The following is a 48,046-nucleotide window of genomic DNA, read 5'->3' on the forward strand; positions in this document are numbered from 1 at the left end:
AGCATGCGGTCGCCCTCTGGGATCGACTGCTCGAGGCCGGCACGCCGGACGGCATGCTGCCGATCGGGCTCGGCGCGCGCGATACGCTGCGGCTCGAGGCCTGCCTGCCCCTGTACGGCAATGAGCTGTCGGCAGAGATTACGCCACTGGAGGCCGGCCTGAGCTGGGTGGTGAAATTCGACAAGGGCGACTTCATCGGGCGGGAGGCGTTGCTCCGGCAGAGGAGCGAAGGAATTCCCCGCAAGCTCGTGGGGTTCAAGATGGTGGAGCGCGGTGGAGTGCCACGCTCGCACTGCGAGGTGCAGGTCGATGGCAAGACGGTCGGGTTCGTGACCAGTGGCACGTCGTCTCCGACGCTGCGTGAGAACATCGGGCTCGCCTTGGTCGCTCGAGAGTATGCTGGAGTCGGCCGGCCGCTGGACATCGTGATACGTGGCCGTCCAGTGCGGGCCGAGCAGGTAAAGACGCCGTTTTACAAGCGGGCACGATAGTCGACATAAAAGGAGGTCGTGAGCAGCATGGTACAGGTCGAGCAGGGGCTGCGGTATTCGCGCACGCACGAGTGGGCCAGGATCGAGGGCGATGTTGCCACCGTCGGCGTTACTGACTACGCCCAGTCCGAGTTGGGCGATATCACCTACCTCGAGTTGCCGCAACCGGGCACGCAGGTCAAGCAGGGTGAGCCGATGGGCGTCATCGAGTCGGTCAAGGCCGCGTCTGATATCTATTCACCGGTCAGCGGTGAAGTGATCGAGGCGAACCAGGGAGTGGTCGATGCGCCGGAGAAGGTGAACCAGTCACCGTACGGGGAGGCCTGGCTGGTCAAGATCCGGCTCAGTGACCCATCCGAGGTAGAGAACCTGATGGATGCCACTGCCTACGAGCAGTTCCTGGCTGAAGAGGCAGCCGCGCGATGACGGCCGGTTAGGCAGTGCTGGGTTGATCAGGTGCGGAAAGGCGATCCTGGCAATAAACCCGCCCGGCCGCAGGTACTGCCGCTGGCGTAGAGGACGTAGTGCCTGAGCGCGTCCAGAGGTAGGACACGGTTGAATACTCTGGACGTGCTCATGAGAACTAGCACGAGCGGGAGAGCGAGCGATGACGTTCAGCCCACATACGCCTGAAGACCGCAAGGCGATGCTCGAGGCGATCGGAGTCAGTAGCGTCGCTGAACTCTTCGAGGTGGTGCCCGAGGAGCACCGTTTCCCGTCGCTCGACCTTCCGCCGCGCCTCTCCGAGGCCGATGCGTACCGCGAGCTGGTCCGTCTCGCCGAACGCAACGTGAACGCCAGCACGGCGGCCACCTTCCTCGGTGCAGGTTCGTACAATCACTACGTGCCGGCAACAGTGCAGCAGATTCTCTGGCGTGGCGAGTTCTACACGGCTTATACGCCTTACCAGCCCGAGGTTGCCCAGGGTACCTTACAGGCGATCTACGAGTTCCAGTCGTCAATCTGCCTCCTGACGGGCATGGAGGTCTCGAACGCGTCCCTGTACGACGGTGCCACCGCGCTGGCGGAGGGGGCGCTCCTTTCGGTTTCGCTCCCTCGCCAGCGCACGAAGATCGTGGTCGCCGGCACAGTCCACCCGTATTACCGATCCGTGCTGCAGACCTACACCCGTGGGCTGCTCGTCACGGTCGAAGAGCTGCCGCTGCCGCACGAGACGCTGCTCACGACGCCGGAGATGGTCGCACCCTATCTCGACGAGCGTACCGCCTGCCTGGTCGTGCAGTATCCGAACTTCTTCGGGCGCATCGAGGACATCGCGGCGTTCGCCGAGATGGCTCACCAGGCCGGCTCACGCTTGCTGGTGTCCGTCTATCCGATCGCGCTCGGGCTGCTCAAAGCTCCGGGGGAACTCGGGGCCGACATCGTTACGGGAGAGGGCCAGAGTCTCGGCATACCCCAGTCGTTCGGTGGCCCGGTGCTGGGATTGTTAGCGACCAAGCGCGAACTCGTGCGGCAATTGCCGGGTCGCCTGATCGGGATGACGCAGGACAGCGAGGGCAAGCGCGGCTTCGTGATGGTGCTGCAGACCCGCGAGCAACACATCCGGCGCGAGAAGGCAACGAGCAACATCTGCACCAATCAAGGGTTGATGTCGCTTGCGGCGACGGTTTATCTCTCGTCGCTCGGGAAGCAGGGACTTCGCCGCGTCGCGGAGCTGTGCTATCACAAGGCCCACTATCTCGCCGAGCGGATCGCGGCGCTCGATAGGTGGGAGGTCGTCGGCGCAGGCCCGTTCTTCAACGAGTTCGCAGTGCGGACGCCGATTGCGCCCGAGGAGGTCAACCGCCGGTTGCTCGACGAGGGCATTATCGGCGGTTACCCGCTCAACCAGGTCGACCCGCGGCTGAGCGACCTCATGCTAGTCTGCGCGACCGAGCAGAACACCCGGGAACAGATCGACCACTTCGTCTCGGCCCTGGCATCCATGGCGTAGGGCGTTCAGGTCTTTCTCGCCGTCCCTCTCCGTTGGCCCGGCGCCTTCGACACTCGGGGTGGGGAGCCGAGCACGAGGTGCGCGCCTTGCCGGCCCGGCGTCTCGACCTGCCCCGGCCGGCAGGATAGCGCTGCGCAGGGCTGTGTGGAGATTCGGGTCTGTTCAGCAGGTGCCGTGCCGCAACGCCTCAGATTTCCCGGGCTTGCCACCGGGCGAGTAGCCTGCTATCTTTGATCGATATGTGCGTTGGAGATAGTCGCATCGGAGGTAATTCGGTGACACAACAGAAGAGCGGCGCGAACCGGCGATGCAGCAGAGTGGACGCGCTCATGTACGGTAGGTCCGAGCGCATCGAGCACTGCGCATGAGTGGCGACCGGAATCGATCACTGTCCGATAACGGCTATGCCCTGCTCGGCCTGCTGGCCGTGCTCGGAGAACGTAGCGGCTACGAGCTGAAGAAGGTCGCGGATCAGAGCCTGCGCTACTTCTACTGGAGCCCATCGCGCAGCCAGGTGTACCGAGCCCTGCGCAGGCTGGAGCAGCTCGGTTACGTGACCGCTCGCGAGGTGGAGCAGGAGTCGCTGCCAGACAAGCGTCTGTACCGCATAACCCCATCCGGCGAGTCGGCCCTCAGAGCCTGGCTGACCCGCCGGCCGCTGCCGCCGGACGATATCCGTAGCCCAGCGACCCTGGTCATCTTTTTCGGCGACCTCGTGCCACGGGAGATCCTGCTCGAGCAGCTCCAGGAGCTCCGCCAGCGCGCGCAGGCCGACCTCGCTCGGTTCGACGAGATCGAGGCCAGGATCGGGTCTGACCCACGAGCGCTGTTCCGCCGCCTAGTCTTGCGCCGCGGCATCGCTGACGCGCGGGAGACGATCGCCTGGGTCGACGAGGTGCTCGCCACTCTCGTCCGGACCGAGCTGGAGACGGACGCCGGGTGTAGCGTCGTGACGGCGGACGAGGAGTTATGAGGCGCGATCGGCGGAAGCGGTGTCAACAGCAACGTCATCGGCTGAACGGAAAGGAGCGAGATGGTGAGAGAGCCATCTGACCGCCTTCAGAACGAGCCATTTCGTCGGCTGGGCAGAAGGAGAGAGGCAGCGGGGACTGCTGGTGAGCAGCGGTCCTCGACGTCGCTACTCGAGGCCACGGAGCACGACCTGATCATCCAGGCCGTCGGAGTCGTGAAGACGTACGACACGGGCAAGATTCGGGTGCCAGCGTTGCGCGGCATCGATCTGCAGGTGCGGCGCGGCGAGATGGTCGCGGTGATGGGGCCCTCGGGCAGCGGCAAGACGACGTTGCTCAACTGTCTCTCCGGGCTCGATACGGTCGACGCTGGAACAATTCTGATCGCTGGCCGAGAGCTGGCCAGGCTCTCGGACAACGAGCGCAGCGAGTTTCGTTCTCGGCACATGGGATTCATCTTCCAGCTCTTCAACCTGATCCCCGTCCTGACCGCGGTCGAGAACGTCGAGCTACCGTTGCTGATAGCCGGGGTCAAACCGGCTGAGGCGCGCCGGCGGGCGATGGAGGCACTGGACCAGGTAGGGCTGACCGATCGAGCCGGGCACAAGCCGGCCGAGCTCTCCGGCGGCCAGCAACAGCGCGTCGCCATCGCGCGGGCCCTAGCGAACCAGCCGGAAATCGTGTGGGCCGACGAACCGACGGGCAACCTCGACACGCAAAACGCCGAAGAGGTGCTGGCCTTGATGCGCGAGCTCAATCATCGCAACCGCCAGACATTCGTGATCGTCACGCACGATCCGCGGATCGGAGCCGCCTGCGACCGGGTGATTCGAATGCAGGATGGGCTGATCGTCGACGATGGCCACGCGCTAGCAGAGTAGGCCAGGAGGGACAGTCACCGTGAACGAGGTCTTCGGCATACCGATGTCCAGCCTGGCGACTGTGCTGGCTGTCGCCTTTTTCTTCTGCCTCGCAATCTCGGGAGCAATATGGGTGCGCCGGCCGATTCTGGCCCGCATCGGCATGCGTAACATCCCGCGCCGGCGAGTGCAGACTGCGCTCGTGATCGTTGGTTTGATGCTGAGCACGCTCATCTTTGCCGCCGCTCTGACCACTGGCACCACCCTGAACCGCAGCATCACTTCGGACGTCTATCGCCTGAGCGGCGACGTGGATGAGCTGGTGGTGCCCTCTGGCGGCGAGAGTGAGTTCGCTGGTCCATCCCCCGGCGTGACGTTCCCAGAGGACGTCACAGCTACGATCCGCCAGGTGGCCGACGAAGAGCCGCTGATCGACGCGGTCATACCAGCCCTGTGGCAGCCGGTGCCAGCGCTCAACCCGCGAACCGGGCTGAGCGAGCCGGTCGTCAACCTGATCGGGCTCGATCCAACGTCGATCGAGTCTATCGGCAGCCTCCGCGACGTCGATGGACAGCCGATCGACCTAGCGGGACTACCGCAGGACGGGGTCGTGCTCGGCGAGAGCACGGCGCAGCAACTGGATGCCCAGGTGGGTGACCGGTTGACTCTCTACGTCGAGAGCGCGACGGTCGACGTCAACGTGGCTGCCATCGCCCCGGACTGGGTGTTGACCGGCACGCTGTCGACCGGCGGTGAGAGTGGACTCGCTATGCCGCTCGCGCGGGCGCAGGAGTTACTGGGGCGTCCAGGCGAGGTCAGCTTCATCGCCGTCAGCAACCGGGGCGACGCGCGGGGAGGGCTTCAGCACTCCGACGACGTGACCGCGCGGCTGAACCGGGCGCTCGAGGGCACGCCGTACCGCGCTATCCCGGTTAAGCAGCGATCGGTCGAGCAGGCGGAGCAGGCCGGCGAGTCGTTCGCCAGCTTCTTCTTGATCTTCGGGCTGTTCTCGGTCGCGGCTGGACTGCTCCTCATCTTCCTGATCTTTGCCCTGCTGGCCGCTGAGCGCAAGCCAGAGATGGGCACGCTGCGGGCGTTGGGAATGAAGCGCCGTCACCTGGTCGCCGTCTTTCTGCTGGAGGGGTTAGGCTACAACCTGATCGCAGCCCTGGTCGGAGCGGTGCTAGGCGTCCTGGTGGCCTTCGGCATTGCTGGCATCATGGCGCAGCTCATCGGCGAGTTCCTGGCCATCGAGCCGGCCTGGCGCCCCCGTGACCTCGTCGTGGCCTACACGCTCGGCGTCGTCGTGACGTTCCTGACCGTGGCCGTGGCGGCCTGGCGGGTCAGCCGGCTGAACATCGTATCGGCCGTGCGGGATCTGCCCGAGCCATCGCTGCCCCGTGCCGGGCGACGCTGGCTGGTCTTCGGAGTACTGGGCCTGCTGTTGGGCGGCCTCATGCTCTGGGGCGGCAAAACGGCCGATCAACTCTTCCTGTTCGCCTTCGGAATGTCGCTGTTGCCGTTGAGCCTGGCAGCGATCTTGCGCCGCTTCGGTGTCCCACCCCGGCCCCTCTACAGCCTGGCCTCAGCGCTCGTACTCGCCTACTGGCTCTTGCCCGACTCGCTCCATAACCGCCTCTTCGGCCGCATGGAGGGGGACATCGAGATGTTCTTCCTCTCCGGCGTTATGATGGTTGCGGCCTCGACCGTGTTGATCGTCTGGAACGCCGATGTGCTCACGCTGCTGGTGGGTGCCTTCGGCCGTTCCTTCCGGAGCTGGTTACCGGCGGTCAAGATCGCGGTCGCGTACCCGCTCGCCAGCCGTGGCCGCACGGGCCTCACCATCGCGATGTTCAGCCTGATCATCTTCTCGCTGGTGGTGATGTCGACCATCAATGCCAACTTCATGGCGCTCTTCGCGAGCGACCGGGCCGGAGCCGGCTGGGAGATCGCCGCCAGCAAGCCTCCGACGAATCCGATCCCCGACTTTCGCCAGGCGCTCGCGGATGCCGGGATCGACACCGGTGGCATCACGGCGGTGGGCCGAGTGCTCCAGATGGGGCCGTTCCAGGCGCAGGCTCGCCAGCCCGGCGACAGCGAGTGGTCGAACTACCCGGTGAGCGGGATCGACCGCGCGTTTGCCCAGGCGAGCGACGCGCCGCTCCAGCTTCGGGCAAGCGGCTACGACAGCGACAGGGCTGTGTGGGAGGCCGTGAGCGACGATCCGACCCTCGCTATCGTGGACGCCAACACGCTCCAGTCCGGGGGCTTCGGCGGCGGGCCGGTGCGATTCACCATCGAGGGAGTCGAGCGCCAGGGATCGACGATGCAACCTGTTCAAATCGAGATCCGGAGCCCGCTCGACAACCGGGTCAGGCAGCTTACGGTCATCGGGGTGATCGATCCGCAGGCATCGATGCTCTTCGGCATCTATGTGAGCGAGCGGGCGTTCCAGGAACTGTTCCCCGAGCCGGCCAGCATCACGTACTACATCGATGTCGCTCCCGGTGCCGACGCGCAAGCGCTGAGCCGGCAGATCGAGGCCGGGCTGATCCCCTACGGGGTGCAGGGGACCGTCATTGCCGATGAGATCGCCGAGCAGACGAGCATCGCCCGCGGCTTCATCCGGCTGATCCAGGGCTTCATGGCGCTGGGGCTGGTGGTCGGTATCGCGGCGCTCGGGGTCGTGTCGTTCCGGGCGGTGGTCGAGCGGAGGCACCAAATCGGTACGCTGCGAGCCATCGGCTATCGCCAGTCGATGGTCGCGGCCAGCTTCCTGCTGGAATCGACGATCGTCACCGCGCTCGGCGTGCTCTCGGGGCTGGTGCTCGGGCTACTGCTCTCGCGCCTCGTCCTCTTCAGCGAGGACTTCAACGAGTCGTTCCAATTCGAATCGCTGATCATCCCCTGGGGCCAGATCGCGTTCTTCGCCGGGCTGGCGCTCGCTGTGGCCCTGCTGATGGCGTACGTGCCGGCACGCCAGGCCTCGCGCGTCTCGATCGTCGAGGCATTGCGCTACGAGTAGGTGCTACAGGCTGAAGTCGGGTGCGCGACCCTGGCTGCGGGCCTCCAGGAACTCGAGTAGCACGGTGTCGACCTGACCGTCGGTGCGGAAGCGGGCTTCCAGGTTCTCAACGCTGGCGAATCTCTCCAGCGCCGCTAATGTGGCCTGAGTGCCCGCTTGCGAGCCGGCCAGGTAACCGAGCCGGTGAAGTTGCTCTCCGATACGGCGCAGCAGCGGTGGGTCGAGCGGCACGAGATCGGCCTCGTCGAGCTGGAAGTAGACCCGGTGCAGCATGACCAGCCGGCGCAGTTCGGCGATGGGCTGCGGATGGTCGTCGACGCGCAGATCGATATAGCGGTCGTTCCCGCCGCCGTAGCCCCCACCTTCCCGCACGATCAGGATAGCGGCCGACTGCTGACCTCGCGAGTCGCCGCCGGCGGCCTGGCCGGCTTCCAGCGCAGTCACCAGCCGGTGGGCGAAGGTGCCGGTCGTCGAGCGGTAAGCATCCGCCATCGCCTGTACTACCTCCGGCCCGACCAGGATATTGCCTTGGCAGCAGAACCCTTCGCCCACGACACTGCCGGCCCAGGGGATACATCGCTCTCCGGTGAAGGTTGCCGCCCGGCCCTGGCTATCTACGATCCCGACCTGGCGCTCGGCTCGCCCGGGGTCCTCGCCGGTGAGCCGGGCCACCACCTCGTCGGCCGAATACCCAGCCGCAAGGAACTCCAGCCCGCGGGGGCCGTAGGTCACGTTGGCCCACGCTTGGGTTGCCACGGCGCCGACGCCGGCTCGCGCCCAAGGCACGACCGCGCCGACCGCCAGGAACTTCGATTGGACTGCGACCCCTAGATCGCCGGTGACCGGGTCACGGGCGACGATCGAGAAGGTGCTGACAGGCGGCCAACACCGGCGAACGTGAATCATCGCACACCCTCCCGCTGCCTTCGTGGACGGTTCGCTCCGCTGGGACTCTAGCATACCGGACGATACCCGCGCTCAGATGCCTTCCTGGTATGGTGAGAGATGGCGTGGCGCGGTGGGCTGCAGTCAGTGCGGAGGGAGCAGGGTGGCTCGCGGGGTAGAGATGTGGACGGTGATCCTGACGATCGTGCTCGTGATCGTGGCCTGGGCGCTCGCGGCGCCGCAGGCCCTCGCTCAGGCGGAACAGCCAGTCCAGGGGACGGCCAGCTATGAGACCGGTGAGGTGGTCGCCATCCTCGAGGAGGGCATGACGACGGTCGGGCCAGTGACGCAGCCGTTCCAGCGCTTGCTGGTGCGGGTCACCAGCGGCGAGCGTGCGGGCGCTGAGGTCGAGGTCTCGGTCGGGGTGCGGGATCTGAACACCGCCGGGGTGCGCTACGAGCCGGGCGACCGGGTCTACCTATCGCGCACGGTCGGCCCTGACGGCCAGGAAGTCTTCTTCATCATCGACCGTGACCGCAGCACGCCGCTACTGGTACTGGCGTTCCTCTTCGTGGTCGCGATCCTGCTATTGGGCCGGTGGAAGGGGCTGCGCGCGCTGGCGAGCCTGGCCATGACATTCATCGTGCTCATCTGGGTTCTGGTGCCGCGCATTCTGGCAGGGGCCAACCCGGTTGCGACGGCGATCGTCGCCTCGTTCGCCATCTTCACCGTCACCATGCTGCTGACGCATGGGGTGGGCAAGTTGACCGCTGCGGCCGTAGCTGGCACTTCAGTCAGCTTGATCCTGACTGGGCTACTAGCGGCGCTCTTCGTGCAGGCGGCGTCGTTGACCGGACTCGCGTCGGAGGAAGCCGCGTTTCTCCAGGTTGTCGTCGGGGGTCAAGCGATCAACCCGCAGGGACTGCTGCTGGCCGGGATGATCATCGGCGCGCTGGGCGTGCTCGACGACATCACCGTGAGCCAGAGCTCGCTGGTCTTCGAGCTACGGCGGGCCAATCCGCTGCTGACCGGCTGGGAGCTGTTCGCCAGCGGCGTGCGTGTGGGCCGGGATCACATCGCCGCGACGGTCAACACTCTCGTACTCGCCTACGCTGGGGCGGCGCTGCCGCTTCTGCTGCTCTTCACCCAGCTCGACCAGCCACTGCTCCAAGTTGTGAATCGCGAAGTCGTGACCGAGGAGGTCGTGCGCACGCTCGTCGGCAGCCTGGGACTGATCAGTGCGGTGCCGCTGACCACCGGATTCGCGAGCTGGCTGGCCGTCCGCACGGCCCCGGAGCACCTGCCGCACGACCACCACGGCCACCATCACCACTGAGCGTCTCCCGGGCCGTCCCCTCGCTCGTGCCCAGGAGACGGAGCGACAGACATCTACCCGCGCTCGACGGGCTTGCTGGCCTCCTGCCAGCCACGGATCCCTGCCCGCATGACGAACACGCTGGCGTAGCCCATCTGCTGGGCGCGCCGGGCGGCGAATCGACTGGCGCCGCAGCGCGGATCGGAGCAGTAGAAGACCAGCGTGGCGGTCCGGTCCTCGGGCAGGTCGGCGATCGTGAAGTCGGCAGGGTCGAGGTTCAGGGCTCCGGGGACGTGTCCCCTGGCCCACCGCTCCCGCGGGTTGACGTCGAACACGTACAGGTCGCCCTGCCCGAGCCGGCCGGCAACCTCGTCGACCGAGATCTCCGGAACCTGGCCGCGGCCGAACGCAGCGCGGATAATGGAGCTTAGCTCGGACACTGGTGTCTCCTCTCTGAGCTGCCGGGATGCGGCGTGACGAGCAACAAATTACACACATTGTATAACGAGACGAGTGGCCATGTCAAACCGTACGGCATGCGAGACCGAGCGCGCCAGGGCAGTGGCACGGCGCCGGGAGCTCCTGGTCGAGGCAGCACACGAGCTGCTGGTCAGCCGGGGCTTCCACGGGCTTAGCCTCGAGGAGGTAGCACGCAAGGCCGGTGTGACGCGCAAGACGGTCTATAATCACTTCGGGTCCAAGCTCGGCTTGCTCGAGGCGATCTTCGACGCCGTGGCGACCAAGGGCGAGGTCTGGCGACTCATGGAGGCGGCCGAGTTCCCCGACCTGCGCGAGGCTATCGCCCGAGCGGTCGAGGCGAGCTGTCGCCTCTGGTCGTCGGACCGCGAGCTGCTGCGCCGACTGGTGGGGCTGGCCGCAGTTGACCCCGAGACGGCCTCGGTGGTCATGGAGCGGGAGCAGCGCCGGGAGGCGACCTGGGCACGTCTGGTCCAGCGCCTGGCGGCGGCAGGTATGCTGCGCCCCGGGGTCTCTCCCGATCAGGCGGTGCGCGCCTCGATGGCGCTGACGTCGTTCGCGACCTTCGACGCGCTGGCACCGCCGGATGCGCCTCCCGCGGCAACCGTCGAGCTGCTGCTCCGACTACTGAGCGGAATCGTGGATTTGTCCGGGTCAGGCTAGGCGCGGACCAGCGTCCGGCCGCTGCCGGTGAGCTCTGAGGAGCCTCACGGCGAGCGTGGTGCGGAGGCGGTGGAAGAGCGAGGGAGCGCGACCCGATGCGAGGCACCATATCGTCACGAACGTCCGAGGGACAAGGCGATGCCGGGCCGGCGGCTCAGCGGGGCGAGGGCGGCGGCGAGGTCGTCGTGGCGCGTGGCGCACTCCGAACGCCGATTGGTACCCTCTGGCTCTACAGTGCGCCGCGCGGTCTGCTCGCGATCACGTTGCCAGGCGAGCCCCTGGGGGACGCGGAGGGCCAGCTCCGGCGCCGGCTGGCCCGCTTGAGTGCGTGCGTCGTCACCTTCGTCGACGACCCCGGCCCGCTACGCGAGGCGATGGCGCAACTGGAGGAGTACTTCGCCGGCCAGCGCCGGGAGTTCGTGCTCGCGCTCGATCCGGTCGGCACGCCGTTCCAGCTACAGGTCTGGCAGGCGGTCGCGGCGATCCCCTTCGGTGAGACCCGGACGTATGCCGGGATCGCCCGGGCCATCGGGCGGCCGGCGGCCACACGAGCCGTCAGTGCCGCCAACGGCGCGAACCCGCTGCCGCTGGTGATCCCCTGCCACCGGGTCATCGGCTCGGACGGTGGCCTCACCGGCTACGGCGGCGGTATCGCGCTCAAGGCCCGGCTGCTGGCGTGGGAGCGCGGCGAGCTCGGTGCCTGGGGAGCGGCCGGCCGGTATCTGGAATATGGCACCCCGGCTCACCAGCGAGAAGCGGCGCGCTGGAAGGCTCGATGGGCGCGGCGCGCAGCCCGCTGGCGTTCGACTCGCTCGGGGTTACGGAAGAACCAAACCAGAAGCATCCCGGCGATGAATCCGCCGATATGCGCCCAGTAAGCGACGCCGCCGGTCGGGGCGGTCTCGACGCCGAGCGAGGCGATGCCGGCGAAGAACTGGAAGACAAACCAGAGGCCGATCAGGATCAGCGCTGGGAGATAGAAGATCAGCGGGATCCAGCCCAGGAAGGCGAGTGTTCGCACCTGGCCGCCGGGAAAGAGCACGAGGTAGGCGCCCATGACTGCCGAGATCGCCCCGCTGGCGCCGACCATCGGTATTTCGCTCGACGGGGCCGTCACTGTCTGCGCGACGGCGGCGGCGATCCCACCGAGAAGGTAGAAGATCAGGTACCGGAAGTGACCCATCGTATCCTCGACGTTGTCGCCGAAGATCCAGAGGTACCACATGTTGCCGAGGATGTGAAGAAAGCCGCCGTGAAGAAACATCGAGGTGAAGATGGTCAGATAGACCGGGATACCGATCTGCGGTGGGAGGTCGGTTCCCGTGGTCAGCTCGGCGGGGACAGCGCCGTATGCTGCGACGAAGCGCTCGAGGGCCTGCGGTGAGGTCGCGAGCAGTGAGAGCTGGTACACGAAGGCCACGATGTTGATCAGGATCAGCACGATATTGACGAACGGAAATGATTGACGACCGCTGTTGTCGTCACCGATCGGGATCATTCCGTATGCCTTTCGTCGTTAACCGGTTGCCCCGGCTCTCGCTGACGGGTCCTCCACGTTGCGGACCCGCCGGTACCGGGAGGTACCAGCCTCCCGTTCACCGGCGGGAGCAATACAACTGGTTCGATCGGTGACGCCTATCGCTGGATCGATGTGCCGCCCTCCGTGACGTGGAGGACGCGGCCGAATGTCGTCTCCAGTCGACGTGTCACCCAGTGTACGACCCGGCGCCTCGTCTCCGAGCCGCTCCTCGGTGCGAAGAGCAGACCGAGCAGTAGGCCCCAGGCGAGAAACTTGAACGCGGTGCGGATGCGGCTGAGCATCGTTCCCAGCTCTCCAGTCCCTTGACAGCGAGCCTGCCTCGGCAGACAGTGTCTCACGCCAGGCAGGGTGTCAGTTACGATGCCGCTGCGGTACCGGAGCTACCTGAGCACCCTTCCTGGCGTTGAGCGTAGCGCAAAGCTCGGAGGGTTCCTGTCTCAGTGACCAGGTGCGCTCGCCGAGGGCTGATCCGAAGTCGGGAGCGTCATTGCCGGCTGCGGTGGTTCCGCTGCCGGCTGACCCGGGCGGGCGCGACTCCCGAGTTCCTGGACACGCTGACCGGCTGCCTCAGCGGCGCTCTCGATCAGTTCCTTGCCCCGGGTGAGGACGTCTTGAGAGCGGACTCGGACTTCTCCAGCTACAGTCTGTGCCTGCTCTTGCAGCGCCTTGCTCCGCTCTCGCAGTTGCTGGCGCACCTCGTGACCCGAGCGCGGAGTCAGGAGAAGGGCACTCGCGGCTCCGACCAGCGCACCTCCGACGAACCCCGCGAGAAAGCTCTGTACTTGCCGCCCCATAGTTACACTCCTTTCCTCCACCTCCCTGCATCTGCGATCGACACGGTCGCCAGGCGACCCGAGGAGCGCGTTATGTTTCTGTATACCACGGTATAGTACCAGAAGTGCAGAACCGATCTGGGGCCAATCTCGTCGAGAGCCGGGCCGGGCGAGCTCCAGGAGACGAAACGAGGGCAGCATGCCGCCGAGGGATCGACCAACGGGTGATAGCGAGACCAGCACTTCAGGCGTTGTCCTGGTCGATGGGGCAACGCTCCGCCTGGAGGATGTCGAGAGGGTAGCGCGGCACGGTGCCCTTGCTCGCCTCGCTGAGACTGCTCGGCAACAGGTCGAGGCCTCGCGTGCGGCTGTTGTCCACATAGCCCAGTCGGGCAGGCCCGAGTACGGCGTGACGACCGGCGTAGGCTCTCTCTCGGATCGTCTGATCGCGCCGGAGCAGACGCGTGCGCTCCAACTCAACGTGCTGCGCAGCCACGCCGCTGGCGCGGGCGAGCCGTTGGCGACGGAAGTCGTGCGGGCTGCTCTCCTGCTACGCGCCAATGCTCTGGCTTCCGGGTATTCCGGGGTACGTCCGGTCGTTATCGAAACGCTGCTGGCGCTGCTCAATGCCCGTATCCATCCCGTGGTGCCGAGCCAGGGCTCGCTCGGCGCAAGCGGGGATCTGGCACCTCTCGCCCACCTGGCTCTGCCACTGGTCGGCCTCGGGCGGGTGGAAATGGATGGAACGATCGTCGAGGCAGGTGAAGCGTTGGAGGCGAGGGGGATTCCGCCTCTGCAACTGGAACCGAAGGAAGCGGTCGCGCTCATCAACGGAACTCAGATCATGGCTGCGTTGGCCACACTGGCGCTCCTCGATGCCGAGCGCCTGCTCGAGTCCGCCATCGGCGTGGCGGGCCTCTCAGCCTGTGCCCTCGGTGCCCGGCGCTCGCCTTTCGACCCTCGGCTGCACCGGGTGCGCCCGTATCCCGGTCAGCGCGCCGTTGCGGCCCGCATCCGCGCGCTCCTCGACCAGGTGCCCGAGCCCGAACGAGCGAGCGGGCGAGTCCAGGATCCCTATTCGATCCGGTGCATCCCACAGGTCTATGGTGCTGTCATGGACGCGCTGAGACCGCTACGGGGTACCCTCGAGACCGAACTGAACGCCGCGACCGACAACCCCCTGATCTTCATCGAGGACGGCGTCGAATCTGCCGAGATCGTTTCTGGCGGCAACTTCCACGGTCATCCGCTGGCACTGGGCTGTGACGCCGCGAAGATCGCGGTGGCATCGCTCGGTGCCATGATCGAGCGTCGAGTCGCGCTCCTCGTCGATGGACAGGACTACGGACTGCCGCCCTTCCTGGTCGCCGAGCCCGGACTGAATAGCGGGGTAATGATCGCGCACTACCTCACCGCTTCACTGGTGGCCGAGAACCGGGTGCTGGCTCACCCGAGCAGCGTCGACTCGATCCCAACGTCGGCGAACGTGGAGGACTACAACAGCATGGGAGCGACGGCGGCGCGGACATTCCGGCAGGTTGTGACGAACGTCGAAACCATCGTAGCCGTCGAGGCGCTCTGTGCTGCCCAGGCGTGCGACCTCGCCGGACGCGTACCACCTGCCGGCAGTGAGCTCCGGACGCTGTACGACCGTATCCGCGATCAGGTGCCTTTCCGCCCGCGCGATGAGCATATCGTCGCCGACGATATCTCCGCCTTGCTCGGCTTGCTTCGAACCGGTGGGCTGGCCCTGTGATCGCTCCGGGTACCTGCCTGGAGCGTCTAAACACTCGCCACAAGTCAGAGGCGTGGGGATGCGGCCGGTCCTCCAGGCGGGCGACGAGGCTTGCTCCGGAGCTTGGGCAGAAGCTGTGCTATGATCGGGCGCGGTGTTCGGTGCGGCGATCGAGCGAATGGGGCGCCGGATGAACATCCATGAATATCAGGCAGCCGAGATCTTCAGCCGCTATGGAATCCCGGTGAATCGCGGCATAGTCTGCGCAAGTCCGGAGGAGGCCCGAGCGGCGGCTCAGGACTTTGGCAGCCGAGTCGTGATCAAAGCCCAGGTCCATGTGGGCGGGCGTGGCAAAGCCGGAGGTATCCGGCTGGCTGCTGGTCCGGACGAGGCCGAGGTAGCAGCCAGGCAGATCCTGGGGATGACGATCCGCGGGGTCCCTGTCCATCGAGTCCTAGTCGCGCCAGCGATCGATATCGCGCGCGAGTACTACCTGGGCGTCGTGCTCGATCGTGCCAGCCGGCGGGTCGTGGTCATGGCCAGCGCTGCCGGCGGTATCGACATCGAGGAGGTCGCGCGCGAGACCCCCGAGAAGATCGTCCGGGAGTATGCCGATCCGCTGCTCGGCCTGCACGACTACCAGGCTCGGAGGTTGGGCTTCGCGCTAGGGTTGGAGCAAGATCTGGTCCGGCCGTTCGCGAAACTGGCACGCCAGCTCTTCACCGCCTACATGGCGGTCGACGCGTCGCTGGCTGAGATCAACCCGCTGGCGCTCACGACTGACCGGTCATGGCTGGCGCTAGACTCCAAGATCGTGCTCGACGACAACGCGCTCTTTCGTCATCCCGAGCACGAGGCATTGCGCGACCCGCAGGCGGAGGACCCGCTGGAGCAGGAAGCGCGTGCGGCCGGTATCAGCTTCGTCAGGCTGGACGGTACGATCGGCTGCGTGGTCAACGGCGCTGGCCTCTCGATGGCGACCATGGATGCGGTGAAACTGTACGGGGGCGCACCAGCGAACTTCCTCGACGTCGGTGGCGGGGCCAGCAGCCAGCAGGTAGCTACCGCTCTGCGGCTCGTCCTATCCGATCCGAACGTGAAGGCGGTTCTGATCAACATCTTCGGCGGAATCACCCGCGGGGACGTGGTCGCGGAGGGGTTGCTGGAAGCGCTTAAGACGGTCGACGTGCGCGTACCGCTCGTCATCCGGCTGGTGGGAACCAGGCAGGAGGAAGGCCGGCGCATGCTGGCCGAAGCCGGGCTGACCGTGGTCGACACGATGGAGGAGGCGGCCCAGCGAGCGGTTCAGGCCGCGGAGGGCCGGGAGACACGAGCATGAGTGTATTGGTAAACCGGGAGACTCGTCTGCTGGTCCAGGGAATCACCGGCCGCGAAGGCTCGTTCCACACCGCGCAGATGCTGGAGTACGGGACGAACGTCGTGGCTGGGGTGACTCCAGGCGCAGCCGGCCGGGAGGTCCACGGCGTGCCGGTCTTCAACACGGTGGCCGACGCAGTGGCAGCGACCCGACCGAACGTCTCGATCATCTACGTGCCCGCGCCATTCGCCCCCGACGCCATCTACGAGGCCGTCGATGCCGGCATCCCCCTGGTTGTCTGCATTACCGAGGGCATCCCGACGCTCGAGATGGTCAGAGTCTATCAGTACGTGAAATCGCGCGGCTGCCGGTTGATCGGCCCGAATTGCCCGGGACTGATCACGCCGGGACAGGCCAAAGTGGGCATCATGCCCGGGTATATCCACCAGCCCGGACCGGTGGGTGTCGTCTCGCGCAGCGGCACGCTGACGTACGAGGTCGTCTGGGCACTGACGCAGGCGGGCATCGGGCAGTCGACTGCCGTCGGCATCGGTGGCGACCCGATCATCGGCACCTCGTTCATCGATGTACTGGCGATGTTTCAGGAAGACCCGGAGACTGAAGCGATCGTGCTGATCGGCGAGATCGGTGGGACCGACGAAGAGGCGGCGGCTGGCTACATCCGGGAGCACGTGACCAAGCCAGTCGTCGGCTTTATCGCCGGGCGAACGGCGCCACCGGGCAAGCGCATGGGTCATGCCGGCGCGATCATATCGGGCGGGCAGGGGACAGCGGCCGAGAAGATCGCGGCGCTGGAAGCGGCAGGCGTACCGGTGGCCGAGCGGCCGGCTCAGGTGGCTGAACTTATTCGCAAGGCGCTCGGGTAAGGCACAGGTACTGCACGACCAGCTTCTGAGCTCGTCTCGCGGCCTGTAGGGTGGACTTCGGCTATGCCGCTCGATCTGGCACCACGTGAAGATCTTATCGCGCTCGGTCGCCTTGCGGGGCGGCGTGGATTCCTGTGGGGCACGGCCGGGAACGTCAGTGTCCGGCGGAGCGAAGCGCATTTCCTGATCACCGAGCGTGGCACGACGCTCGACCAGCTCGACGCGCAGAATCTCGTGCTCTGCCCACTCCGTGGAGGACCGGGTGAGCCGCCAGAAGCGTCGAGCGAGATCCAGCTTCATCGCCACATCTACCAGCGTCGACCAGACGTGCGGTGCGTCATTCACCTCTCGCCTCTCTACACCACGATGGTGGCGTGTTCCGATCTAGAGCTGCCCACAGACCTGGTCCCAGAGACCGTTCTCTATCTCGGTGAAATCGCGCGCGTTCCGTACATCCAGCCGGGCACCGACGAGCTCGGCCGGGCCGTGGCCGAGGCGCTGGGCGAAGACCGGTACGTCGTGATCATGACCAACCACGGGGCGGTAACGGTTGGTGACTCGTCTCTGACGGCCTTCCGCCGGATGGAAACGCTCGAGTTTCTTTGCCGGATGGTCGTGATGGCGCAGGCGGCAGGTCTTACGCTGCGCGGGATCGGGCCGGAGGCAGCCGAGGCGCTCCGGCGGAGCGTCTATGGCTCAGGAAACTCATTCGCCAGCGGCTGAACTCGGATCACGGCCGCGTCTCGGATTCCCGATCCCGGTTGCCAGCGGATCGCTCGTGCCCTAACTCCAGCAATCGCCGGTAAAATCCGACGCCCGGTGCCGGAGCGCCTGGGCGATCGCCGCCGGCAGCGGGCGAGCCGCGCTCGGGATGAAGCAGCCGCTCGCCGATCTCGCGCACTGCCGGGTGCGGACTCCGGGCCGCTGCCTGAGCGGCCAGCGGGTGGCGGTGCAGGCGCCAGAGCAGGTCGGCCGCGTCCTCGGCCAGTCCTGGCTCAGGGTGTGCCACGAGCAAAGCCAGCAGCGGTGCGATTTGCTCAGTCGGTAGTGCCTGGCCGAGTGCCAGGAGCGCGCTCCGGCGGACGGCCAGCGGGGCGTCCTCGTCCCCGACCAGCCCGGCCGCTCGCTCAGTAGCAGATTCAGGGTCGATCGAGAAGGCCACTGCCCAGGCACTGGCGCGCACGCGCTCGCTCTCGTCCCGAAGACAGGAATCCAGATCAGCCAGGAGCAGATCAGGGCACATCTCCGCGGCCAGCTCTGCTGCCACACCCCGAACCTCCGGGTCGGGGTCTCGTAGTGCGACGGCAAGGATCAGGTCCTTGTCCTCAGCCGAGAGGTCGCGGGCAAGCTCGGAGGAGACGAAGAGGAGGTACAGCATGGTCTCCCGGGCGAGAGGTGTGCCCTCGCGCAGCACCCGGAGCGCCGCTTCTCGGAGCGTCGCACGACCGTCGGCCGCCAGCCGTTCCCAGAGAACCGCGGCAGCGTTCGAGCCGGCTAGCCAGGGGAGCGCGGTGGTAAGCGCTTCGTCGGCGAGCGCCTGCACCACTTGGCCAGTCGAGGGGTCACGGTGAGCCGGGTCGAAATCCTCAGACCACGCGAGCATCCGCTCGGCGAGCTCGGCGCGCTCTGACGGTTCCAAGACGGCCAGTAGCCGCGCGCGCAGCCACCGTCGCCCGGACGGAAATGCCAGGAGCCGCTCGATCCAGTCTCGTCTTCGCTCGCCGGGCCAGCCGGAGACACGAGCGATCGCGTCGGGTTCGAGCTCGTCTCCGGCGAGAATGCGCTGGGTGAGCGACTGGATCGTCTCGTCGTTCATGGAACTCATTGTACCGAGTGGAGTACGGATTCAGCTTTCGGGGGTTGTCAGCATGCACTGAGGATGCTATACAGCAAGCATCAGGTAACTGGTGATAGCCCGTCGGGCGGAAGAGTGCCCTCTCGCCGGTGCACGGCAGGCATCGCCCTACGGGATGACCGGTACAGGCAGACTGACATGGAGGTCGAGGCCAGACCATGAAGCGCCAGCGAGGACACCGGCTGGACGTCATGTTCGAAGAAGAGGAGGACTTCGAGCCGGTTCGCACGCGGAGGAACCGTACCCGTAACGAGAGCATGGATGACGCTCGCGCTGCCTGGGAGCCGGTCGTCTGTTCCCAGTGTGGTGAAGATCACCCTGATACGAGCCGGGTTCGACTGAGGCGGACGACGCACGGGATCGAGGCCCGCTGCTCGGTCTGCGGCGCTGTCGCCGCGCGTTACGCGGCCGGCGTGTGGACCTCGTAGGCACGAGATTGAATCTGCAGCCCTGCTGCTGATCACGATTGTCTCTGTACCTGCTCTCGCCCGGTCGTGTCCACCGGGACGCGGGTAGGTCTTGCCACCATTCGAGCCTCATTTCCGGTGGCTGCTCACGGCTCCCGAGCCATTGGTCGCTGTACGGAGCCTGGGCACTCGTGCCCTCCCGGGGCCCTTAGGTGTTTTGAATCTCAAGATCTATCCCAACGCACTCCGATCAAATGAGCCTTTTAACCAGAGCCTACTGTAGCGCCGATGACGATCCACACGCGGCGACGGTAAGGCACGAGGTATCAGGATCTGCTCAGTCTCGTCGGGATTGTCGGTTCCGACGGACCCGCACGTGGATGGCCGCTCGGTCGGTTTTCGCAGGACAGTGATTTGCTCGTCAACGTGCCCAGCGACCCCGGCCGGATTCCTGCGAGCCATGCTCAAGCGAGTCGCAAGACGATGGTGCTGTTACAATGACGATCTACCGGCGCTGGCGAAGTTTTCCGTGTGGAGAGCCCCGATGACGCTGACGCGAGAGCTTGCCGAGTTCGTGGTCGACTTCCGGAACCGGCCACTCCTCGACGACGTCCGTCGTGCTGCCGAGCGGGCAATGCTGGATTGGTTAGGCTCGGCTATTCGTGGGGGCGAAGCATTCCCGGCCCGAGCCGTTCTGGAGGTGGCCCGGCACGCGATGGCCGGCGAGGACGCGACTGTCCTGGCGACTGGCGAGCGGCTGTCGGCTCTGGGGGCGGCCTTGGCCAACGGAGCAGCCTCGCACGTCCTCGAGCTGGATGACCTGCACCAGGAATCCACCTTTCACCCCGCCGCACCGATCATCCCGGCGGCACTGGCTGCCGCTGAGCGAACTGGGTCGAATGGCCAATCGTTACTCCAGGCGGTGGTGGCCGGCTACGAGGTCGGGATCCGCCTGGCCGAAGCGGTGAACCCGTCGCACTATCGCTACTGGCACCCAACGGCGACCTGCGGCGTGTTCGGCGCGGCCGCCGCGGCCGGCGTGGTGCTCGGTCTGTCGTGTACAGAGTTGATCGATGCGCTCGGCAGTGCCGGCACGATGGCCGGCGGGCTGTGGCAGTTCCTCGACGATGGGGCGATGTCCAAGCCGCTGCATGCAGGTAAGGCGGCGCATGATGGTCTGCTCGCTGCCGAGCTCGCCAGAGCAGGGTTAAGTGGCGCGAGCGCCATCCTCGAGGGATCGCGCGGCTTCTTCGCCGCTACTGCTGGCGAGGTCGACCCGTCGCGGATCACCGATGGCCTCGGTCACCGCTTCAAGATCCTGGAGATCGGTTTCAAGCGCCATGCCTGTTGCGGCCATACCCACACCGCAGTCGACGCGGCCCTCGCCCTGCGCCGGCGTATCGCTGGCCGCACGATCCTGCAGGTCGAGGTCGGCACGTATCGTGTGGCGCTCGATATCACCGACAACCCGGCACCGGAGACGGAGAGGGCTGCCAAGTTCAGCCTCCAGCACTCGGTGGCCGTGGCGCTCCTCGACGGAGCGGCTGGTCTCGAGCAGTTTCGGTCCGAGCGGCTGGTCGACCCCGAGCTGGCCGCGCTGCGTGCCAAGGTCGTCGTTGAGGCCGTTCCGGAATTCACCGACGTCTACCCGCGGTTATGGCCTGCGGTGGTTCGGGTGCGGCTGGCGGACGGCGAGGTCTTGGAGGAGACAGTTACTGTCCCCCACGGCATGCCGGGTAGCCCGATGAGCGACCAGGAGCTGCGAGGGAAGTTCCTGGGCCTGGTGACGCCGGTACTCGGTCGCGAGCGGGCGGACTTACTGGCCCAGGCGGTGGCCCGCCTCGGCGACGGCCTACCGGCGCGCGAGCTCCTCCGCTCGTGCTGGCCCGAGCGCGACCCACTGCCTAGCGCTTGAGGGAGGCCATCAGCGCGTCGGCCTGCGCGAAGAGAGCGGGAGCGCCGCCGGTGTGGATAAAGACCACCGTCTCTTCGCGCCCGATCTCCCCGTTCCGGATGTGGTCGATCATCCCTGCGAGCGTCTTCCCGGTATACACCGGATCGAGCAGTAGCCCTTCGGTCTGCGCTGCCAGCTTGATCGCTTCCAGGCACTCCGCGGTCGGTATACCGTATCCTGGCCCGACGTACCGGTCATCGATACGGAGATCGTCAGGCCCTAGCCGGGCGTCGACTCCGAGGAACTCGGCGGTCGCGTTCGCCAGGGGCAAGACGACATCCCGGATCGCCGCGGCGTCTGCCTCGATCCCGATGCCGACCACCTGGAAGGGATCCCCACAGAGCCTGGCGCCGAGTGCCAAGCCGGCGTGCGTGCCGCCTGACGTGCTGCTCGTCACGTAGACGCGGGAGACGTCCCAGCTATTCGCGATGAGCTGTTGAGTCAGCTCGAAGGCGGCAGCGACATACGCTGATGCTCCGAGCGGCGTCGAGCCGCCGGTAGGGATGATATAGGGTCGTTCCCCCTGCCGGCGAAGCTCTTCGGCGATGCGCTCCATCTCCGGCTGGCGCTCGCTCCGATCGCGCACGAAGTGAACCTCGGCCCCGAGCAGGTAATCGAGCAGCAGATTGCCCTGAGCTGGCGGGTCAGCGTCCGCGCTGCTGAGCACCAGAACGCAGCGCATGCCCGCGACCCGCGCCGCCGCGGCTGCCTGTCTACAGTGGTTCGACTGTGCCGCGCCGGTAGTGATGATGACGGTGGCACCCTGTTCCCATGCATCAGCGATCAGGTACTCGAGCTTGCGGGTCTTGTTGCCTCCCAGGGCCAGACCGGTGAGATCGTCTCGTTTGATGAGGATGCGCGGGCCGTCGAGCGCGGCGCTCAGGTTGCGGGCGTCCTCCAAGGGGGTGGGCAGGTGAGCCAGCGGCCAGCGGGGCAGTGAGGGCAGGCGCATCGTTTGCCTCTCCTCCGCAGAGTCGGCACCCAACGCCCCACTCGTATCACCCTGGCTCGTCCCTGTCAACGGCCATCCGGCGCTCAGGATTGCCGTTGCGTAACGACTCGAGCGTGAGATCGAGCGTCCCGATTCCGGTCACCATGGCGGCGGCCAGAAAGAGCACCTCGTACCAGGACCGGGTCGATCGCCGCCGGCGTGCGGAGCCCTGGGCGACCGGCACGTCGCCCTCGCGGAGCTTCCAGCGATAGCGAGATCGGTCCCGTCAGACGCGGGCCGTGAGTCGCCGGTTCCGGTAGCGAAGGCTGGTCGGGGCGGCCGATCCCTTGCCGTCAGATTCGCCGGCTGCTACCTGCCACGCGCCGAGGCCGGGTACGGTGAGCTCACTAGACCCGAAGAGAGTGAAGGTCAGCTCGGATATGCGGCTCACCGACAGCGCCCATGGCTCCGTGGCGAGTTCCCGAGCTTCCTGGTCTGAGAGCGCGAGCACCGAGCGCTTCAAGTTGCTTCCGCTCGCCATCTCTCGCACACCCAGCCGGGCCGGGAGCCAGCGACGGCGCAGCGCTCGGTGGTGGGTTACCGCGTGGAGCCGGAACTCGGTCGCCGTCATGCGTCCCCCCGTAAGAATGAACTCGACATCGCATGGTCTCGCGTCCCTGCGATGTCGAGTTCGTCCATGGCTCATCCCCTATAGGCAACGGTTCAACCGGTTATCCCATCCTCGATGAGTGCCGCTGGTAGATTACGGTCGACTCCTCATCGCGCCGTGCTGCTGCGCGCGGGGCCGTCTTGCGCCGCCCGCGCGTTCCCGCTCGTCACCTCGCCGAAGCGTGGTCCGCTGGGTCATCAGAGGTCATTCCTCTTGCCAGTCGTCCTCATCGACCTCGGCGACTACTGCGGCGGCGAGGTAGAGCAGCTCGTGCCAGGCCTGGAGCGGGCTGATCGGTCTCAGCTCGCAACGGGCCAGGAGCGTGCCGTGTTCCCACAGTTGCCAGGACGAGCACAGCCCATCCGTGTAGACTCGAGCCGTAAACTCCCGGCCCGCATGCTCGAGCGTCGTGATCCGCCACAACCGCTCCTGCCCGGGATGGTCGCCGTTTGGGCTCAGGAGCCACGTTCCATCGCTCCTCACGACGAGCAAGTCACCGTTGACAGCCTCGTAGGTTCCGGGGCGAAGCGCGCACACGCCGAATGCCCAGCCTTCGCCGCAGAGCCCCACGACCTCCTCTGGCGTAAGCGGGAGGATCGAGCAAGAGAAGCACTCGTCGCCCGGGCGCCGTGCCAGAACCAGCGCCTGCCACCGGGCCGGCACCTGTCCGAGATGTCGGACCTCATAGAGATTAGACTCTACCTTCGTCATCTGCTCTTCGCGCGGCATCATCTGAACCATCGATCCAGCCCTCCAGCGTACTCGTACATCAACTCATTGCCCCTGGCCGAGGCTCCCGGCCGTGTCCGGCGTCTCTAGCCACCCAGCACTGGCGTGACCAGTGCGTGTTGCTCACACGCGCGTACAGTGCTTGCCCACTCCAGCGCCCTTCCCCTCTGTGCCCCAGGTCTGCACACTGATCAGCCATGCCGCCGGCATCCTCGTACCGGACCGCAGACTACCGCTCCGACTCGAGCGACGTGCGTTTGCCTCCAGGTTCCGGAGCGGTAATCCGCACTCACGATACGCGGGTTCGAGGCGGCTAGCGTCCTCCATTTGGCTGTACGTACATTCCCCGAACGGCAGAATTTTGGCCAGGCGAAGTGTCCTAACTGGATGGGGAATTCGTGGATTGTTACCCGGCATGTGGTGCGCCTGTCGAACGCGCCCTGGCCGGGTCGGCTGGGCCTTGAGATGCCGGCGGAAACCGGCACTCGCATCCGGTGACGTGGCTATCAGGATCGGCCGTCCGATTTGGGCCGTGGATAGAGCCACCCACGGTGGCTAAGCCGCGAACGGCGGGTGACGAATTACTCGAGCGGCGAGACGAGGAGACCGAGTTCGAGCGCGCGGACAACGGCCTGCGTGCGGTTCGCGACGCCGAGCTTGCCGATGATACTCTCGACATGCGCCTTGACCGTGCCCTGGCTCACGTGCAGCGTGTCTGCGATCTCCCGGTTGGTTAATCCCTGTGCCAGGTAGCGCAACACCTCGCGCTCGCGCTTACTGAGCGGCTCGGGGATGACGGCCGCGTGGCGCTCGCCGGAGGTGGATGCAAACGAGCCGAGGACCCGGCGCTCTCGCTGCATGATCCTCTCGTAGAGCCGGGCATTGGCGATCGCCAGCGCCGCGCGGTCGGCCAGTTCCTGAAGCAGGAGTTGATCGTCCATCGTGTAGGGGCGCCGTGGGTCGTTTCGGGCCAGGCAGACGGCTCCGATGACCTGCCCCTGCTCGCGCAGCGGCGCTGCCAGGAGGCTCCGCGCGTCGAAGTACTCGCGAACCAGCTCATAGCTCGGCATAAGCGAGCGACGCTTCTCTGGAGGCAGCGCTGTCAAGTCCGGGATCAGCAGAGCCTCGCCACTCTGCACGACCTTGCCCGAGATCCCCTGATCGGCGCGCAGTGGGGTCATCGCCACAACGTCGCGAAGAGCGCGCTGAACAGCGGAGTCGGGATGGTACACCATTGCCGGCTCCAGCCAGCGCCCATCGTCCGAGAGCAGGCGAATGATGCAGAGTTCGCCGATTCGTTCGCCAATGAAACGGCCAACAGCGTGCAGAACTGCACGGAAGTCGAGACTCGCCTCCGCAAAGATGCGTGAAGCCTCGGCGAGTATCTGGACGCGGGCTGCCTGGCGCCGCGCCTCCTCGGCAGCGCGCCGCGCCTCCCGGTAGAGGCGAGCGTTCTCGACTGCTTGGGCGATCTTCCGAGCCAGTTCCTCGATCACGGCAAGATCTGCTTGTGTGTACCGCCGGCATGCTGTTGCCGAGATCAGCGTGATTGCGCCGACAACGCGTTCCCGGCGAATGAGCGGGGCGGCGATGATCGAGAGCGGGCCGACGTCGTCCCAGAACGCGACCATATTCCTGGCGTGCTTGCGTCCGATCAACCGCTCGCCAGGAATTTCCGTGTAGAGCTCAGACTGGCCAGTGCGCAGTACGTTCGCTATAAAATCGGGACTCCCCGATTCGCTCGAGAGCTGGGCCTCGAGATCCGCCGTCCACGATCCAGGGTCGGCGTGGACGGCCACAACTCGAGCGACTCCGCCGTCTTCGGTGACCAGATCTATCGCGCACCAGTCCGCCATGCGCGAGGTCACCAGTTCCGCTACCTGCGAGATGGTCGACTCGTACTCGAGAGCCGAGCCGAGGATGGCGCCGGCTTCGACGAGGAGCCGCAGCCCTTCCTCCGCCCGGCGAAGCCGCGTGATGTCGTGGAAACTCTTGACGACGAAACGTACGTTCCCGTGGTCATCCGGAACCGGCCGGGCTCTGACCACGACCCACCGGTCTTCGCTGCTGCCCAGCGGCTGGAAGCAGTACGTGGCCTCGGTGGCTGGAACTCCCTGGAAAACCTGCCAGACCGGCATGGCCTCGGGCGAGAGCGGGCCGCCGTTCTCGTCCCGCATCTGCAGGCGCTCGTACACCGCCAGCAGCTCCAACCCGATCATTTCGCCGGCCGAAGGATAGCCAAAGAGCTGTGCCAGGGCCTCGTTGGCGTACCGGATTCGCCCATCGGGCATGAGCATCGCTACCCCATCGGCAATATTCGCGAGGATAACTTGGAGCTGGTCGCGCGCGCTCCGGAGTTTCTCTTCCGCCCGCTTGCGGTCGTCGATCGACAGCAGCGTGAGACAGATAGCCTGGACGGTGCCAGCGGCATTACGCAGCGGCGTAAAATGGATCTCAACCCAAATCTGGCCTTCACCATGGGGCAGCTTACGCTCGGTGACAACCATCGCGCCGTCGAGTGCCCTTTGGATATAGGACACGATATCGTCACGATCTTCAGGCCGCAGGGTCTCATCGTAGAGGTGGCCAGTGGCCAGCGGCTGGTAGTACGACTCAGCAAATTGCTGGGCCAACCGGTTAAACCCGAGAACACGGCGATCGGGGTCGAGGACGACCATCGCCTGCTGGCCAGCATCGGCGATAGCCTGGAGCAGGCTGACCCACTGGCGAACGTCCGCTATGGTATCGCGTACTTCGGCCTCCACACGAGCCTCCACGCTCAGGGTAGCCGACTGACAAGTACTCCCCGCTTACCGGTGCAACTCGCGCTTGCCTCCTCCCGCCGCGAGGCGGCGCGAACCATCTGGGGTCGCTCATGCTGCGAAGGATATGGGTACATGGCTGGATACCGGGTCGGGGCGAGGGGCTATCCTCACTCCGCCGCGGTTAGGAGCTCTTGCATCATTGTAGTAGCGAACCCGACAGAAGGAAATAGCGAGGTGCCGTGAAATGGTGACAATTCGTCTTCTCAAAAACTCCGGCGTCGCCTAAAATATCCAGTACAGGATGCATTCCCAGACCTCGGGAGAAGCCTTAACCCAAGCCGGTCGTCTCCGACCTCTCGAACTCCAGGGTGGGGTTGCGACCTTCGTCGCGCAGTCACCAGGAGCAAGCGTCCCGGAAGTCTCGAGGAGCATGGACATGACGCTCGATAGCAGGGTCACCCTGGTTCGCCGCTGGTCCGAGGAGGTCTGGAACCAGACTCGGTTCGAGATCCTCGACGAGATCGCCACACCGGACATCACCTACCTGAGCATGCTCGGTGCCCCGGTGGAGGGACTCGAAAGCCTCAGGTTATATACGTCGATCACGCGACTAGCCTATCCTGACCTTCAGGTCACGATCCAATCAATCGAGCTCCTGGGTGATCGCGCGGTTGCATCAGTGAGCGTCGACGGGTGGATTACTCGGGTTCCCGAAGGCTTCCCGCCTGCCAGTGAAGAGGTGCATGGGCACTTCCTCGTGTCCTTCTCGTTCAGAGAAGGTAGGATCGCGCAGGTGCGGATGATGCCAGAGGCCGGCATCACGCCGAACTGGTCTTCCGATCAGCCCATAGTGCCACCTCGCTTTGGCTATTGACGACCTTGTCATACCGATCGCTACCGCATACGACCCGAGACAGTCCGGGCAACGACCGGGACGAGATTCCGGCGGTCCTGCCTGAGATGGTCGCGGCGTAGACGTGCGCTGGGAACATGGTCGATAATTCCGAGCGGCCGGCTGATGGCTGATCCTTGTTATTTCTAAGGAGGGACGCTCGATGGCCCGGCAGCGAACGTCGACGATCGAGCAGGAATTCGTCGAGAGGCATCCATCTTCGCGCGCGCAGTACGAGCGGGCGTTGAAGGATTTCCCGAGCGGCGTAACGCACGATGTCCGGTATCTCAAGCCGTTTCCTATCTACGTCGAGCGAGCCGCTGGTTGCAAAAAGTGGGATCTCGACGGCAACGAGTTGATCGACTACACGATGGGACATGGCGCGCTCTTGCTCGGCCATGCCCATCCGCAGATCGTCGAGGCAGTGGCTGCTCAGGTGCGTCGTGGCACACACTACGGGGCCGGCCACGAGCTCGAGCTGGAGTGGGCCGAGCGGATCCGCGAATTGAAGCCGTCCTGCGAGCGGGTCAAGTTCACCGCCTCCGGCACGGAGGCGACACTCATGGCGATGCGCCTGGCGCGTGCCTACACCGGTCGAGAGAAGATCCTCAAGTTTGCTGGGCATTTCCACGGCTGGCACGACTACGCGATCCCGGGGGAGAAGCTGCCGTTCACTCAGGAGGAGTCGCCGGGGATCCCGAGGGCGGTCTTCGAGACGGTGGTGGTAGCGCCGGTCAATGACCTGGACTTCGTCGACCGGCGTCTGGCCCAGGGTGATGTGGCCGCGGTGATTCTCGAGCCGAGCGGTGCCTCCTGGGCCTCGATCCCGCTGCCGGAAGGCTTCTTGCAGCGGCTGCGCGAGATCACGCAGCGTCACCAGACCCTGCTGATCTTCGACGAGGTCATTACGGGTTTCCGCTGGTCGCCGGGGGGAGTACAGCGGTTGGCGGGCGTGACGCCCGACCTTACCACGATGGCGAAGATCGTTGCCGGCGGCTTGCCGGGCGGCGCGCTGGGTGGGCGAGCCGACATCATGGCCCTGCTCGAGTTCCGCGAGGACGCAGATTGGAACTCTCGACGCCGGGTGAGCCATCCGGGGACGTTCAACGCCAACCCGCTCTCAGCGGCTGCCGGTTGTGCCTGCCTTCAGCTCATCGCCGACCCGGGCGTGCAGCAGCACGCCGACGCGATGGCCGCGCGGCTGCGCCGTGGCTTCAACCAGGTGCTCGTCCAGCAGGGTGTCCCAGGCTTCGTCTGGGGCGAGAGTTCGGTATTCCACATCGCGCTCGGGCACACCTGCGCGAATCAGGAGGGCCGCGATATTCGCGTACCGGAGGGTGTGGCCCCGGAGGTGCTCAAAGCTGGGATGAGCCCCCGGCTGGCGCTCGCCCTCCAGCAAGCGATGATCAACGAGGGTGTCGATCTCTTCCATGGCGGCGGGCTGCTCAGCGTCGCTCACACGCCTGAGGACATCGATCGGACGATCGACGCGTTCGATCGGTCAATCCGCCGCATGAAGGATGAAGGGTTGCTCGAGCCAGCATAGCGCGAGCGCGCTATTCGGAGAGGCCACCGCAGGGTGCGGTAAGCGGCTCTGCGGTGGCTCTCGGTTTCGATGGGCCGAGTTCCATTGGTCGCAACCGCCGAGCCCAGGGACTTCACGTCGACCTGATGGCGTGATTGCAAAAGCAGAACGGCGGTGACGGGTGCCCGGCTTGCCAATCCTCCCGAGTGATGGGAAGATCGGGCCCGCGAGGCAACGGCAGGGGGAGGGTGAATGAGTAACCGGCCGGACGATGAGATTCGCGCAACCGAGGCGTACTACCACCTTGTGCTCGAGCGGATGCCGCCCCGAGCGGAGCCCGCGTTCGAGACACCGGAGATGCAACGCCGGGTGTGGGGGCGAAGCTGGGGAGTCCACAACGATGTGGGCCGCCTGCGGCTTTGCGTGCTACACCGCCCGGGCGAGGAGATGCTGGCTATCGATCCCAGCGGGAAGTACGACGCCACCATCGGCGCCTACATCGACGAAGACGAGCAGTGGTACTGGCGCGACTCGACGCCGCCCGACCTGCGGCGGATGCAGGAAGAGCACGACGCCCTGGCGGCTGCGCTTCGCGCCGAGGACGTCGAGGTCGTCTACGTCGATTGCCCGCCGCGCGATCCCCACGCGGTGTTCACCCGCGATGTCGCGGTCGCGGTAAAGGGCGGCGCCGTGATCGGGCGGATGGGACTAGTTGGCACCCATCCCCAAGCCGGCCGGCGTGGCGAAGAGGCGTACGTGGCCCGGTTGCTCGCCCAGCTCGGGATGCCGATTCTCCACACGATCCACGGTACCGGCTTGCTGGAAGGCGGGTCGGTCTGCTGGCTCAACGAATCGACAGTGGCGATCGGAATGTCACAACGACAAAACGAGGCCGGAGCGCGCCAGCTCGAGGCCGTGCTGGCTGAGCAGGGAGTGCGGCTTATCCGGGTACCGCTGCCGGGCTACGCGTTGCACCTCGACGGTGCCTGCGTCATGGTCGACTACGATAAGGCGCTCGTGAACGTCACCCGGCTCCCCTACTGGTTCCTGGAAACGCTCGCTGAACTCGGCATCCAGGCGATCCATGTCTGGCCGACGGAAGTCAAGGCGGTCAACTGCCTCGCAGTACGACCTGGGCGAGTCATCATGCCAGCGGGGTGCCCGCGGACGCGCGAGCGTCTCGAGCAGGCCGGTGTGGAGGCGATCGAGGTACCGTACGACGAGATCCTCAAGAACGGTGGCGGTATCCATTGCTCGACCCTGCCGTTGATCCGCGACCCATAGCTTCCGGTCCGGCACAGGATGGTGCTCCGCGATGACTGTTGGCCTCGTCTTCAGCGATCGCTACTTGCAGCACGATGTCGGCCCGTACCGTTTGCCTGGATCTGGCCGGCCACTCCCCTTCGTCGAGCTGGTCGATCACCCCTCGAACTGGCGACTCGTCGCGCGAACCAAGAAACTGCTCGATCTCACCGGGCTCAGCCGGTCACTGGTCCCGATCCCGCCCTACCTGGCCGGCGAAAGCGATCTGGGACGCGTGCACGCGGCCGACTACATCGCCCGCGTCGAAGCGATCGCCGGGAGCGGCGGCGGAGATGCCGGGCAGGGTGCGCCAGTAGGCCCGGACTCGTACGAGATCGCCCGCCTGGCTGCCGGCGGGGCGATGGCCGCGGTCGACGCCGTCATGACCGGCACCGTGCGCCACTGCTATGCGCTGATCCGGCCACCAGGCCATCATGCGGTGCGCGATATCGGCATGGGGTACTGCATCTTCAACAACGTGGCTGTCGCGGCCCGGCACGCCCAGCAGGCATACGGCGTGGAGCGCGTGTTGATCGTGGACTGGGACGTGCACCACGGAAACGGAACTCAGGATGCCTTCTGGGACGATCCGAGCGTGCTCTTCATCTCGCTCCATCAGGAGGGACTCTACCCGCCCGATAGCGGCCAGATTCAGGACGTAGGCGCCGGAGCGGGCGAGGGGTTCACGGTCAATATCCCCTTACCGGCGGGTTCGGGAGACGCTGCGTACCGTTCCGCGTTCCAGCGCCTGATCTTACCCATCGCGCGCAGGTATCGCCCCGAGCTGGTTCTGGTTTCGGTTGGCCAGGATGCGAGCACGGCCGATCCGTTGGGGAGGATGTGCCTGACGACCGAGGCTTATCGCTGGATGATGCACCAGATCCTGACGCTGGCTGAGGAGGTTGCCGATGGCAGGCTGGTGGTCGTTCAGGAAGGTGGATATAGCGAGATCTATGGCCCGTATTGCACGCTCGCCGTGTTCGAAGGGCTGACCGGCCAGCGGACAGGAATCGAAGAGCCGCTGGATCCGGCCCGCCTGGCACGCCGGCCCACCTCCCAAGTTGTCTCGGGAGACCAGGCCGAGGCCATCGCCCAGGTTGTCGCTGTTCAGAACCAGTACTGGGGTCCACTAGAATAAACCCACCCGGCGTCGTAGAGTGTGAGACGGAAGGTTGTCCAGGACGGTTTTCGCGCTCGGTTCGAGAGCCTGGAAGAGGCATCCCGTATGGAACGCGATGCGCAGTCCGCTTCGCTCAGCCAGTCGTGCCAATGGTGCCGGGCACCGCTCGCGGATGGCCTGGAGCGGTGCCCAGCGTGCGGCGCAATGGTCCCCAGGCCGGGTAGCAACTTGACCACCGATGGGGATGATCCCACGCTGCTTGCGCTCATCGAACCACCGGAGCTGCCGGCCGTCGATCCTACCTCAGCCGATCAGGCCGGTGTCGAAGCTGACCCGCTGCTTACCAGCCTGCTGACAGTCGCCATCGCCGCCGTCGCTGGTGGCGTGATTGGCTGGTTCCTCCTGCCGGCGCCGCTAGCAAGGGCATTTCAGGCCTTCCTGGCCCTGCCCACCCAGCCGTCTGATGTCACCCGGCTGGGCTTGTTTCTGGGCCTGCTCGCTGGCCTGTTCATAGGCACGCTCTACCGGCTGGTTGCGCGCAGATGATCCTGAGTGGGACGCGCCGTGGGGAGGTTCAGACCTGGCCGTACCCAGTCGACCACGCGCTGAAGAGCTACGGCGCATCGGTGAGCAGCAGCACAATGGCTGTGCCGCCCTCCTGCTGGTTGACTTGAACAGTAAGGGCCGCTTCACCGCGCTCGGCCACCACGGTGTTCGCGTCGGCGCGGCGTTCCTCCCATCCCAACGCGCGGAGTGCTCCGCGGTAGAACGCGACTACTTGCTCAGGTGAATCGTCCGTGCGGAATACCATCATGCCGGCGTTCTCAACCTGCGACGGAAAGGGTTCGAACCGTACCCGGCTCGATTCCGGATACGCCGGGATCTGGCTGTTTTGCCACTCTTCGATCATCTGGAGATCATTGATCGTGACCTTCGCGGGATCGGGCGCCGGCCCGGCGACGCGAGTCGGAGTGCCGGCTTGCTCCGTGGAGTTTGACTGGCCCGTCTCCGTTGCCTGGTTGTCGCTCGCTCCGCCGCGACTGCATCCCGCGATGACGGCGCTGATCAGTAACAGCGTTGCCACCAGTCGAGACAGGTTCCAGAGGCCGCGCATCTAGCCGATCCCTTCCCGCTGCGACTCCCCTCCGAACGCCAGCCGGTCGGCAATTCTACCAGCCTCGGCGGACGGCGGGCGCAGTGGAAGCAAGCGGGCCAGTCGAAGAGTTCTCGTCAAAGTAGGGCGCAGCGTTGGATAACGAAGAGATCAGATGTTGCTGGCCACCGTGGGCGGCTGCGGCGGCTCGGCGAGCAAGCTCTCGATCGCAGCCAGCAGTGCTCGTGGTGGATCTGTGGTAACGAGGAGCAAGCTGGACATCAACCAGAGCGTGCGGAGATACTCGCGTGCCTGGTCATCGGGTGGGACGAGGCGGTTGCGACAGTCAGTGAGCAGATCGGCCGCCGCTGCGGCAAGCCTGGGCAGTGGCCCGGGGTGACCATCCACCATGTCGAGGATAGAATGCGCGCAAACGTGCAGGGCGTCTAAGAGCTCGAGCCGGCTGGGCATGGCGGCTAGCGCCGTCAGCAGCATATCGGCCGTCGAGAGAATCTCACCGATCGTTGCCTGCAGGTTCGGCTGGTGATTCACCGGGGACTCTTTTGAGCCGTCACGGCCACTTCCGTTGCCGCTCAGCCACCCGCTGGCCGCGTGGCTCGTGCCGGCTCCAGCCGATAGGCGGCCGGTAATCTTGAGCACCGGACTCCCTCGGTGCGCCTCGAGGGCACCGGTCGTAACGGATTGCTCGTAGCTATCGAGCGCGATCAGGCGGTCCGGCTGCCAGCGTTCGATCAACTGGCTGAGGCCGCGCGCATGTTCCAGCATAGGAGCTACCGGCGAGCCGGTGACAAACGACGCTACCGCGCGTTCGAGGTCGAGCACGAGCGCCTGGACGTACGGCGCCAGCAAGACTCGTCCCTCGCTCCCTCGGACCAGGTCGATCGCGCTTTCCACCATCTGGATCATCTCGGCGAGCTGCAGCGCGTTGGTCAGCCCACCGGCTTCGACGATCTGCTGCAGTGCCTGGTCAGCCGCATCGAGGAGCTGTGGATCAGGGCGGGGCAGGGCCAGCTCGGCGACCCCCTGCTTGACCGTTGCGAGCGCGGTGCCCAGCGAGTGCTCATCCACCGTCCCGATGAGATGGGACATCAATCGCTGCACCGTTCCGCACCTCCCCGATCTCGCCCTTGATCATCCCACCTCGAGAAGGACGGTAGGCAATCGCTTCCCTTTGCAGATAGTCGACAGGTCGAGAGATCCGGCCATAGGAGATTGGTACGTACCGCGCCTGGCTAGTAGTCAGCCTGCGATCGGGCCGTCGAGGGGACGTCACCGCAGCGTGTGCGCGGCACCAGTCTGGTCCGCGATGCGCGAACCGGTGGAGGCATGCCTTGCCCGGCACCCGGACCGAGCCTATACTGCGGCCAGCGGCGCGGCTCGTGGGCCGGGCTTGCATGACTGTGCGGTTCGGAAAGCCGGGAGGACCGGAATGGACTTCGAACTGACCCCTGAGCAGATCCAGGTGCGCGACATGGTGCGCGAATTCGCCCAGCGTGAGGTGGCTCCGCATATCCGCGATTGGGATGCCAAGGGCGAGTACCACCCCGAAGTCTTCCGCAAGATGGGCGAACTCGGCATTCTGGGCCTGCCAATCCCCGAGCGTTATGGTGGGGGCGGTTTCGACTACGTCAGCCTGGCGCTGGCCTGCGAAGAACTGGAGGCGGTCGACACCTTCCTCCGGGTGGTCATCAGCGTTCACGTCGGGCTGAACAGCCTCACACTGCTCCAGTGGGGTACCGAGGAGCAGAAGCAGCGCTGGCTGGTGCCCCAGGCCAGAGGAGAGAAGCTCGCCACCTTCGCCCTGACCGAACCAGGGGCAGGTTCCGATGCCGGAAACATCCAGACCCGGGCCGTGAGGGACGGCGATTCGTACGTTCTGAACGGCGAGAAGATGTGGATTTCGCTCGCGAACACGGCTGATCACTTCCTGGTCTTCGCTACCCTCGATCCCTCACAGAAGCATCGTGGCTTGGCTGCCTTCATGCTCGAAAGGGGCATGGAAGGGCTTACGACCGGCTCGATCCACGGCAAGCTCGGCATCCGGGCTGGCGATACCGGTTGGATCTCGATGCAGAACGTGCGGGTACCGGCCGAGAACATGATCGGGGAGCCTGGCGAGGGCTTCAAGATCGCTATGAGCGCGATCGATCAGGGGCGCTTCACCGTGGCGGCCGGTGCCTGTGGCCTGATCCGGGCCTGCCTAGAGGCCAGCATCAAGTACTGCCACGAGCGGCAGGCGTTCGGACAGGAGATCGGACGGTTCCAGCTCGTGCAGCAGATGATCGCGAAGATGGTGAAGGGGTACGAGACGTCCCGGCTGCTCGTCTTCCGCGCGGCCGAGCTGAAGAACCGCGGCATCCGCAACACGCGCGAGACCTCGCTAGCCAAGTGGGTTGCCTGCGACGCCGCGTTCGAGGCGGCGAACGATGCGGTCCAGATCCACGGGGCCTATGGCTTCTCCAACGAGTACCCGGTGGAGCGCTATTTGCGGAATTCTCGCGGCGCGGTGATCTACGAAGGCACGCGGGAGATTCACCAGGTCCTGCAGGCCGAGTACGCGCTCGGCTATCGCGTGGACCGGCCGTTGCGCTGCCCGCAGCCGCCGGCTCAAGCCTTCGAGGAGCAGGAGGCACGGGCCTGAGTTGCTTGCAAGAATCGCGTTCTGCTCTGCTGGCAGGCGAGGGAAGGTGCCTGGGCGGTACGCTGAACGCCGCCAGTTTCGCTCCTCGTCTTACGCTGTTGAATCGTGCTGGACCGGAGATCCGCCGCGGAGCACATGAAAGGGGAGGCCGATGCCGATCCAGGTGGCGCAGGAAGACAGGGTTGCCCTGGTTACGGTCGACCGCCCAGAGCGGCTGAACGCGCTGAACACCCAGTCGCTTCAGGAGTTGCTCGCTACCTTCGAGCGGCTGGCAAGCGACTCGTCGGTGCGGGCGATCATTGTAACCGGTGCTGGCGATCGTGCGTTCATCGCCGGGGCCGACATCGCGGAGATGAAGGACAAGAGCCCGTCAGAGGCCCTGGCCTTCGCGAGGCTGGGCCAGGCCGTCTGCTCGGCCATCGAGGCTGCGCCTCAGCCGGTCATCGCCGCGATCAACGGCTACGCGCTGGGCGGAGGCTGCGAGATCGCGCTCGCTTGCGACATCCGGCTGGCCAGCGAGACAGCCGTGCTAGGCCAGCCCGAGGTCGCGCTAGGGGTTCCGCCCGGCTGGGGTGGGACCCAAAGGTTGCCACGCGTGATCGGCCCAGGTCTGGCTCGTGAGCTCATCTACACCGGACGGCGGGTCAGGGCCGAGGAAGCGCTGCGCATCGGGCTCGTGAACGCTGTCTACCCGCCGGCCGAGCTGCTGGAGCGCGCTCGGGCATTGGCAGCGGAAATCGCGCGCAACGCGCCGTTGGCGGTCCGGTTGAGCAAGGAGGCGATCCGGAGGGGTCTGGATGTCGACCTCGCGGCGGGCCTCGCGCTCGAGGCGCAGGCGTTCGCCCTCGCCTTCAGCACCGCCGACCAGCGCGAAGGAATGAGCGCCTTTCTCGAGAAGCGCTCGCCGGAGTTCCGCGGTGCATGACAGCGTGGGTAACCTGGTTCGGCGCCGGGGTCTCCTCTTTTCGATCGGTGTCCCCGGCATTCGGCAGTGGTGCTCTGCCACACTTACTGGAGATGAACGCTGAGCGTGGGTAGGAGTGGAGCGTTGAGGTGAAGATCGCGGTGCTGGTGAAACAGGTACCGGACCCGAACGCGATCCGGTACGACCGGCGACTGGGTGACCTGGTCCCGGGCACGCCGCAGGCGACCAATGAGTACGATCTGTACGCCGTGGAAGCAGCCCTGCGGCTCAAGGAGCAGCTCGGCACGGGCGAGGTGGTCGTCGCGAGCGTCGGCCCCGCGCGAGAGACACTCAACCGCTGTCTGGCGATGGGAGCTGACCGCGCGGTGGCAATCGAGGGCCCGAGCTTGCCAGGCGACAGCCTGGTCACCGCCACTGTGCTAGCGGCCTGGCTGCGGCGGGAGGCACCGGATCTGATCTGGGCGGGGCAGGAAACGAGCGATGCCGGCACCGGTAACGTCGGCCCGCAAGTAGCAGCCTTGCTCGACATCCCTCTCGTGAGCAATGTGGTCGGCTGGGAGTATCGCGACGGCGTTCTCACGCTGGAGCGCGAGATCGAGGACGGGCACCAGTTCCAGCAGGTGCGCCCACCCGCACTCCTCTGCGCCCTCTCGGCGCTCGATGAGCCACGGCTGCCAACGCTGCGCGGAATCATGGAGGCGCGCCGGAAGCCCAGCGACCGCATCTCGCCCGCCGATCTGGGTGTCTCTGACGACGAGCTAGCCCCCGTCGTTTCCTGGGAGGGTCTCTTCGTGGAGGAGGAGTCGGCGACCGGTGTGGTATTGCAGGACGTGGATCCAGACCAGGCGGTCGAGCAGTTGATCGCGTTTCTGCAGGAGCGCCGGCTGATCTAGCTCAGTAGTGCACGATCGGAAGGATACAGGCGGTGAGCCAAGCGCGCGTGCTGGTAGTGGTAGAAACGGTTGCGGGCGAGGCCAGACCGGCGGCGCTCGAGCTGTTCGGGGCCGGCAGGCCACTGGCCGACCGGCTAGGCGGCGACCTGGTCGCGCTGGTCGCCGGCAGCGGCGTCCAGGCGGTTGCCGGGCTGGCGGGCGAGCTGGGAGCTGATCGAGTCCTGGTCGCTGATGACCCAGCGCTGGCGGAGCCGGTGGTGGCGCGGGTTGCTCGGGCGGTGGAGACCGCGCTCGCAGCCGCCGATCCCGAACTCGTCCTGCTTCCAGCAACCACACTCGGTCGCGATCTAGCGCCGCTGCTGGCCGGCCGATTCCGGGCCGCGCACCTTGTCAACTGTACCCGGATCGAGCTCGAGGACCAGGCTGTTGTCGCCACTCGACCCGTCTACCAGGACAAGCTCCTGACGACGGTTCGCGCGCCACGCGGGCGGAGGATCTTCATCACCGCGCGCTCCGGTGCCTTCCCGGTGCCGGAGCCACAGCCGGGTCGCCAGGTTTCTATCGAGCCGCTCGCGGTCAGCTTCACTGAAGCTGACCAGGCAGTGACCGTGACACGCCTGGTTGAGAAGCCGAAGGGACAGACCAACCTGGAGAGTGCTCCGGTCGTCGTCGTCGGTGGACGTGGAGTTGGGTCGGCGGAAAACTTCCGTCTCGTCGAGGAGTTGGCCGCAGCGATCGACGGTGCCGTGGGGTGCACCCGGGCGGTGAGTGATCTCGGCTGGCGCCCGCACTACGAGCAAATCGGCCAGACTGGCAAGAATGTCCGTCCCAAGCTCTACCTGGGCGTGGGGGTCTCTGGTGCTGTGCAGCACACCGTCGGGATGCGCGGGTCGGACACCATTGTCGTCATCAACCGGGATCCCAACGCGCCGCTGGTGAAAATGGCCGACTTCGCGATCATCGGCGACCTGTTCGACATCGTGCCCAGGCTGACGAAGCGGCTGCGCGAGGTACGGGGAAAGGCGTGATCGGCCCGGCTCGATAGGGAGGGCGAATGAGCCTGGAGCGAGTTGACGTCATCATCGTCGGAGCCGGTCCGGCTGGGGTTGCGGCGGGGCTGCCCCTCGCGCAGTCCGGGTTGGAGGTGGTGATTCTCGAGCGCGGCGGCTATCCCGGGTCCAAGAACGTCATGGGCGGCATCCTCTACCGGCAGCCGACGGAGGCGCTAGTCCCTGGCTTCTGGCGTGAGGCTCCCCTCGAACGGGCGATTATCGAGCAGCGTTACGTGGTGCTGACCGAGGACAGCGCGATCGGGTTGAGCTACCGCACGCAGGCGTTCGCTCAGGAGCCGTATAACGCGTTCAGCGTCATGCGCGCCGAGTGGGATCGCTGGTTCGCCCAGCAGGCGGAAGCGGCTGGCGCCTTCATCGCGACGGGCATGACCGTCGAAGACCTGGTCTGGCGCGATGGCGCGATCGCCGGGGTGAAGGCTGGTGAGGCGGGGGACGAGCTGTATGCCGATGTCGTGGTGCTAGCCGACGGCGCCAACTCGCTGCTGGCACAGAAGGCTGGACTCCATCGGGAGTGGCACCCGTCCGAGCAGGCGCTCGTGGCTAAGGAACTGATCCGCCTGTCCGAGGAGGTCATCAACGAGCGATTCAACGTGCCGCCCGGCCTGGGCGTGGCGATGGAGGTCTTCGGCCAGTCGACCGCTGGGCTGCTCGGCTACGGTTTCATCTACACGAACCGGGAGACGCTTTCGATCGGCACCGGGGCGCTGCTGTCCGACCTGATCGAGAGCGGGCTGAACGTCAGCGACATGCTCGACCAATTCAAGCGCCATCCGGCCATTGCCCCGCTGCTGGAGGGTGGCGAGCTCGTCGAGTACTCGGCGCACCTCATTCCGGAGGGTGGTTGGCATGCAATGCCGACTCTCTTCACCGACGGCGCCGTCGTGGTCGGGGATGCGGCCGGCTTCGTGAACCCGATCAGCCGGGAGGGGTCGAACTTTGCCATGATCTCGGGCAAGCTGGCTGCCGAGGCGATCATCGAGGCCAAGCAGAGCGGCGACTTCTCCGCAGCGAGCTTGAGCCGCTACCAGGAGTTACTCGAGGAGAGCTTCATCCTGCAAGATCTGTATACCATCCGAAACGTAACGCCATTCGTGCACCAGCGCCCCTACCTCTTGCGCGATGTTCCCGCGGCGCTGGCCGCGGCGCTGCGCGACTATCTCACGGTGGACGGGACGCCGAAGACGGTCAAGTACGGCAAGATAGCTCGCCGGTTGCAAGCCGCATTTCCGCCGGGAAGAACGCTGCGCGATCTGCTGTCCGGAGCCAGGATGCTGCGGTAGTAGCATGGTACGCTTGGCCCGGTGTCCGTGATCGCCGCGTGGCCCCGACAACCGGGAGGAGCCTCGTGAACCCGTATCTCCTGCTCGATGTCTTGCTCCTGATCCTGCTCGCACTCTTCGTTCCGATCGGCTTCTGGCGCGGGGCCCAGCGCGAAGTCTTGGTCACGCTGGGCGTGCTGCTCGGCGTTGTGCTCGGCGAGTTCTGGGCCGGCCCCTGGGGGCAAGACCTGGCGACCAGGAGCGGGCTGAGCGAGAATGGCGGCGTGTTCCTGGTCGCGATGCTCTTCCTGGTAGGCAGCACGTTCCTCGTCGGGTACGGCCTAGGAGCGGCGCTCATCATGCCGGCTCCTGGGTTGGCCGGCCGTCTCGCCGGGGCGCTCGTCGCGGCCGGGAACGGCGCGCTGCTCCTCGGGTTCTCGCTGCGCGACATTCGGATCTTCCTTCTGCAGAACGACGTGGGCTTGTTCGACCGCGCCATCGTGGCCCGGCTGCTCAGCGAGAGTCTGGGCTGGCTGCTCCTGGGCGGTGCCATTGCTTTTCTCCCGGTCATCGTGTACCTAGCGCTCTTCGGCCAAGGACCCGTTGCAGTCGAGTACGAGCCGATGGATGAGGAGTTCGAGCGTCAGCAGACACCGACCCGGCGCTACCCGCCGCGCGCTCCCGCCAGTGCCGGTCGTCCGCCAGTGGCCTACAAGACCGAACCTCCGCGCCCGGCAGCAGAAGAGACCCGGCCGATCCGCGTCGTCGAGGAACGTCAAACCCATCCACCGAAGTCGTCTACGGACATCTCGTCTATGGATACGGCAGTCCTCGCGCGCCGGCCAGAGCGCCATCCGGCTGGCCAGTCTGCCGAACCGCTCGCAGGTAGGTGTCCACACTGCCATGCGCAGGTCCGGCAGGACGATGTCTTTTGCCCACGGTGCGGTCGAATTCTCTAGCTGCGGTGCCGGCTTTACGCTGCCGAGCAGGTTGAAGCTCAGGGGTTCGTGAGGCTCCTGGCGTAGTGGCGAGAGCCTGCGGGGAGGGGGAAGCGGGCGTAGAGCTGAGGAGTGAGACCGTGGCAATTCGAGAACGAGCGCTCGTTGTGAGCCCGCCGCGCGTGAGGCTGCGCGGCGATGTGCACACGCTTGTCATGCTCATTCAGGCGATCTTCGTCGCAGTGGCCGTGCGCCTCTATTTCGTTCTCAGGAGCGACTTCCCCCTCAACGACGGTGGCCTCTTCTACAGCATGGTACGAGACCTCCAGATCGCACATTATCGCCTGCCAGTGAACACATCCTACAACCTGGACGGCATTCCGTTCGCCTACCCACCGCTGGCGTTCTACGTCGTCGGGCTCATCGACAGCGTTGGACCTTGGAGCCTGCTCGGTGTCATGCGTTTCTTTCCAGTCATCGTCAGCGTGCTCGGGCTCGGGGCGTTTGTGTTGCTCTGCCAGACGATGCTTCGCCCGAAGGCCGCGATTGTCCCAGCCGCCTTCGTCTTTGCCCTACTGCCGATGGCGTTCGTCTGGCAGATCATGGGTGGGGGAATTACGCGCTCGCTCGGGCAGCTCTTCTCGATCCTGGCTCTGTGGCAAGCCTACCTGCTGTACACGCGAGCGGATCGGCGGCACGTCTTGTGGCTGGCAATCCTGGCCGGGTGTACCGTCTTGAGTCACCCCGAGGCTGCCTGGTTCACGGCGTACAGCATCCCGCTCCTGTATCTGTTTCTCGCCCGCGATCGGCGGGGGCTCATCAATTCGGTCCTCGTTGGCCTGGGCGTGCTGATCGTGACGGCGCCCTGGTGGGCGACTGTCTTGATCCGGCACGGGATCTCAGCTCTCAAGCCGGCCAGCGACCCCGGTTGGCCGTTTTACCATGGGATCGTTCAGCTTCTTCATCTGGACATTACTCGCGAACCGACGTTCACCATGCTCGGCGGGCTCGCTCTGCTCGGGGCATTCGTGTGCCTGGGTCGACGGGAATACCTGCTTCCCGCCTGGGTGCTGGCAATCCACGCGCTTCAGCCACGGGCCGCTGATCAGCGCGCGGTCATCCCGCTTGCGATGCTCGCCGGCATTGGAATCATCGAGGTCGTGCTGCCGTTGCTCGCGAGGGTTGTCCGGGCGACGACGCTGCTCCGATCGTCCAGTAATGGCCTCGCCAGGGGAGTGGCTCATTTCCTGCTCGATCGCACTTGGCTGCTCCAGGTGACCCTGCTTGCGTTGACGGTGCAATCCGCGGCGTCGACCGCCTATGCCTTCAATCCGCTGTTGACCGGTCTATCGCCGGATGAGCGCGCGGCGATGGAGTGGGCTGCGACGAGTACCCTGCGATCCAGCCCGTTCATCGTGATTACCGGTGAGCCCTGGTTCGGCCAGGACAAGACCTCGGAGTGGTTTCCGGCGCTCACGCAGCGAGTGAGCGTGGATGTCGTTCAGGGCTACGAGTGGGTGGGCGGGTTCGCCCAGCGCATCGCCCGGCATGAACAGCTCCAGGCGTGCGCGACCCAGAACAGCGGTTGCCTCGAAAACTGGGCTCTGGAGCACAACATCATGTTCAGTTACGTGTACGTCACTAGAAGGCCAGCCAACATCGAGGGCGTGCTGATCGATCGCACGGCAGCGATTCAGGCTTCCCTACGGAGCGATCCACGGTACGTCGTGGTCTACGATGGACCGGGAGCGGTGATATTCCGCCGGGTCGGAAACCCGTAACTGCTTGCGATCGATCAGTGGGGTCACGCGCCAGCGCGCGCGGAGAACACGTCCCGATGGCCCTCGAAACAGGACCACTAGCAGCGCGGGGAGGTAGGTACAGGCGACCACCCACGGAGCAGCGGTCTCGGGGGAGGTACCGAGACGCAGGTCGCCGTCGGGTAACAGGCGCCATCCCCAATATCCGACCCAACTCGCCGCGCTCAGCAGCATGCTTTCGCGCGCCGAGCGAGCGAGTAGCCAGAGCGAAAGCTGATCGTAGAACCAGAGCCGCTGTGGGATGAGTGAGAACAGGAGAAGGAGGCGAGCCGCAGGTCGTTGCCAGCGCACCAGTGCCAGCAATAGGAGCGGCCCTGGCAACACAGTGAGAGGAATGCGGTACTGGTGATGGCTTGAGGTGACATTCTCGAGCCATTCGAGCGGCCAGCGTGGCATGATCAGCAGGCTGAGGCCCAGGACAAAAGCGGAGAGAATCAGGCCACGGCGGTGAGGGAAGGACAGGACAATCGGGATTCCCACGTTGGGTTTCGCGAACGCGAACGGGAGAAGCGCGGGAAGGAAGGCGGCCGCGGTAATCAAGGGCGACCACTGGGCCACGACGGCCGCGACGTAGAATGGCGCGCTCAGGAAGAGGGGGAGATGGTGTAACCCGCTCCGGCTGATCCCGTAGGCTAGCAGCCCAGACGATATGCCGAAGAAGAGTGCTCCTGCCAGTTCTGCGGGCAGAGCCGTGAACGGCAGAGCAACGAGCAGAGCCGGCATGGGATAGTAGAGAGGAGCGTCGAACGGGTACGGAAACAGCGGCGATAGCTGGGGGTCGTCGTACGGGTTCTGGCCATTCAGGAGGCGCATGGCCCCGCGCCAGGGCCAGGTGAAGTCGCTGGCGAGTTGATCCCGCTGAACCAGGTTATAGTAGCAGAGGACAGTGCTGGCGAGCCCGATGACGAGCGCAAGCAGGATACGCTGGCGAATCGATAGCCTCGGAGTTCCGCCGATCATCTCTCCCTGTCGATAGCGTCATAACTCTTCTCGAAGATGGTTCCGCGCTGTGGCGAGACGGAGGCGGCTCTCGCTCCCGCCACACCCCGATGCGAGGGGGTACCGATGGCTGCCGGTCGATCGGCAGCGGGTTCAAGAATAGCACCTGGGACTCTTGCAGACGCGCGAGAGATCGACCTGGCAGGCATTCCCAGCCGCGCAACTACAGCCTGTGTAGGTCCGGCTCCCAGTCGGGCGACCTCTCTGTGGCGCACCAGCCGCGAGCTGTCGTCCCGCGCCGCGCAGTCCAGAGACGAACGAAAGTTCTCGCGGAGCCTGCCGGCGGATCTCGTAGGATGATTCGGGCTCTCTGCGGCGAGATGTGTTGGAGTGAGCATTCATGGTCGTGGTGCACGGCAGGCTGGTGGACGAGCAGACGCGCTGCATCCACTACCGGAGCCCGCTCGATATCGTCGCGATCAAGTTCAAGTGCTGCGACCGCTACTATGCGTGCTACTTCTGCCATCAAGACCTCGAGTCGCATCCGCCGTTACGTTGGGCTCGAGAGGAGTTCGACCGGCCCGCTATCCTCTGCGGCGCCTGCCGGGCCGAGCTACGTATCGAGCAGTATCTCTCGTGTGGCTTCGTCTGCCCTTCGTGCGGCGCGCCGTTCAATCCCGGCTGCGCAAACCACTACCATCTCTACTTCGATCTATTCTCGTAGGGCCGCGTGCGACTCCGGCTGCGCCGGCTGTTCAGCGGGCCTCGGCGGGCTGCGAGGGCACTCTGAAGGCGTCGCTCTGGATGAAGGCCAGGACGCGCTCCACGGCGCGGCGCATCACCTCGGCCCCCTTCTCCGCCGTGCCTTTGGTGGCGTCGCCCAGTACCCCGGTCGCGGTCTGTGCCTGGTAGCTCCGAGGACGGAGGAAGTCCGGGAAGTCGTCGCGCGTTGCGGGCTCGGTGCGTACCGCCCGGTCCATGCGCACGTGCTCGGGTACCAAATGCAGCATCACACTGGTGCCGAACTCGCTCGCGTGTCCATGTGGCAGCAGGTCGCTTTCGACCAGGTCCTCGACCAGCGGCTGGATGAACCGCCACCAGTCGACCTGGGCGCAGCGCACCGGGTGGTTCGATTCGAGCTCCTGCGCCAGCTCGCTGAGGTAGGGCACGTTGCCGGCGTGGCCGTTGACGAAGAGGATGCGTCGGCAACCCCAGCGGATGAAGCTCTCGGCCACGTCTCGCGTGTAGGCGAGCAGCGACTGAGGGCGGACCGAGAGGGTGCCGGGGAACTCGGCCAGCGCCTGCGAGAAGCCGACCGGGATCAACGGCGCGACGAAGGCGGGCACGCGCTCGGCGACGCGCTGGGCGAGGGCCAGGGTGGCGATGCCGTCGGCGCCCATCGGAAGATGGGGGCCGTAGACCTCGACCGCGCCGAGCGGGATGAGCACGAGATCAGTTTCCTGGCGCATGCGGTCGAAGTCGACCCACGTCATGTATTGAACGAGCGTCATGAGCTTCCCGTCCTTTCTGTGTGATCTCCAACCGCGGCGGGCGAAGATATCGCGGTGTCTCACTCGCGCAGGCGGGGATCGAGCGCATCCCGCAAGCCGTCGCCCAGCATATTGCAGCACAGGATCGTGATCGAGATAGCCAGGGCAGGCCAGAAGACGTACCAGCCGTTCTGCTGCATGAAGCCTCTACCTACCCCGATCATGTTCCCCCACGTCGGCTCGGGGGGCGGCGTACCGAGACCGAGAAAACTCAAGCCAGACTCCAGGAGTATTGCGAACCCCAAACTTAGAGAGATCTGAACGAAAATGGGTGCCAAGATGTTTGGCAAGATCGCGGTGAGAATAATGTGGGGAGTGCGAGCGCCAATCACCCTCGCTGCCTCAAGGAATTCGCGCTGTTTAACCTGAACGACTGAAGCGAAGCTAAGGCGAGCGAATCGGGTCATATACAGGAAGCCGATTACCAGAACGAGGTTGATCCGGCTGGGTCCAAGAAAGGCTACGACAGCGATTGCGAGAAGAATCGGCGGGATGGTCAGCAGGACATCCACCGTGCGCATTGTCACAAATTCCCAGAATCCCCCGAAATAACCCCCGACGATCCCGAATCCTACGCCCACTACAGACGCGAGCGCCACCGACGAGAGTGCGATGATCAGAGACGATCGGCTGCCTCGCATAACCCGAGCCATCAGATCGCGGCCGTATTCGTCTGTTCCGAATGGGTGCTCCCAGCTCGGGCCCTGAAGCTGCATGGCCGTGTTCATCTGGAATGGATCCTGGGGAGAAATCCAGGGTGCGAGCAATGCCATGACGCCAATGAGAAGCAGGATCGTCCCCGATACGACCACCCGTGGATTGGTCCGTATGCGCTGCCAGGTTCTTCTCGGTGGCCGTTCAGCTAGCCCGTTCTGGGATGGTTCCGCCATCGCGACGCCAAGCGAAGCTCGCCCTCGCTCCACACCGCTCTCCGTCCCATCACGCGTACTTGATCCGTGGGTCGATCACTGCATAAATCAGGTCGGTCAGAAGGTTAAGAAGAACGAAGATGGTAGCGATGACAAGAACAACTGCCTGCACAACAGGATAGTCACGCTGATTGATGGCAGCGATCAGGTAACTGCTAACACCCGGCCAATTGAAGATGAACTCAATCAACACAGTTCCACCGAGGAGAGTTCCTGCCTGCAAACCGACTATCGTGACTACAGGAATGAGCGCGTTCCTGAGCGCGTGCCGGAATAGTACAGAAGGCTCGGCGAGTCCCTTGGCACGTGCAGTACGGACGTAGTCTTCTCCAAGTACCTCCAGTAAGGACGAACGGGTCATGCGCAGAATGACCGCCATGTCGAGAAGAGCCAGGCTTGTCGCTGGCAGAATGAGTCGCTTCAAGTGCTCTACCGGATCATCAGCGAAGCTTACATACCCTGTGGCCGGGAGAAGTCTCAGCTTTACTCCGAAGACCAAGAGCAAAAGCGTACCGGAGACGAACACTGGAGTAGAGATCCATATGACTGAGAACAGTGAAACAAGGACGTCCGGGGCACGATTGCGATATCTTGCTGCGAGAATTCCGGCCGGAATCCCAAGGAGCACCGCGAGTGTCATTGAAGCAGTTATCAGTTCAAACGTCCGTGGCAGACGTTTCGCTAAATCCGGACCGATTGGGCGCTTGCTGGTTAGCGACTGGCCGAGGTCCCCACGCACGACACCTGACAGCCAGTCCGCATACTGAATGAGGAGCGGGCGATCTAGACCCAGTTCCCGCCGAACCGCCGCGACGCGTTCAGGGGTGGCATTCGTCTCACCCAGAATGATATATGCCGGGTCTCCGGGAAGAAGCTGAATGAAGATTGAGACCAGGCTAGCGATGACGAAGATCAGCAAAGCAGACTGCACAAGCCTGCGTATGATGTATGCACTCATGATTACCTCGAGGATCTTGGCTGATCCGACGAAGCACCTTCGTCGGATCAGCCAGATGCCCTTACTTCTGTAGCCACGTTTCCTGGAGCATGATCCCGGAGAAGAAGCCTAGCGCGCCAGGTAGATGCTGGTAACCCTGCACTTCCTTCCGAAGAGCCTCCCCATCCTGCCGGTAGACGAGGAACGTCCAAGGAGCTAACTCCAGTATGCGCTGCTCTAATCGCTTATAGATGTCCTTGCGCTGTTCCTGACCTTGTGTAGCTCGGCCCTCCTGAAGCAGCCGATCGATCTCTTCATCGGAGAATCCGGTCGACTTGCTATGTGGGGAGCCGGTCGCAAAGAAGTTGGTCAGGAAATCCGGATCGAGGACTTCCGGCGCCAGGCCATGGATGCGAAACTGATACTCGCCCTTCGTGTGCTTCTGGACGACCGTCTGCCAATCATAGAGCTCGAGCTTGCAGTCGATTCCGATTGCCTGGAGGTTGTTTTGAACCACCTGAGCGGTACTTTGATGCATTCCGTACTGAGAAGTCGACATGAGAGTCACCGAGAAGCCATTTGCGTATCCGGCCTCTGCGAGTAATTGCTTCGCCTTATCTGGGTCATATGTATAGGTTCCTTCGAGTTCCTTGTTATAGGCCCAGCTTTGAGGCGGGATGACCCCTCCGGTAATCTCGACAGCTCGCCCGAAGAAAGCCGCGTCGATGATCGCCTTCCGGTCGTACGCGTAGCTCAGCGCAACTCGCACCTTAGGATCATCGAAAGGCTTAACCCGAACGTTGTACTGCACGCACATGAATGCCGAATTCTCGCCAGTCGCGAGCTGCAGACTCGGATCGCTCTCGATCGATTGCATGTCCTTCCAGGGGACGTAATCCGCGATATGGGCATCCCCACCCTTCACCGCCGACACGCGGGTGTTTTCGTCTTGGTAGGGAATGAAAACGATCCGGTCGAGGTAGGGTCGTCCCTCGTGATGGTACGACTGGTTTCGCTCCACCTCGATACGGACTCCCGGTTCTCGAGAGATCAATTTGAAGGGGCCGGTTCCTACTGCGGTCGTGTTGGGATCACCGCCACTCTCGAGGAATTTCTTCGAGAGAATAGCCGTTTCGGGATGGGCGAAATATTCGAGGAGCGCCGCATGCGGCTGTGCGAGCCTGAACACAATCGTCTGCTCATCCTCAACGGTGATCTCGGAGATAGTTGACATCTCGACCTTGCGTGTTGCGCCGGTCGCCTCATCCTGAATGCGCTCGATGGACACCTTCACGTCCTCGGCGGTCACCGGCGTCCCGTCATGGAAGGTAACACCCTCCCGAAGAACGACGGTGTACTGTAGGCCATCATCTGAGATCTCCCACTCCGCGGCCAAATCCGGTAGTAGTTCGCCATCAACGCCGTATCGCAGGAGTCCGTTGTACAACTGTAACTTCACGCACCGGGCTGCCGTACCTGTCGAGATATGCGGGTCGAGATTAGGGGGGTCCGACGAGAGGGCGTAGATCAGCTCACCCCCATGGGCCGGCTCGCCTGTCGCTGGACTTGATGCCGGTGTTGCGGCCATACCCGCAGTTGGCGAAACCTGCGTGCCGGGTGCTGAAGTGGATGTAGGCGCTGAGTCCCTCGGCGTCTCTGGCTCACCGCCGCATGCGGATAAGAGCGCTCCAGCTGCCAGTGATCCAACTGCTCCGGCGCCGAGTCGCAGCACGGTTCGTCGGTTCAGAGGGCGCGAGGTCAACGCCAGCAAACGCGCCTGCACCGGTGCTTGCTCCGTCATCTCTCTCTCCTTCACTGTGGGATGACCCCGCTAACGGTAACTTGCTCCTCGCCTCTCACACATTTCCTCGTTATCTCCGTTTATCTCTCCTCCTCTGCGCTCAGTCGCTCATACTGATGATCCGCGCACTCTTAGCGTGGCACCAACCTAGGCTCGTAGGCCTCTGGCCGCCGGTTGGCCAGC

At 65.1% G+C, this 48,046-nt stretch carries 44 protein-coding genes and 1 pseudogene (1 of these 45 running past the window's edge); 28 read left to right on the forward strand and 17 right to left on the reverse strand.

Annotated elements, in window-relative coordinates:
- From gcvT to NET02_RS12985, 6 genes are all read left to right on the forward strand, one after another.
- Positions 1–491, forward strand: the end of a protein-coding gene (gene gcvT / locus NET02_RS12960; protein WP_284057846.1) for a glycine cleavage system aminomethyltransferase GcvT. It extends 622 nt beyond the left edge of the window; 491 of the gene's 1,113 nt are visible here — the last part of the coding sequence; its start codon lies off the left edge, out of view; the stop codon is at positions 489–491.
- Between the two features lie 27 nt (positions 492–518).
- On the forward strand, positions 519–917 hold the full coding sequence (gene gcvH / locus NET02_RS12965; protein WP_284057847.1) for a glycine cleavage system protein GcvH: 399 nt from the start codon (positions 519–521) through the stop codon (positions 915–917).
- Positions 918–1,098: 181 nt separating this feature from the next.
- Entirely contained in the window at positions 1,099–2,445 is a 1,347-nt protein-coding gene (gene gcvPA, locus NET02_RS12970) for an aminomethyl-transferring glycine dehydrogenase subunit GcvPA (RefSeq protein WP_284057848.1), read from the forward strand.
- A 364-nt stretch (positions 2,446–2,809) separates the two neighbouring features.
- Entirely contained in the window at positions 2,810–3,418 is a 609-nt protein-coding gene (locus NET02_RS12975) for a PadR family transcriptional regulator (protein ID WP_284057849.1), read from the forward strand.
- A gap of 189 nt (positions 3,419–3,607) precedes the next feature.
- The gene (locus NET02_RS12980) at positions 3,608–4,297 is read left to right on the forward strand and encodes an ABC transporter ATP-binding protein (protein ID WP_347711042.1); all 690 of its coding nucleotides are present in this window, start codon (positions 3,608–3,610) and stop codon (positions 4,295–4,297) included.
- Positions 4,298–4,316: 19 nt separating this feature from the next.
- Positions 4,317–7,301 carry an ABC transporter permease gene (locus NET02_RS12985; RefSeq protein ID WP_284057851.1) on the forward strand — a complete coding sequence of 995 codons (2,985 nt, stop codon included), beginning with the start codon at positions 4,317–4,319 and terminating at the stop codon, positions 7,299–7,301.
- A gap of 3 nt (positions 7,302–7,304) precedes the next feature.
- Here NET02_RS12985 and NET02_RS12990 read toward each other — a convergent pair whose 3' ends face one another.
- Positions 7,305–8,207: a DUF1028 domain-containing protein gene (locus tag NET02_RS12990; protein ID WP_284057852.1), complete on the reverse strand. Its 903-nt coding sequence runs from the start codon at positions 8,205–8,207 to the stop codon at positions 7,305–7,307.
- Positions 8,208–8,349: 142 nt separating this feature from the next.
- On the opposite strand from NET02_RS12990, the gene NET02_RS12995 reads away from it, so the two are divergent.
- Entirely contained in the window at positions 8,350–9,522 is a 1,173-nt protein-coding gene (locus tag NET02_RS12995; RefSeq protein WP_284057853.1) for a YibE/F family protein, read from the forward strand.
- 53 nt (positions 9,523–9,575) lie between these two features.
- Here NET02_RS12995 and NET02_RS13000 read toward each other — a convergent pair whose 3' ends face one another.
- Complete coding sequence (locus NET02_RS13000; RefSeq protein ID WP_284057854.1) at positions 9,576–9,941, reverse strand: rhodanese-like domain-containing protein; 366 nt, start codon at positions 9,939–9,941, stop codon at positions 9,576–9,578.
- Positions 9,942–10,020: 79 nt separating this feature from the next.
- On the opposite strand from NET02_RS13000, the gene NET02_RS13005 reads away from it, so the two are divergent.
- Positions 10,021–10,641: a TetR/AcrR family transcriptional regulator gene (locus NET02_RS13005; RefSeq protein ID WP_284057855.1), complete on the forward strand. Its 621-nt coding sequence runs from the start codon at positions 10,021–10,023 to the stop codon at positions 10,639–10,641.
- A 95-nt stretch (positions 10,642–10,736) separates the two neighbouring features.
- Positions 10,737–11,315, forward strand: a pseudogene (locus NET02_RS16700) (methylated-DNA--[protein]-cysteine S-methyltransferase); the annotation flags it as partial.
- A 68-nt stretch (positions 11,316–11,383) separates the two neighbouring features.
- Here the strand turns inward: NET02_RS16700 and NET02_RS13015 are convergent.
- Both NET02_RS13015 and NET02_RS13020 read right to left on the reverse strand, forming a co-directional pair.
- Entirely contained in the window at positions 11,384–12,139 is a 756-nt protein-coding gene (locus NET02_RS13015; protein WP_284057856.1) for a rhomboid family intramembrane serine protease, read from the reverse strand.
- Positions 12,140–12,618: 479 nt separating this feature from the next.
- Positions 12,619–12,975 (reverse strand): YtxH domain-containing protein, encoded by a 357-nt coding sequence (locus tag NET02_RS13020; protein ID WP_284057857.1) that lies wholly within the window; start codon positions 12,973–12,975, stop codon positions 12,619–12,621.
- A 178-nt stretch (positions 12,976–13,153) separates the two neighbouring features.
- Here NET02_RS13020 and hutH point away from each other — a divergent pair, with 178 nt between their 5' ends.
- From hutH to NET02_RS13040, 4 genes are all read left to right on the forward strand, one after another.
- Positions 13,154–14,710, forward strand: coding sequence for a histidine ammonia-lyase (hutH, locus tag NET02_RS13025; protein WP_284057858.1), 1,557 nt, complete (start codon positions 13,154–13,156; stop codon positions 14,708–14,710).
- Between the two features lie 169 nt (positions 14,711–14,879).
- Complete coding sequence (gene sucC, locus NET02_RS13030) at positions 14,880–16,028, forward strand: ADP-forming succinate--CoA ligase subunit beta (protein ID WP_284057859.1); 1,149 nt, start codon at positions 14,880–14,882, stop codon at positions 16,026–16,028.
- Complete coding sequence (gene sucD / locus NET02_RS13035; protein WP_284057860.1) at positions 16,025–16,894, forward strand: succinate--CoA ligase subunit alpha; 870 nt, start codon at positions 16,025–16,027, stop codon at positions 16,892–16,894. The genes sucC and sucD overlap by 4 nt, the downstream gene beginning before the upstream one ends.
- A gap of 63 nt (positions 16,895–16,957) precedes the next feature.
- Complete coding sequence (locus NET02_RS13040; protein ID WP_284057861.1) at positions 16,958–17,617, forward strand: class II aldolase/adducin family protein; 660 nt, start codon at positions 16,958–16,960, stop codon at positions 17,615–17,617.
- 7 nt (positions 17,618–17,624) lie between these two features.
- Here the strand turns inward: NET02_RS13040 and NET02_RS13045 are convergent, their stop codons facing one another.
- Entirely contained in the window at positions 17,625–18,710 is a 1,086-nt protein-coding gene (locus tag NET02_RS13045) for a hypothetical protein (protein ID WP_284057862.1), read from the reverse strand.
- A 197-nt stretch (positions 18,711–18,907) separates the two neighbouring features.
- On the opposite strand from NET02_RS13045, the gene NET02_RS13050 reads away from it, so the two are divergent.
- Both NET02_RS13050 and NET02_RS13055 read left to right on the forward strand, forming a co-directional pair.
- On the forward strand, positions 18,908–19,177 hold the full coding sequence (locus NET02_RS13050; RefSeq protein ID WP_284057863.1) for a hypothetical protein: 270 nt from the start codon (positions 18,908–18,910) through the stop codon (positions 19,175–19,177).
- A gap of 523 nt (positions 19,178–19,700) precedes the next feature.
- Positions 19,701–21,071, forward strand: coding sequence for an MmgE/PrpD family protein (locus NET02_RS13055; protein WP_284057864.1), 1,371 nt, complete (start codon positions 19,701–19,703; stop codon positions 21,069–21,071).
- Here the strand turns inward: NET02_RS13055 and NET02_RS13060 are convergent.
- From NET02_RS13060 to NET02_RS13080, 5 genes are all read right to left on the reverse strand, one after another.
- Positions 21,061–22,062, reverse strand: a complete 1,002-nt coding sequence (locus NET02_RS13060) for a D-cysteine desulfhydrase family protein (RefSeq protein ID WP_284057865.1) — start codon at positions 22,060–22,062, stop codon at positions 21,061–21,063. The two genes, NET02_RS13055 and NET02_RS13060, sit on opposite strands and share 11 nt — an antisense overlap.
- Before the next feature lie 46 nt (positions 22,063–22,108).
- A complete protein-coding gene (locus NET02_RS13065) occupies positions 22,109–22,285 on the reverse strand; it encodes a hypothetical protein (RefSeq protein WP_284057866.1) in 177 nt (58 codons plus the stop codon).
- A 42-nt stretch (positions 22,286–22,327) separates the two neighbouring features.
- Positions 22,328–22,672 carry a hypothetical protein gene (locus tag NET02_RS13070; protein WP_284057867.1) on the reverse strand — a complete coding sequence of 115 codons (345 nt, stop codon included), beginning with the start codon at positions 22,670–22,672 and terminating at the stop codon, positions 22,328–22,330.
- 243 nt (positions 22,673–22,915) lie between these two features.
- A complete protein-coding gene (locus NET02_RS13075) occupies positions 22,916–23,452 on the reverse strand; it encodes a hypothetical protein (RefSeq protein WP_284057868.1) in 537 nt (178 codons plus the stop codon).
- A gap of 569 nt (positions 23,453–24,021) precedes the next feature.
- Positions 24,022–26,205: a GAF domain-containing protein gene (locus NET02_RS13080; RefSeq protein ID WP_284057869.1), complete on the reverse strand. Its 2,184-nt coding sequence runs from the start codon at positions 26,203–26,205 to the stop codon at positions 24,022–24,024.
- Positions 26,206–26,641: 436 nt separating this feature from the next.
- Between NET02_RS13080 and NET02_RS13085 the strand changes: the two genes are divergently transcribed.
- The 5 genes from NET02_RS13085 (at position 26,642) to NET02_RS13105 (ending at position 31,590) form a co-directional block, all read left to right on the forward strand.
- The gene (locus NET02_RS13085; RefSeq protein WP_284057870.1) at positions 26,642–27,079 is read left to right on the forward strand and encodes an ester cyclase; all 438 of its coding nucleotides are present in this window, start codon (positions 26,642–26,644) and stop codon (positions 27,077–27,079) included.
- Positions 27,080–27,260: 181 nt separating this feature from the next.
- The gene (locus tag NET02_RS13090) at positions 27,261–28,643 is read left to right on the forward strand and encodes an aspartate aminotransferase family protein (RefSeq protein ID WP_284057871.1); all 1,383 of its coding nucleotides are present in this window, start codon (positions 27,261–27,263) and stop codon (positions 28,641–28,643) included.
- 231 nt (positions 28,644–28,874) lie between these two features.
- Complete coding sequence (locus NET02_RS13095) at positions 28,875–29,906, forward strand: dimethylarginine dimethylaminohydrolase family protein (protein ID WP_284057872.1); 1,032 nt, start codon at positions 28,875–28,877, stop codon at positions 29,904–29,906.
- 31 nt (positions 29,907–29,937) lie between these two features.
- Entirely contained in the window at positions 29,938–31,062 is a 1,125-nt protein-coding gene (locus NET02_RS13100) for a class II histone deacetylase (RefSeq protein ID WP_284057873.1), read from the forward strand.
- A gap of 87 nt (positions 31,063–31,149) precedes the next feature.
- A complete protein-coding gene (locus tag NET02_RS13105; protein WP_284057874.1) occupies positions 31,150–31,590 on the forward strand; it encodes a zinc ribbon domain-containing protein in 441 nt (146 codons plus the stop codon).
- 67 nt (positions 31,591–31,657) lie between these two features.
- Here NET02_RS13105 and NET02_RS13110 read toward each other — a convergent pair whose 3' ends face one another.
- The gene (locus NET02_RS13110; protein ID WP_284057875.1) at positions 31,658–32,158 is read right to left on the reverse strand and encodes a hypothetical protein; all 501 of its coding nucleotides are present in this window, start codon (positions 32,156–32,158) and stop codon (positions 31,658–31,660) included.
- Between the two features lie 150 nt (positions 32,159–32,308).
- A complete protein-coding gene (locus tag NET02_RS13115) occupies positions 32,309–33,259 on the reverse strand; it encodes a hypothetical protein (protein ID WP_284057876.1) in 951 nt (316 codons plus the stop codon).
- Positions 33,260–33,587: 328 nt separating this feature from the next.
- Between NET02_RS13115 and NET02_RS13120 the strand changes: the two genes are divergently transcribed.
- The 7 genes from NET02_RS13120 to NET02_RS13150 all read left to right on the forward strand — a co-directional run bounded on the left by NET02_RS13120 (position 33,588) and on the right by NET02_RS13150 (position 41,668).
- A complete protein-coding gene (locus tag NET02_RS13120; RefSeq protein ID WP_284057877.1) occupies positions 33,588–34,799 on the forward strand; it encodes an acyl-CoA dehydrogenase family protein in 1,212 nt (403 codons plus the stop codon).
- 151 nt (positions 34,800–34,950) lie between these two features.
- A complete protein-coding gene (locus NET02_RS13125) occupies positions 34,951–35,724 on the forward strand; it encodes an enoyl-CoA hydratase-related protein (RefSeq protein ID WP_284057878.1) in 774 nt (257 codons plus the stop codon).
- A gap of 128 nt (positions 35,725–35,852) precedes the next feature.
- The gene (locus NET02_RS13130; RefSeq protein ID WP_284057879.1) at positions 35,853–36,617 is read left to right on the forward strand and encodes an electron transfer flavoprotein subunit beta/FixA family protein; all 765 of its coding nucleotides are present in this window, start codon (positions 35,853–35,855) and stop codon (positions 36,615–36,617) included.
- A gap of 32 nt (positions 36,618–36,649) precedes the next feature.
- Positions 36,650–37,645, forward strand: a complete 996-nt coding sequence (locus NET02_RS13135; RefSeq protein ID WP_284057880.1) for an electron transfer flavoprotein subunit alpha/FixB family protein — start codon at positions 36,650–36,652, stop codon at positions 37,643–37,645.
- 26 nt (positions 37,646–37,671) lie between these two features.
- Positions 37,672–38,970 carry an FAD-dependent oxidoreductase gene (locus tag NET02_RS13140; protein ID WP_284057881.1) on the forward strand — a complete coding sequence of 433 codons (1,299 nt, stop codon included), beginning with the start codon at positions 37,672–37,674 and terminating at the stop codon, positions 38,968–38,970.
- Between the two features lie 65 nt (positions 38,971–39,035).
- Positions 39,036–39,908, forward strand: coding sequence for a zinc ribbon domain-containing protein (locus NET02_RS13145; protein ID WP_284057882.1), 873 nt, complete (start codon positions 39,036–39,038; stop codon positions 39,906–39,908).
- A gap of 119 nt (positions 39,909–40,027) precedes the next feature.
- The gene (locus tag NET02_RS13150) at positions 40,028–41,668 is read left to right on the forward strand and encodes a hypothetical protein (RefSeq protein ID WP_284057883.1); all 1,641 of its coding nucleotides are present in this window, start codon (positions 40,028–40,030) and stop codon (positions 41,666–41,668) included.
- On the opposite strand, the gene NET02_RS13155 is transcribed toward NET02_RS13150, so the two are convergent.
- Entirely contained in the window at positions 41,591–42,667 is a 1,077-nt protein-coding gene (locus tag NET02_RS13155; RefSeq protein ID WP_284057884.1) for a hypothetical protein, read from the reverse strand. The genes NET02_RS13150 and NET02_RS13155 overlap by 78 nt on opposite strands.
- 379 nt (positions 42,668–43,046) lie before the next feature.
- On the opposite strand from NET02_RS13155, the gene NET02_RS13160 reads away from it, so the two are divergent.
- Entirely contained in the window at positions 43,047–43,370 is a 324-nt protein-coding gene (locus NET02_RS13160; RefSeq protein ID WP_284057885.1) for a CHY zinc finger protein, read from the forward strand.
- A gap of 31 nt (positions 43,371–43,401) precedes the next feature.
- Here the strand turns inward: NET02_RS13160 and NET02_RS13165 are convergent, their stop codons facing one another.
- The 4 genes from NET02_RS13165 to NET02_RS13180 all read right to left on the reverse strand — a co-directional run bounded on the left by NET02_RS13165 (position 43,402) and on the right by NET02_RS13180 (position 47,863).
- The gene (locus tag NET02_RS13165) at positions 43,402–44,157 is read right to left on the reverse strand and encodes a creatininase family protein (RefSeq protein ID WP_284057886.1); all 756 of its coding nucleotides are present in this window, start codon (positions 44,155–44,157) and stop codon (positions 43,402–43,404) included.
- A 59-nt stretch (positions 44,158–44,216) separates the two neighbouring features.
- Positions 44,217–45,086 carry an ABC transporter permease gene (locus NET02_RS13170; protein WP_284057889.1) on the reverse strand — a complete coding sequence of 290 codons (870 nt, stop codon included), beginning with the start codon at positions 45,084–45,086 and terminating at the stop codon, positions 44,217–44,219.
- A gap of 49 nt (positions 45,087–45,135) precedes the next feature.
- Positions 45,136–46,083, reverse strand: coding sequence for an ABC transporter permease (locus tag NET02_RS13175; protein ID WP_284057887.1), 948 nt, complete (start codon positions 46,081–46,083; stop codon positions 45,136–45,138).
- A 61-nt stretch (positions 46,084–46,144) separates the two neighbouring features.
- Positions 46,145–47,863 (reverse strand): ABC transporter substrate-binding protein, encoded by a 1,719-nt coding sequence (locus tag NET02_RS13180; protein ID WP_284057888.1) that lies wholly within the window; start codon positions 47,861–47,863, stop codon positions 46,145–46,147.
- Positions 47,864–48,046 lie beyond the last annotated feature (183 nt).

The sequence above is a fragment of the Thermalbibacter longus genome (assembly GCF_023806485.1).
GTDB classification, from domain to species: Bacteria; Chloroflexota; Chloroflexia; order Thermomicrobiales; family Thermomicrobiaceae; genus Thermalbibacter; species Thermalbibacter longus.

Coding starts and splice junctions, on each gene's coding strand:
- gcvH (WP_284057847.1), top strand. CDS start 519: ATGGTACAGGTCGAGCAGGGGCTGCGGTATTCGCGCACGCACGAGTGG.
- gcvPA (WP_284057848.1), top strand. CDS start 1,099: ATGACGTTCAGCCCACATACGCCTGAAGACCGCAAGGCGATGCTCGAG.
- NET02_RS12975 (WP_284057849.1), top strand. CDS start 2,810: ATGAGTGGCGACCGGAATCGATCACTGTCCGATAACGGCTATGCCCTG.
- NET02_RS12990 (WP_284057852.1), bottom strand. CDS start 8,207: ATGATTCACGTTCGCCGGTGTTGGCCGCCTGTCAGCACCTTCTCGATC.
- NET02_RS13005 (WP_284057855.1), top strand. CDS start 10,021: ATGTCAAACCGTACGGCATGCGAGACCGAGCGCGCCAGGGCAGTGGCA.
- NET02_RS13015 (WP_284057856.1), bottom strand. CDS start 12,139: ATGATCCCGATCGGTGACGACAACAGCGGTCGTCAATCATTTCCGTTC.
- NET02_RS13020 (WP_284057857.1), bottom strand. CDS start 12,975: ATGGGGCGGCAAGTACAGAGCTTTCTCGCGGGGTTCGTCGGAGGTGCG.
- hutH (WP_284057858.1), top strand. CDS start 13,154: ATGCCGCCGAGGGATCGACCAACGGGTGATAGCGAGACCAGCACTTCA.
- sucC (WP_284057859.1), top strand. CDS start 14,880: ATGAACATCCATGAATATCAGGCAGCCGAGATCTTCAGCCGCTATGGA.
- sucD (WP_284057860.1), top strand. CDS start 16,025: ATGAGTGTATTGGTAAACCGGGAGACTCGTCTGCTGGTCCAGGGAATC.
- NET02_RS13040 (WP_284057861.1), top strand. CDS start 16,958: ATGCCGCTCGATCTGGCACCACGTGAAGATCTTATCGCGCTCGGTCGC.
- NET02_RS13045 (WP_284057862.1), bottom strand. CDS start 18,710: ATGAACGACGAGACGATCCAGTCGCTCACCCAGCGCATTCTCGCCGGA.
- NET02_RS13050 (WP_284057863.1), top strand. CDS start 18,908: ATGAAGCGCCAGCGAGGACACCGGCTGGACGTCATGTTCGAAGAAGAG.
- NET02_RS13055 (WP_284057864.1), top strand. CDS start 19,701: ATGACGCTGACGCGAGAGCTTGCCGAGTTCGTGGTCGACTTCCGGAAC.
- NET02_RS13060 (WP_284057865.1), bottom strand. CDS start 22,062: ATGCGCCTGCCCTCACTGCCCCGCTGGCCGCTGGCTCACCTGCCCACC.
- NET02_RS13070 (WP_284057867.1), bottom strand. CDS start 22,672: ATGACGGCGACCGAGTTCCGGCTCCACGCGGTAACCCACCACCGAGCG.
- NET02_RS13075 (WP_284057868.1), bottom strand. CDS start 23,452: ATGGTTCAGATGATGCCGCGCGAAGAGCAGATGACGAAGGTAGAGTCT.
- NET02_RS13085 (WP_284057870.1), top strand. CDS start 26,642: ATGACGCTCGATAGCAGGGTCACCCTGGTTCGCCGCTGGTCCGAGGAG.
- NET02_RS13090 (WP_284057871.1), top strand. CDS start 27,261: ATGGCCCGGCAGCGAACGTCGACGATCGAGCAGGAATTCGTCGAGAGG.
- NET02_RS13095 (WP_284057872.1), top strand. CDS start 28,875: ATGAGTAACCGGCCGGACGATGAGATTCGCGCAACCGAGGCGTACTAC.
- NET02_RS13100 (WP_284057873.1), top strand. CDS start 29,938: ATGACTGTTGGCCTCGTCTTCAGCGATCGCTACTTGCAGCACGATGTC.
- NET02_RS13105 (WP_284057874.1), top strand. CDS start 31,150: ATGGAACGCGATGCGCAGTCCGCTTCGCTCAGCCAGTCGTGCCAATGG.
- NET02_RS13110 (WP_284057875.1), bottom strand. CDS start 32,158: ATGCGCGGCCTCTGGAACCTGTCTCGACTGGTGGCAACGCTGTTACTG.
- NET02_RS13120 (WP_284057877.1), top strand. CDS start 33,588: ATGGACTTCGAACTGACCCCTGAGCAGATCCAGGTGCGCGACATGGTG.
- NET02_RS13125 (WP_284057878.1), top strand. CDS start 34,951: ATGCCGATCCAGGTGGCGCAGGAAGACAGGGTTGCCCTGGTTACGGTC.
- NET02_RS13140 (WP_284057881.1), top strand. CDS start 37,672: ATGAGCCTGGAGCGAGTTGACGTCATCATCGTCGGAGCCGGTCCGGCT.
- NET02_RS13155 (WP_284057884.1), bottom strand. CDS start 42,667: ATGATCGGCGGAACTCCGAGGCTATCGATTCGCCAGCGTATCCTGCTT.
- NET02_RS13160 (WP_284057885.1), top strand. CDS start 43,047: ATGGTCGTGGTGCACGGCAGGCTGGTGGACGAGCAGACGCGCTGCATC.
- NET02_RS13165 (WP_284057886.1), bottom strand. CDS start 44,157: ATGACGCTCGTTCAATACATGACGTGGGTCGACTTCGACCGCATGCGC.
- NET02_RS13170 (WP_284057889.1), bottom strand. CDS start 45,086: ATGGCGGAACCATCCCAGAACGGGCTAGCTGAACGGCCACCGAGAAGA.
- NET02_RS13175 (WP_284057887.1), bottom strand. CDS start 46,083: ATGAGTGCATACATCATACGCAGGCTTGTGCAGTCTGCTTTGCTGATC.
- NET02_RS13180 (WP_284057888.1), bottom strand. CDS start 47,863: ATGACGGAGCAAGCACCGGTGCAGGCGCGTTTGCTGGCGTTGACCTCG.